The 57,671-nt window shown below is 69.9% G+C and carries 43 protein-coding genes (1 of these 43 running past the window's edge); 16 read left to right on the plus strand and 27 right to left on the minus strand.

What is annotated here, in order from left to right:
* Positions 1–71 precede the first annotated feature (71 nt).
* From OEB96_RS02345 to OEB96_RS02355, 3 genes are all read right to left on the minus strand, one after another.
* The gene (locus tag OEB96_RS02345; protein ID WP_266213764.1) at positions 72–644 is read right to left on the minus strand and encodes an RNA polymerase sigma factor; all 573 of its coding nucleotides are present in this window, start codon (positions 642–644) and stop codon (positions 72–74) included.
* A 157-nt stretch (positions 645–801) separates the two neighbouring features.
* The gene (locus tag OEB96_RS02350; protein ID WP_266213765.1) at positions 802–1,314 is read right to left on the minus strand and encodes a hypothetical protein; all 513 of its coding nucleotides are present in this window, start codon (positions 1,312–1,314) and stop codon (positions 802–804) included.
* Positions 1,315–1,388: 74 nt separating this feature from the next.
* Complete coding sequence (locus OEB96_RS02355) at positions 1,389–2,297, minus strand: hypothetical protein (RefSeq protein WP_266213766.1); 909 nt, start codon at positions 2,295–2,297, stop codon at positions 1,389–1,391.
* A 119-nt stretch (positions 2,298–2,416) separates the two neighbouring features.
* Here OEB96_RS02355 and OEB96_RS02360 point away from each other — a divergent pair, with 119 nt between their 5' ends.
* Positions 2,417–2,554 carry a hypothetical protein gene (locus OEB96_RS02360; RefSeq protein WP_266213767.1) on the plus strand — a complete coding sequence of 46 codons (138 nt, stop codon included), beginning with the start codon at positions 2,417–2,419 and terminating at the stop codon, positions 2,552–2,554.
* A gap of 27 nt (positions 2,555–2,581) precedes the next feature.
* On the opposite strand, the gene OEB96_RS02365 is transcribed toward OEB96_RS02360, so the two are convergent.
* From OEB96_RS02365 to OEB96_RS02380, 4 genes are all read right to left on the minus strand, one after another.
* Positions 2,582–2,980 carry a hypothetical protein gene (locus OEB96_RS02365; RefSeq protein WP_266213768.1) on the minus strand — a complete coding sequence of 133 codons (399 nt, stop codon included), beginning with the start codon at positions 2,978–2,980 and terminating at the stop codon, positions 2,582–2,584.
* A gap of 19 nt (positions 2,981–2,999) precedes the next feature.
* The gene (locus OEB96_RS02370; protein ID WP_266213769.1) at positions 3,000–5,003 is read right to left on the minus strand and encodes a hypothetical protein; all 2,004 of its coding nucleotides are present in this window, start codon (positions 5,001–5,003) and stop codon (positions 3,000–3,002) included.
* 57 nt (positions 5,004–5,060) lie between these two features.
* Positions 5,061–5,789, minus strand: coding sequence for a nitroreductase family protein (locus OEB96_RS02375; protein ID WP_266213770.1), 729 nt, complete (start codon positions 5,787–5,789; stop codon positions 5,061–5,063).
* A gap of 119 nt (positions 5,790–5,908) precedes the next feature.
* The gene (locus OEB96_RS02380) at positions 5,909–6,280 is read right to left on the minus strand and encodes a PilZ domain-containing protein (protein WP_266213771.1); all 372 of its coding nucleotides are present in this window, start codon (positions 6,278–6,280) and stop codon (positions 5,909–5,911) included.
* Between the two features lie 234 nt (positions 6,281–6,514).
* On the opposite strand from OEB96_RS02380, the gene hflX reads away from it, so the two are divergent.
* Positions 6,515–7,981 (plus strand): GTPase HflX, encoded by a 1,467-nt coding sequence (hflX, locus tag OEB96_RS02385; protein WP_266213772.1) that lies wholly within the window; start codon positions 6,515–6,517, stop codon positions 7,979–7,981.
* A 19-nt stretch (positions 7,982–8,000) separates the two neighbouring features.
* Here hflX and OEB96_RS02390 read toward each other — a convergent pair whose 3' ends face one another.
* Positions 8,001–10,973 (minus strand): serine/threonine-protein kinase, encoded by a 2,973-nt coding sequence (locus OEB96_RS02390; RefSeq protein ID WP_266213773.1) that lies wholly within the window; start codon positions 10,971–10,973, stop codon positions 8,001–8,003.
* Positions 10,974–11,018: 45 nt separating this feature from the next.
* Positions 11,019–13,178: a response regulator gene (locus OEB96_RS02395; RefSeq protein ID WP_266213774.1), complete on the minus strand. Its 2,160-nt coding sequence runs from the start codon at positions 13,176–13,178 to the stop codon at positions 11,019–11,021.
* Positions 13,179–13,511: 333 nt separating this feature from the next.
* Here OEB96_RS02395 and OEB96_RS02400 point away from each other — a divergent pair, with 333 nt between their 5' ends.
* Positions 13,512–15,179 carry a GH3 auxin-responsive promoter family protein gene (locus OEB96_RS02400; protein WP_266213775.1) on the plus strand — a complete coding sequence of 556 codons (1,668 nt, stop codon included), beginning with the start codon at positions 13,512–13,514 and terminating at the stop codon, positions 15,177–15,179.
* Between the two features lie 23 nt (positions 15,180–15,202).
* Here the strand turns inward: OEB96_RS02400 and OEB96_RS02405 are convergent, their stop codons facing one another.
* The 4 genes from OEB96_RS02405 to OEB96_RS02420 all read right to left on the minus strand — a co-directional run bounded on the left by OEB96_RS02405 (position 15,203) and on the right by OEB96_RS02420 (position 26,555).
* A complete protein-coding gene (locus tag OEB96_RS02405; protein ID WP_266213776.1) occupies positions 15,203–21,337 on the minus strand; it encodes an Ig-like domain-containing alpha-2-macroglobulin family protein in 6,135 nt (2,044 codons plus the stop codon).
* Positions 21,338–21,412: 75 nt separating this feature from the next.
* Positions 21,413–22,528: a sigma-70 family RNA polymerase sigma factor gene (locus tag OEB96_RS02410; protein WP_266213777.1), complete on the minus strand. Its 1,116-nt coding sequence runs from the start codon at positions 22,526–22,528 to the stop codon at positions 21,413–21,415.
* A gap of 247 nt (positions 22,529–22,775) precedes the next feature.
* Entirely contained in the window at positions 22,776–24,137 is a 1,362-nt protein-coding gene (locus OEB96_RS02415) for a sigma-54-dependent transcriptional regulator (RefSeq protein WP_266213778.1), read from the minus strand.
* Between the two features lie 456 nt (positions 24,138–24,593).
* Positions 24,594–26,555 carry a hypothetical protein gene (locus tag OEB96_RS02420; protein ID WP_266213779.1) on the minus strand — a complete coding sequence of 654 codons (1,962 nt, stop codon included), beginning with the start codon at positions 26,553–26,555 and terminating at the stop codon, positions 24,594–24,596.
* Between the two features lie 68 nt (positions 26,556–26,623).
* Between OEB96_RS02420 and OEB96_RS02425 the strand changes: the two genes are divergently transcribed.
* On the plus strand, positions 26,624–28,120 hold the full coding sequence (locus OEB96_RS02425; protein WP_266213780.1) for a dihydrolipoyl dehydrogenase family protein: 1,497 nt from the start codon (positions 26,624–26,626) through the stop codon (positions 28,118–28,120).
* A gap of 147 nt (positions 28,121–28,267) precedes the next feature.
* Complete coding sequence (locus OEB96_RS02430; protein ID WP_266213781.1) at positions 28,268–28,717, plus strand: OsmC family protein; 450 nt, start codon at positions 28,268–28,270, stop codon at positions 28,715–28,717.
* A 161-nt stretch (positions 28,718–28,878) separates the two neighbouring features.
* Here the strand turns inward: OEB96_RS02430 and OEB96_RS02435 are convergent, their stop codons facing one another.
* Positions 28,879–29,676, minus strand: coding sequence for a glycerophosphodiester phosphodiesterase family protein (locus tag OEB96_RS02435; RefSeq protein WP_266213782.1), 798 nt, complete (start codon positions 29,674–29,676; stop codon positions 28,879–28,881).
* A 147-nt stretch (positions 29,677–29,823) separates the two neighbouring features.
* On the opposite strand from OEB96_RS02435, the gene OEB96_RS02440 reads away from it, so the two are divergent.
* A complete protein-coding gene (locus OEB96_RS02440) occupies positions 29,824–30,726 on the plus strand; it encodes an endonuclease/exonuclease/phosphatase family protein (protein WP_266213783.1) in 903 nt (300 codons plus the stop codon).
* A gap of 69 nt (positions 30,727–30,795) precedes the next feature.
* The gene (locus OEB96_RS02445) at positions 30,796–32,652 is read left to right on the plus strand and encodes a DUF2330 domain-containing protein (RefSeq protein WP_266213784.1); all 1,857 of its coding nucleotides are present in this window, start codon (positions 30,796–30,798) and stop codon (positions 32,650–32,652) included.
* Positions 32,653–32,697: 45 nt separating this feature from the next.
* Here the strand turns inward: OEB96_RS02445 and OEB96_RS02450 are convergent, their stop codons facing one another.
* Genes OEB96_RS02450 through OEB96_RS02460 form a run of 3 tightly spaced genes read right to left on the minus strand, consistent with a single transcriptional unit; the run spans position 32,698 to position 36,162 of the window.
* Positions 32,698–33,393 (minus strand): hypothetical protein, encoded by a 696-nt coding sequence (locus tag OEB96_RS02450; protein WP_266213785.1) that lies wholly within the window; start codon positions 33,391–33,393, stop codon positions 32,698–32,700.
* The gene (locus tag OEB96_RS02455) at positions 33,390–34,643 is read right to left on the minus strand and encodes an AAA family ATPase (RefSeq protein ID WP_266213786.1); all 1,254 of its coding nucleotides are present in this window, start codon (positions 34,641–34,643) and stop codon (positions 33,390–33,392) included. The genes OEB96_RS02450 and OEB96_RS02455 overlap by 4 nt, the downstream gene beginning before the upstream one ends.
* Positions 34,644–34,659: 16 nt before the next feature.
* A complete protein-coding gene (locus OEB96_RS02460; protein WP_266213787.1) occupies positions 34,660–36,162 on the minus strand; it encodes a hypothetical protein in 1,503 nt (500 codons plus the stop codon).
* Positions 36,163–36,282: 120 nt separating this feature from the next.
* Here OEB96_RS02460 and OEB96_RS02465 point away from each other — a divergent pair, with 120 nt between their 5' ends.
* The 7 genes from OEB96_RS02465 (at position 36,283) to OEB96_RS02495 (ending at position 43,456) form a co-directional block, all read left to right on the plus strand.
* Entirely contained in the window at positions 36,283–37,629 is a 1,347-nt protein-coding gene (locus OEB96_RS02465) for a ferritin-like domain-containing protein (RefSeq protein WP_266213788.1), read from the plus strand.
* Between the two features lie 177 nt (positions 37,630–37,806).
* Positions 37,807–38,334, plus strand: coding sequence for a hypothetical protein (locus OEB96_RS02470; RefSeq protein ID WP_266213789.1), 528 nt, complete (start codon positions 37,807–37,809; stop codon positions 38,332–38,334).
* A gap of 23 nt (positions 38,335–38,357) precedes the next feature.
* The gene (locus tag OEB96_RS02475) at positions 38,358–38,828 is read left to right on the plus strand and encodes a hypothetical protein (RefSeq protein ID WP_266213790.1); all 471 of its coding nucleotides are present in this window, start codon (positions 38,358–38,360) and stop codon (positions 38,826–38,828) included.
* A 30-nt stretch (positions 38,829–38,858) separates the two neighbouring features.
* Positions 38,859–39,329: a hypothetical protein gene (locus tag OEB96_RS02480; RefSeq protein ID WP_266213791.1), complete on the plus strand. Its 471-nt coding sequence runs from the start codon at positions 38,859–38,861 to the stop codon at positions 39,327–39,329.
* 4 nt (positions 39,330–39,333) lie between these two features.
* Positions 39,334–40,497, plus strand: a complete 1,164-nt coding sequence (locus tag OEB96_RS02485; protein WP_266213792.1) for a radical SAM/SPASM domain-containing protein — start codon at positions 39,334–39,336, stop codon at positions 40,495–40,497.
* Entirely contained in the window at positions 40,494–42,701 is a 2,208-nt protein-coding gene (locus OEB96_RS02490; protein WP_266213793.1) for a B12-binding domain-containing radical SAM protein, read from the plus strand. Before OEB96_RS02485 ends, OEB96_RS02490 begins: the two co-directional genes overlap by 4 nt.
* Positions 42,698–43,456, plus strand: coding sequence for a hypothetical protein (locus tag OEB96_RS02495; protein WP_266213794.1), 759 nt, complete (start codon positions 42,698–42,700; stop codon positions 43,454–43,456). Before OEB96_RS02490 ends, OEB96_RS02495 begins: the two co-directional genes overlap by 4 nt.
* Before the next feature lie 31 nt (positions 43,457–43,487).
* Here OEB96_RS02495 and OEB96_RS02500 read toward each other — a convergent pair whose 3' ends face one another.
* The 5 genes from OEB96_RS02500 to OEB96_RS02520 all read right to left on the minus strand — a co-directional run bounded on the left by OEB96_RS02500 (position 43,488) and on the right by OEB96_RS02520 (position 51,115).
* Entirely contained in the window at positions 43,488–44,792 is a 1,305-nt protein-coding gene (locus OEB96_RS02500) for a putative metal-binding motif-containing protein (protein ID WP_266213795.1), read from the minus strand.
* A 112-nt stretch (positions 44,793–44,904) separates the two neighbouring features.
* On the minus strand, positions 44,905–47,223 hold the full coding sequence (locus OEB96_RS02505) for a tetratricopeptide repeat protein (protein ID WP_266213796.1): 2,319 nt from the start codon (positions 47,221–47,223) through the stop codon (positions 44,905–44,907).
* A gap of 1 nt (position 47,224) precedes the next feature.
* The gene (locus tag OEB96_RS02510; RefSeq protein WP_266213797.1) at positions 47,225–49,042 is read right to left on the minus strand and encodes an ATP-binding protein; all 1,818 of its coding nucleotides are present in this window, start codon (positions 49,040–49,042) and stop codon (positions 47,225–47,227) included.
* A 23-nt stretch (positions 49,043–49,065) separates the two neighbouring features.
* A complete protein-coding gene (locus OEB96_RS02515) occupies positions 49,066–49,680 on the minus strand; it encodes a Uma2 family endonuclease (RefSeq protein WP_266213798.1) in 615 nt (204 codons plus the stop codon).
* Between the two features lie 112 nt (positions 49,681–49,792).
* Positions 49,793–51,115 carry a hypothetical protein gene (locus OEB96_RS02520; RefSeq protein ID WP_266213799.1) on the minus strand — a complete coding sequence of 441 codons (1,323 nt, stop codon included), beginning with the start codon at positions 51,113–51,115 and terminating at the stop codon, positions 49,793–49,795.
* 184 nt (positions 51,116–51,299) lie between these two features.
* On the opposite strand from OEB96_RS02520, the gene OEB96_RS02525 reads away from it, so the two are divergent.
* Both OEB96_RS02525 and OEB96_RS02530 read left to right on the plus strand, forming a co-directional pair.
* Positions 51,300–54,116, plus strand: a complete 2,817-nt coding sequence (locus OEB96_RS02525) for a serine/threonine-protein kinase (RefSeq protein WP_266213800.1) — start codon at positions 51,300–51,302, stop codon at positions 54,114–54,116.
* Between the two features lie 138 nt (positions 54,117–54,254).
* Positions 54,255–54,902 (plus strand): hypothetical protein, encoded by a 648-nt coding sequence (locus OEB96_RS02530; RefSeq protein ID WP_266213801.1) that lies wholly within the window; start codon positions 54,255–54,257, stop codon positions 54,900–54,902.
* 20 nt (positions 54,903–54,922) lie between these two features.
* Here the strand turns inward: OEB96_RS02530 and OEB96_RS02535 are convergent, their stop codons facing one another.
* The 5 genes from OEB96_RS02535 to OEB96_RS02555 all read right to left on the minus strand — a co-directional run.
* Positions 54,923–55,141: a sigma factor-like helix-turn-helix DNA-binding protein gene (locus tag OEB96_RS02535; RefSeq protein WP_323137325.1), complete on the minus strand. Its 219-nt coding sequence runs from the start codon at positions 55,139–55,141 to the stop codon at positions 54,923–54,925.
* Positions 55,142–55,155: 14 nt separating this feature from the next.
* The gene (locus tag OEB96_RS02540) at positions 55,156–56,250 is read right to left on the minus strand and encodes a tyrosine-type recombinase/integrase (protein ID WP_266213802.1); all 1,095 of its coding nucleotides are present in this window, start codon (positions 56,248–56,250) and stop codon (positions 55,156–55,158) included.
* A 47-nt stretch (positions 56,251–56,297) separates the two neighbouring features.
* A complete protein-coding gene (locus OEB96_RS02545) occupies positions 56,298–56,552 on the minus strand; it encodes a helix-turn-helix transcriptional regulator (RefSeq protein WP_266213803.1) in 255 nt (84 codons plus the stop codon).
* Between the two features lie 226 nt (positions 56,553–56,778).
* Positions 56,779–57,195, minus strand: coding sequence for a hypothetical protein (locus tag OEB96_RS02550; RefSeq protein WP_266213804.1), 417 nt, complete (start codon positions 57,193–57,195; stop codon positions 56,779–56,781).
* A gap of 57 nt (positions 57,196–57,252) precedes the next feature.
* Positions 57,253–57,671, minus strand: partial view of a hypothetical protein gene (locus tag OEB96_RS02555; RefSeq protein ID WP_266213805.1) — the end only. 1,123 nt of this gene lie beyond the right edge of the window; 419 of the gene's 1,542 nt are visible here — the last part of the coding sequence; its start codon lies beyond the right edge, outside the window; it ends in the stop codon at positions 57,253–57,255.

The following is a 57,671-nucleotide window of genomic DNA, read 5'->3' on the forward strand; positions in this document are numbered from 1 at the left end:
CCGGGTAGGGCCGGGGCGGAGCAGCCGGAGAGGATACCCCAGGGGCCCGGCGCCTTGGCGGAGGTAGTCCGTCACGGGCTTACGGGCCTCGGGCACTTCCGCCGCGTGCTCGATCTGCTCGCGCACCAACCTGCGCGCGCGCGATGCAGGCGGCTCTTGACCGTCCCCGGCGGGATCCCGACCATCACCGCGATGTCCTCCACCCGCATCTCTTCCCAATAGTGGAGCTCCACCGCGATCTGCAGGTCCACCGGGATGTGCCGTAGCGCGTGCAGCACCAGCCGCTGCTCGTCCTTCCCGGCCACCACCAGCGACGGCGAGCCCAGCACGTCGGCCACCGAGGTCTCCAGCTCGACCACCGGCTTGTCCTTGCGGGCGTGCTTGCGCAGGTGCATGAGCAGCTGCGTCCGCGCGATGGCCAGGAGGTCGGTCTTGAAGCTGGCCTCCCCGCGAAAGCGGTGCACCCCGTCGGTGCACGCGAGCATCGTCTGCTGCACCAGATCCTCGACTCCGTGGCTGACCTTGCTGCGAAAGAACCGAAACAGCGCGCGAAAGTGCCGGCGGAGCAGCCTCGAGCCGGCCTCGTTGTCTCCCGCCCGCCACGCCTCCAGTAGTCGTAGGTCGGTGTCCACGCGAATCACCACCGCACCAACCGTCGGGGCCCTGTTGTTGGCGAGGCCGCCCCCGTGCTCTCGGCCTTCGCCGGGGGCCGTCGTTGCGCGTGCGAGGGCCCCCGGAGCGGCCGCCGGCCGTCTCCAGTTCGTCTCCAACCGCCCGGCCCACCGGTGTCCAGGGGTCGAACTACTCGCCGCAGTAGTCGACCTGCATGGTGTGCGGCGTCGTGCAGCGGTCGACCCAGCACGACTCGCCGGGGCGCACGACGGAAAACGAAAGGCCTCTCCCATCCGCTTCGAATTCCAGCTCGCGGCATGGCTCGATCAGCTGCACTCGGAGTGTCTCGACGTCGGTCCTGCCGAGAAACCGCAGTGACGTCTCGCCCTGCCCTGGATGCAGGTTCAGCCAACCATCGTCGGAAGGGAGCCACTCATAGGCAATCACGATGGGTAGTTCGAAGTTGCAGTCATCATAGAGCAACGAGGCCCGTGAGTCGGGCAGGATCTCGAAGTTGACCAGCGAGTAATCACCGCCCGGATCGCCGCGCTCACCGAAGGGCAGGAACGTGTTCTCGAAGTGATAGCGGCCGATCCAGCGCGAGGCGTCGAACGGCTCGCCGATACTCTCGTCGCCGGAGCCGGAGGAAACGGCGGTCATGTCCTCCGGAACCCCCGAGGATGTGTCGGAGTCGAGCGCCACGATCTCTCGATTGGAGCAATTGCAGCCGACCGACGAGACCACGGCCAGCGATACGAACAACATGCGAGCGCGCATCATGCACGTCTCCTTCGGCGCCTCACGCCGAGCACGAACAACGGAAAGAGAACGAGCCAGCGGCCCGAAGCCGCGGCTCGACAGTCGCAGGCGCTCGGATCCACCCCCGCGGCTCCGGTGGTCTCGGTCTCGGCAGGGGGTGCCATCGAGATCGCCGAGTCGTCGGGGTCGACGGTGCCTTCGGTAGTGTCCAGGCCGGGCGTCGTGCACTGAGCATAGTCGAGCGCACAAGTGTTCTGATCGCAGGTCAGCGCCCCGCCCGAATACTCCGGGAGGTCGTCGCAGCTCGCGTACAGCCAGTCGGTGCCGTCGCAAGACGTCCGGCGATCGATGATCGCGCCGGTGATGGAGATCGCCCCCTGGGGCCCATGGACCAGCGTCACGATCCCATCCGGCGCCAGCACCGGAATCCCGCGGTAGGTCTGTCCGAAGCGGAAGATCGTCAGCGCCCCCGCCGACGATCGAAAGTCGTTCATCCTGTGCAAGTCGAGGTCATCCGCCGTCAGCCCCGCCTCCAAGCCGAGGTCGGCGGGATGCTCGACGATCCATGCCTCGAGGTTGGCTTGCACGGCTTCATCGGGCTCGTCGGGTGAGGCCGGGTAGAGCACGGCGTTGCGAGCGGCGAGGCCGTATGTGCTGCCATCGGAGTGGCAGTAGCGGTCCACGTCGCACTCGAGCGCCTCGAGATCAGGAGGACCGAGCGAGCACGGCAGATCGCACGCCGCCCCCGTGAATGGCCCGTCGCAGCTTGGAAGCGGCGTTCCGTCACAGCCCTGGCTCGTCTGCTCGGGCCCACGAGCCACCGAGCCAAGCCGCTGGGCCCCTGATCTCATGGGCTCTTCGCCGTGCTCCTGCTCCGGCTCCTCGACCACACAACCGCCGAGTCCGCCGAGGATCCACGCGACCATCGTTGCAGATCGAACACTGCCCACGTGTCTCGGGCTGACACGTCAGCGACCCCTGGCAATATGGACCTGTCGAATTGGATTGCTTTGGGCAACCTATCGATGGCCTCGGTCGGCTGCTCGTGCTCGGTGGATTCTTCGCCGTCACCCACAACCCCTCGCTGTGCATCAGCAGTGTCAACTGCGTCGGCTCGGGCATCGTCCTGCCCCCGACGCCGCCCGAGAGCTGGACCACCGTGGCCAACGACGACGATTGCTAGGGACGGCGCGGGGCTTCCAAGGCCCGATCAGAGCGCCGCAAGCTTCGCGCGCAGCTCTTCGATCGACCCCGAGGTCAGCTCCTTGTTCTCTGCATCCGCGAGCGCCGCGAGGATCAGCTTCTTCTTCTCCTCGCGCTGGGCCGCGAGCACGGCGGCCTCGCGCTCCGTGATCAGCACCTTGATCACATGCTTGACGACCTCGAACGCCACCGCGAGGTTCTCGTTGGGCCCGGTGGTCGGCTCCACGAAGGAGGTCTCGTTGGCGGCCTGGATCTGCTTGTTGAGGCCGCGGGCGATGTCGTCGAGGTTGACCTTGCCCTTGTCGCTGGTCAGCGGCAGGACCCACAGGTCTTCCACGGTCAGCAGGCCCTTGGCGGACTCGAAGCGGATCCGCAGACGCGAGGCTTGTTCGAAGATGTTGGACATATTGGCTCCTCTCTCGATCTCAAAAGACGACCTTGATCGTCCGCGTGAAGCTGCCCTTGACCCGGCAGACGAGGGTGTTCTTCTGGGTCGAAGAGAAGCCGAGCCCGCTGAGCTGGCTGTCGGCCTCGGGGACCTTCATCTTCGACCCGACGACCTCGAACACCTTGCGGTGCGCATCGAGCTCGGACTTGAGGAATTCGTTGAAGAAGCCGCGCGCGCTGCCGTCGTTCTTGCAGCCGTCGAGCATGAAGAAATAGTGGCGATTGCCGACCCCCTGCTCGTCCCAGTGGTTGGGCGACATCATGACCGTCGTGACCCGGTGGAAGCTCTCGGAGGGCAGGCCCCACAGCTCGCGCGAGGCGGAGGACTTGGGCAGGGACTCGCGCAGATGGAAGCCGCTCTCGTGCCGGTAGTCGAGCTTGGCAACCTCGACCGTCTCGCCCTGGCGCATGGGCTTGGCGTAGGCGAAGCAATGCAGCGTGCCGAGGCAGTCGATCTCGACCTCGAAGCCGATGTCGGTGCTCTCGCGCGCGGCGTACTGGTTGACCGAGAGGGTGTAGGTCCCCTCCCGCATCTTGCGACGATCGCCATAGAAGATGTTCTCGACGGGCTCGCGCGTCGTCCCCCTGCCGGCGTTCATGTCCACGTCGAGCCGCCCGTTGGTGGCGTTGGAGTGCTTGCTGCCAAAGTAGATGTGCCCGCCGCCCGGCTCGTGCATGTGCAGGTCGAGGTCGTCGAAATTCGACCACGACAGCCGGCAGCACAGATCGCCCGTGATGTTGCCGCCGGCCTTCTTCACGCGCTCGCGGATCGAGTCGGCGAACTCGCCGGCGTAGGACCAGCTGAAGTTGTTGTCCCACTTGAACAGCCGGCCGGCCGTCGGGTCGATCGGCGCGATCAGGCTGACGAGCTTGGACGCGTGCCGGTTCTCGAGCAGCAGCTCGAGGCTCTGCGCGCGCGGTAGGATGTCGGCGAGGAAGCGCTCGATCGAGACCTCCTCGATCTTGTCGAGGCCCTTGGGCGTGGAGGCCGTGGCTGCGATCAGATCGTCGAAGACGTCGCCGTTGATCACCTGCCGGGCCGCCCGGTCGGCGAACAGGATGTTGTTGATCGTGATGTCCTCGAGGGTCGCGTAGCGCCGCTGCAGGGCCGATCCCAGGCCGAGCTCGGTGAGCTTGGCCTGGGCCTGCTCGATCATCGCCTTGCTGATCAGCGCCGTGGGGCGCTTGTAGTTGGCCGGCGCGACCAGGGCCTCGAAGCGAGCGACGGCGCTGTTGAGATCGCGGCCCTCGGACAGATCGATCAGCAGGGTGCCGATCGCCGAGTTGCGGATCTTGGCGACCGATGCAGGCACGTCGCTGGTCCAGCCGAACAGCTCCTGCTCTCGTGCCGAGAGCCCCGCGAACTGGGCCTTGAGCTTGGCGAAGGCCGTGACGGCGAACTCGTGCTCCTGGCCGCGGTAGAGCGAGTTTTGGGCGATCAGCTCGAGGACCGTCTCGACGGCGTCGTCGGTGAGCTCGCGCAGGCCTCGAACCAACACGTTGCGACGGTCGCGAGGCTCGGCCAGCGCGGCCGGGATCTCCTTCTTGGGCTTGACGTGCTTGCTGTGAATGTTGACGAAGAAATGGTGCCAGGTGTGGACCCGCTCGCTCATTTCCTCGAAGTTCTTTTCCACACCCGCCGTGCGCTCGTCGTGCAGGAAGATGTCGTCGATGGGCGCGGCGCGGACGAAGGCGGCGAGGGCATCGGTGACGGGCTCGTAGCCCGGGGCGGAGACATCCCAGATCGTCTCGAGCTTGCCGTCGATGATCGCGACGACATCACCGACCGCGCGCACGAAGCGACGGCAGCAGCTGCAGTCGTACTCGCGACGCTCGCGGAAGACCTCGTTGGTGCCGGGCGGAAAGGCGTCGAGGTAGGTGGTCCACAGCGCGTCCTTGTCGACGCTGGCGCGCAGCAGCGCGTGCCGCTGCATCCGCTCGAACTGCTTGGCCACGGCGATCTTCAGAGCTTGAAAGTCCATGAGCGTGTCGCTCGCAGGGCGAGGGCATGAAGCGTACCAGAGACGCTCGAGATGGTGTCACGTGTGATCGCCCGTCTCGCTCTCGCCCGTCTCGCTCTCGCCCGCCCGGGGATTCCACAGCATGACCTCGTCGAGCGACTTTCGCTTCAGCTCGGGCACCTCGGCATCCGCCGCCGCGTAGCCCACCGGAAACAGGATGTACGGCCGCTCGTGCTTGGGTCTGCCCAGGATCTCCCGCAAGAACCCCATGGGGCTCGGCGTGTGGGTGAGCGTACAGAGGCCCATCGTGTGCAGGGCGGCCACGAACAGTCCGCACGCCAGGCCCACGCTCTCGCGCACGTAGAAGTTCTTGCGCGGGCGGCCATCGGGGTGGTGGCCGTGGACCTCCTCGAACACCACCACCAGGTAGGGCACCGTCTCGAGGTAGGGCTTGTGCCAGTCGGTGCCCAGGGGCGCGAGCGCCTCCAGCCACTCGTCGGACATGCGGCCTCCCTCGTAGCTCTGGCGTTCCTCCTGCTCGGCCGCCATGCGGATGCGATGCTTGAGCTCGGGGTCGTCCACCACCACGAAGCGCCATGGCTGTCGGTGCGCGCCCGAGGGCGCGGTCGAGGCGGTGCGGATCGCCAGCTCGATCGCCTCGCGCGGCACCGGCTCGTCGCTGAACTGCCGCACGCTGCGGCGCGCGTCCATGTGCTGCAAGAACGCTCGGCCTCGCCCGAGCGCCTCGTCGGGCGCGATGCGAGCGGGACGATATGGCACGAACGGAAAGCGAGAGTCCTTGGCCACCTTCGGTGGGGTACCGCAATCGCAGCGGGCTCGAAAAGCGGGGGCGGTCTCAATTCGAGGCTGGTCGAGCGTCGACGAAAGCCGCATGGACCGTTCGAGGCTGGTTGATGGATCGATCTTCAGCGCGGGTCGAGGCGCGCGCGCACCAGGCCCTTGACGAATTCGGCGTCCTCGGGGGCGATGTCGGTGAACAGCACCCCGATGCCCGGTGGCCCGCCCTCTCCCGGCCGCACGCATCGCACCACCACGCCGCCGATCTCCAGCTGTCGTTCCCCCACCTCGAGCCGCAGGCGAATCGCCGTTCCCTCGTCACGCGGCTGACGCATGCGGATGAACACCCCGCCCTCGCTGATGTCGACCGTGCTGCTCTCGAGCGCCGCCTCGGTCGAGGGAAAGCGCAGCTTCACCGTCAGCGCGAGCCGAATGCGAGGGAAGCGACGACGCTCGTCCACGGCTTCGCCGGGCCCGCGACTCGCATCCGGCGAAGCCACGGCCTTCGATCGATGGTCGGGCTGGTCCTCACCCGAAGACATGGGATTCGTGCAGGAGGTGCAGCTCAGCTCACCATGATTTCGCACCCGGCGCAACGCGTTCGCCACGAAATCAAAGTCCCGTCGTCGGTGCCCGATAGGTCTTGGCATGTCCGGGGCAGGTCCGGGGAGGTCCTGGTCGAAGTCCTGCCGGCGTGCTCGTCCCCTTCCCGCGAGCTACTCTCCCGCGCCCGCATGACCGACCCCGCCCAAGAGCGCCCGCCCGCCGTCCTGGTCGCCGTGCGCCTGCCCGGTGTGACCGAGGAACAGCATGCCGCCGATCTCGCCGAGCTGTCGCGGCTGGTCACCACACTGGGACTTCGGGTGGTGGGCACGGTCGCCCAGACGCGCGAGCGTCTGTCTCCGTCCACCGTGCTGGGCGGGGGCAAGCTGCGCGAGCTGGCGGCGTGGACCGGCGGCGATGGCAACGTGGACGCCGTCATCCCCAGCCGCGAGCGCGCGCTCGAGCGACGCGAGCGCCTGCGAACCCGCGATGGCGACGATCTCGAGCTCGACGACGACGTTCTCGACGACGACGACCAGCCCGTCCTGCCCCTGACGCTCGAGGCCAGCGAGCGGGCGCGGGTGGTCGTGGTCGATCACGAGCTGTCGCCTCGCATGCAACGCAATCTCGAGCGCGCCACCGGGGCCGAGGTGCTCGACCGCACCCACGTGATCGTGGAGATCTTCCACCGCCACGCCCGCAGCCGCGAGGCTCGCCTGCAGGTGGAGATCGCCCGGCTGAGCTACGTGGCCCCGCGGCTGCGCGAGGCCGGCGCGGGCAGGGATCGCCAGCGTGGCGGCGTGGGAGGCAAGGGGGCGGGCGAGTCGGCGCTGGAGCTCGATCGCCGCAAGATCCGCGACCGCATCGCCGAGCTGCGCCGCGAGCTGTCGGCGATCGAGCGCGAGCAGGCCACGCGCCGGGCCGGGCGCAGCGGTCAGCGACGCGTGGCGCTGGTGGGCTACACCAACGCGGGCAAGAGCTCGCTGATGCGGGCGCTCACCGGCAGCGGCGTGTACGTGGCCGACAAGCTGTTCGCCACCCTCGACACCACCGTTCGCGCGCTGCGACCCGAGACCGACCCGCGGATCCTCGTCAGCGACACCGTCGGCTTCATCAAGAAGCTGCCCCACGAGCTGGTGGCCTCGTTCCGCTCCACGCTCGACGAGGCGCTCGAGGCCTCGCTGCTGCTCTACGTGGTCGATGCCTCCGATCCCACCTTTCGCGATCAGCTCGCCGTGACGGGGCAGGTGCTGCAGGAGATCGGCGCCGGGCAGGTGGCCTCGCGCCTGGTGCTCAACAAGCGCGACCGCATCGACGAGGCGCAGCAGCAGGCGCTGGCCGTGGAATTCCCCGATGCGATCCAGATCTCGGCCCACGACCCCGACGACGTGCTGCGCGTTCGCGAGCTGATCGTGTCGTTCTTCGACGGCGAGCTGGAGCTGGCCGAGCTGTTCGTGCCCTACGCCGACCACGGGCTCGTCCGCCACGTGTACGAGGGCACCACCGTGCTCGAAGAGCGCCACACCGAGGAAGGCACGCACCTCCGCGTGCGCGCGCCCAGGGGAATGCTGAGCCGGCTACGGCATCGGCTCGGTGGTCGGTCCGATCGGGACGGCGGTCGAGCGGGCCGTCGAGCCAACCCTCGCGCCGATCGCTGAGCCGATCACGCCAGCGCCCTCACCCCGGCTCGCGCAGCCACCCCGCCACCCGCTCGGGCGGCGCGTAGATCGACCGCTTGTAGCGCTTGCGAGCCTCTCCTCGCAGCGCGGCCGCTCGCTGGGCATCGCCCCCCGTGGCCACCAGCGCTCGCGCCAGCAACAACCGCACCAGCGCCCCGTAGTCCTTCTGCCCCTCGGCGTTGATCTTCATCGCCCGCTCGAGGGTGGTGAGCGCGGCCCACGTCTGCTGTAGCTCGAGCTGCGCCCAGCCCACGCACATCAGCGGCTCGGGGAGGCTCGGCTGATTGGGGCCGCCGGCCTGCTCGAGGATCTCCACCGCCCGCTGGCAGCGATCGTGCCCACGCTGCGCCATGCCCTCGTGAAGGTCGAGCATCCCCAGGTTGTGCGAGATCTGGGCGACGCGCTCGTTGTCGGGGCCGCCGAGCTTCTCCATGATGGACAGCGCCCGCTCGTTGAGACGCCGCGCGCCCCCCAGGTCTCCGGCCGTGGCCACCACCTCGGCCAGGTTGGCCAGCGACAGCGCCACGTCCGGGTGCTCGGGCCCCAGCAGCTTCTCGTTCATCGCCAGCGCCTCTTCCATCAGCGCCCGGCCCTCCTCGATCTTGCCCTGGAGGATCAGCGCACTGCCGAGGTTGCCGATGAACAGCGCGGTCCCGGGGTGATCGCCCTGCACCTTGCGCTGGATCGCCAGCGCCTGCTCGAGCTGCGCCTGCGCGCCCGCCCAGTCCTGACGCCCGAACAGGACCACCGCGTAGTTGTTGTGCAGCACGGTCAGCTGGGGATGCTCGGGCCCCAGCACCCGGCGGTGGATCTCGATGGCCTGCTCGAAGCTCGCCACCGCATCCTCGGACCGGCCCTGCTGCTCGAGCACCACCCCGAGGTAGGTGAGCAGCATGGCCACGCGCTCGTGGTCGTCGCCCAGCGCCGCGCGCTCGATCGCCAGCGCCTTCTCGTAGTGCTTGCGCGCGTCGACCAGCTCGAGGCGCTGCATGGCCAGCCCGCCCAGGGCCGCCTCGAACTGCCCGCGCAGCGGATCGTCGGGCCCCAGGCGGTCGAGTGCGGCCTCGGCATGGCGACCCCACGACAGCCCATCGTCGCCACGCGCGAGGCGGATGCCCTCGGTGCCGATGAGCCCCACCGCCGCCTCGGCCGCCACGCGATCGAGACCATGCTCGTTGGCCACGAAGTAGGCCTTTCGGAGGTGCTCGGCCGCGGCCACGTAGTTGCCCGCGCTGTCCTCGGCCAGGCCCAGCTGCACCAGCGACTCGGCGCGCATCGCCGGCTCGCCCCGCAGCTCGGCCTCGGCCGCGACCTCGCGAGCGAGCGCGGCCGCGTCGTCGTAGCGACCCGCATGGTCGAGCGCCTCGGCGCGCCGCATGCTCGCGCGCAGCTTCTCCTCCTCGGGGCTGCCGTTCCCCTCGGGATCGCGCAGCGACTCGGCCGCGCAGGTCTCGGGCGCTCGCAGCTCGCTGGCCGCCTGGGCCGCCCGCTCGGTCACGCGCTGGTCCGCCTCGCCGAGCACCTGCAAGAGCGCATCGAGCTCGGCCAGGCGCTCGTCGAGGCACGCGATCCTACGGTCGAGCTCCTCGGGGCTCTGACGGCCGTGGACCGCCGTGGCCTCGCAGACCTCGGTGTACACCCCCACCCACGAGCTGGCGTAGTCGTCGAGGCGCTGCCGGGCCCGCGCCAGCGCCTCGTCGGCATAGGTGACTCCGGTGGCCTCGAACGCAGCCGCGATCGCGGCCGCGCGCTCCTCGTTCCACACCGGCCGAAGGTGTTCCTCGCCGCCGCGGCACGGAGCGCTGCGCGGCACGATCGCATACGAGAGCCCGCCGCCCAGCACCACCAGTCCCGCTGCGATCGCCCCGGCACGGCGCAGGCGGGCGCGGCTGGCCCCCCGCACCAGCGCATCGAGCAGCGCCTGCATCGACGGGTAGCGGCGCTCGGGCTGGGTCGACAGCCCACGGCGAACCAGGCGGCCCAGCCACGCCGGTACGCGATGCCCCCGCGGCGGCGGCGTGATGCTGCCCCGGCTGGTGTTGAACGCCAGCGCCGCCATGGTCTCGCCCGCGAACGGACGCACGCCGTGGAGCGCCTCGTAGAGCGCCACGCAGAACGCGAACTGATCGGTGCTCGCGTTGGCCTCGCCGCCCTCGAACAGCTCGGGGGCCATGTAGCTGGGCGTGCCCAGCACGTCGCCCGAGCGCGTGAGCTGGACCCCCGATCGCTCGATGGAGATGAGCCCCGACTCACCCTTCCACCAGTCGCGACCGGGATCCTCGTCGGCATCGCCCACCTCGGTCTCGACCTCGCTCGGCTGCACGCCCTGTCCCGGCAAGCCCGGCACGCTGGGTGCAGCCGCGGTGGGAGCTCGCTCGGCCGGACCGTCGCCCGCGGGCTCGCCCGTGTCGGCCACCCCCGAGGAGCGCTCGTTGCCCGCACGCGGTCGCGCCAGACCGAAGTCCATGACCTTGACCGAGCCATCGTTGCCCACCAGCACGTTCTCGGGCTTGAAGTCGCGGTGGACCACCCCGGCGTCGTGGGCGGCCGCGAGGCCCCGCCCCGCCTCGATCAGGGTGCGCAGCGCCTGCCGCCACGGGCGACGCCTGGCATCGAGCCAGTCCCGCAGGGTCTGCCCCTCCACGTAGTCCATGGCCAGGAACACGCGCCCGTCGGCCACGCCCACGTCGTGCACCGTGATCACGTTGGCGTGATTGAGCTGCGCCATCGCCTGCGCCTCGCGACGCAGTCGCTGCTGGCGCTCGCGCGAGGCTCGGGACGAGCGCGTGCGACGGCGCAGCACCTTGAGCGCCACGCGACGGTCGAGCTGCGGGTCGTAGGCGAGGTAGACCATGCCCATCGCCCCCTCGCCCAGCCGAGAGACGATCACGTAGCGGCCGATCGTGACCCCCGGGCGCTCGCCCGGGTCACGCTTGCCGCTCGCGGACGGCTCCTCTGCGCGCGTGCTCATCGCTGGGAACTGCTAGGGTACCCCACCAAGAGCCCCGAGCCGACCTCACTCCACCGCGGCCATTCGTCCCCGGCCTCGGCCCGTGCGCGAGGGAACGCGCCGAGCCAGCACCTGCTCGAGGGCCAGCAGGTGCACGGGCTTGCCGACGTGATCGTCCATGCCCGCATCGAGGCAGCGCTCGCGATCTCCGGACATCGTGTGCGCGGTCATGGCAACCACGGGCAGGTGCCGGGGACCGCCGCGCTCGCGCTCGCGCAGGGCCCGAGTGGTGGCCAGGCCGTCGAGCACCGGCATCTGCACGTCCATGAGCACCAGGTCGTACGACGACCGCTCGATGCGCTCGAGGGCTTCCTGGCCGTTGGTGGCCAGGTCGACCTCGCAGCCGAGCTTGCGCAGCATCGTCATGGCGACCTTCTGATTGATCACGTTGTCCTCCACCAGCAGGATCCTGGCCGCGAACTGGACCTGGATCGACCCCGATGGGCTCGTGCGCCGGACGACCGGTGCGGCCTCCTCCCTGACCACCAGACGCTTGGCCATGACGGTGGCCAGGAGCTCCACGAGCGCGGACCCATTGATCGGCTTGGTGCAGGCCCCCGCGATGCCGAGCGCTCGCAGCCTGGCATCCCCGACGGGGTCGGTCACCGACGTCGACAGCACGATCGCGGCTCCGGCCAACGAGGGCCGCTCGCCGATCGCCCTGGCCAGCTCGAGCCCGCCCATACCGGGCATCCGATGGTCGAGCACGACGAGATCGAACGGCGAGCCGCGCTCGACGGCGCGCTCCAGGATCGCGAGCGCCTCGTCGCCCGAGCCACACGCCGACGGCCGCATCCCCGCGTGCTCCATCAGCTCGGAGAGGAGCGTCCGGTTGATCGCCAGATCGTCGACGATCAGCACGCGCGTCCCGGCGAGCACGGCCCGGGCGGGCGCTGGCTCCGGGGTGGGATCGACCGGCAGCGTCAGCCCCAGCCAGAACGTGGAGCCGACCCCCACCTCGCTGCGCAGCCCCACCTCGCCGCCCATGAGCCGCGCGAGGCTGCGGGAGATCGCCAGTCCCAGGCCCACGCCGCCATGGATCCGGGTGGACGAAGCATCGACCTGGCGAAACTTCTCGAACACCGCCGAGAGCTGGTCGGCGGGGATGCCGATGCCCGTGTCGGTCACGCCGATGCGCAGCGCGACCTCGCCCGTCGCCCGACGCTCGCCCTCGACCGCCAGCACGATGTGACCGCGCTCGGTGAACTTGACCGCGTTGGACAGGAAGTTGGCCACGATCTGGCGGATGCGGCCGGGGTCACCGATCACTCGGCCGGGAACGGACGGGGGCACGTGGAGCACGAGCTCGAGCGCGTGCCCGCGGGAGCGGGCCTGGGCCGCGGCCTGCTCGGTCACGTCCTGCAGGGTGGAGCGCAGCGCGAACGAGATCGACTCGAGCTCGAGCTGGCCCGCCTCGACCTTGGAGAGATCGAGGATGTCGGTGATGAGCTCCAGCAGGGCCTGGCCCGAGGAGGTGGCGACGCGCACGTAGTCGCTCTGCTCGTCGGAGAGCGGCGTGTGGCCGAGCAGGTTCATCATGCCGATCACCCCGTTCATGGGGGTGCGGATCTCGTGGCTCATGTTGGCGAGGAACTCGCTCTTGGCCCGCGTGGCCGCCTCGGCCTGCAGGCGGGCCTCGTCGAGCAGCCGCGATTGCTCCCGCACCAGGTCGAGCTCGCGCTGGCGCAGCGCGGCCCCGATGAACATGAACCCCGAGATCGAGACCAGCACCAACATCATGATGAACGAGGCCCTCGCCTGGTCGGGGAACGAGATCCGGGTCAGCACGAACACGCCGACGAGCAACCCGCCGCTGAGGAGCACCATCTCGCGTCGCGAGAAGAAGATGCTCGCGAAGCAGATCGGGATCAGCAGCCAGACATTGGCCTGCAGCAGGTTTCCGGTGGGGTTTGGGCCCCCGAGCTCGATGTAGAAGTTCGAGCTCAGCGTCATCGCGCTCGTGGAGAGCACCAGGAGCAGGGCGCCGGCGCGATGGTGGGTCGTGCGGCTGAGCCCATAGCTCATCGCCACCACCACCGTCATCAGCATCAGGCGAGAGCGGAAGATCTCGCTGGCCACGGTCGAGCCCGCGGCACCGATCACCCCCACGAACAACGAGATCGCGGCCAGCAGCGAGGCCCGGCTACGCGCTGCGGACTCGGTCACCGCGGGGGAGGGGCGCGTCAGCCACTGGGTCACTGTCGATGGGGTCCGTCCATTCATCGAACCAGTCCTCGAGCCCCACGACCAAACAGGGGGATCATCCGCGCTCGATGGGGGCGCCGCAAGCTCGAAACGTGATGCGGCACCCGTCCAATTTTGGAACCACTGGCAATTGCCCCTTCGGCCACCGTCGTTGTGGCGGGCCTGGCGACTCCCGTAGAATCCGAGTCGGGGAGTCCCGATTTGTCACGATCGACGTCGCCCTCGAGCACCCGCCGGCCACGCATCCCGATGGTCCAGCGGGCGTTCCATGCGGTCGGCAGGCTCCGGGGCCGCGTGCTGCTCGACCGCTTCGAGGCGAGCGCCAGGCGAGCGCGGTCACTGGATCTACGGACCCTGCAAGAGATCGTCGCCGCCAACCGCGACACCGAGTTCGGCCGGGCCCATGGCTTTGGGAGCCTGGACCTGCGCGAGGACGCCGCCGCCTACCGCCGCGCCGTGCCGCTGCACGCCTACGCCGACCTCGCCCCCTACGTGGAGCGCATGGCCGAAGGAGAGCGAGGAGTGCTGTGCGCCGAGGCGCCGAGCCTGTTTGCGATGTCGTCGGGCACTTCGGGCCAGCCCAAGCTCGTCCCCATCACCCCCCGCCTGCAGGCGCTGCAGGTCCGCTGCTATGGGGGCCTCATTCCCGCCGTGGCCGGCCGGCGGATCCCCGGCGGGGGCGATCCACATCGGGGGATCATGCTGATCTCCGGCGCCGACTCCGGCCTGCGCACCAGGGGTGGGATCCCCATGGGCTCCGCGTCGGCCGGCGGCATCGTCAAGATGCGACGGATCATGCCGCTCTTGTGGACCACGCCATTCGAAGCGCTGGTGGTCGGAGACCGCGGGGCCAACGGGTACCTGCACGCGCTGTTCGGCCTGCGCGAGCTGGAGGCCAAGTTCATCCAAACCGCGTTCTGCCCCACCGTCGTGAGCTGGCTTCGGATGATCGAGGATCGCTTCGAGACCCTCGTGCGAGACATCGAGCACGGCACCCTCGACCCTTCGCTGCGGCTCACCTCCGACGAGCGGGCCCGCATCGAGCCGCGGCTGCGGGCCGACCCCGTGCGGGCCGAGGAGCTGCGCCGGGCGGTCGCCCACGGCTTCTCGGGCTTCGTGCCGCGGGCGTGGCCCCACCTTCGCTACGTGGCCGCCGTCATCACCGGGAGCTTCGGGGCCTACGTGCCCAACCTTCGCCACTACATCGGCGACGCGCTGCCGATCTTCACCATCATCTACATCGCCAGCGAGGGGATCATCGGGCTGAACCTGTGGCCCGACGAGCCCGAGCGCTATGCACTCGCGGCGGGGATGGCGGCGTTCGAGTTCATTCCCGTGGCCCAGGTGGACGACCCCTCGCCGACCACCGTGGGCCTCGACGGCCTGCACCGCGGCGACGAATACGAGGTCGTGCTCACCAATCATGCAGGTCTCTACCGCTATCGGATGACCGACGTGGTGCGGGTCGTCGACTTCGTCGAGGAGCTGCCGGTGATCTCGTTCTGTCACCGGCGGGGCGAGCTCCTCGACCTGGTGGGCGAGCGGCTCACGCCCCGGCACACCAGGGATGCCGTCGAGGGCTTCGTTTGCCGCTTCGGGGGACCGGGCGCGCGGCTCATGGACTACACGACCGCCCGGGACACCGAGTCGACCCCGCCGCGGCACGTGTTCTACGTGGAGATGGTGGGCGCCGAGGGTTCGTCCATCGACCAGGCCAGCGCGCACCTCGACGCCGCGCTCGTCGAGCACTGCCACGCCCACGCGTTCCAGACCAGGAGCGAGCGCCAGATCGGCATGCCCCGGGTGAAGCTGATGCAGCCCGGGGCGTTCGACCGGCTCGCACAGTGGCGGCTGGACCGTAGCCCGGGCGCATCGCAAAACCAGCTCAAGACGCCGCGGGTGGTCGACGACCCCGAGCTGCTCGGGGTGCTCGAGCAGCTCGTGCTGGCCCAGACCGAGTGAGCGAGGGCCAGTGCTCCGAGCCGCTACTCCACCACCACCACGTCCCCGCTCCCGCGCCCGAACGTCTCGGGGTGGTACATCTCCTCGGCCTTGGACGGCGGCACCACGAACCTCCCGGGCGTGGTCGCCCGCGCCACGTAGTCGTAGTCGTACACCCCCGACCACAACAGCGACGTGAACGCCTCGACCCGCTCGTCGCGCATGTTCTGGTGCTCGTACCAGGTGCGGGTCCACCACCAAAACCCTCCGCCCTCGTCCTCGGGATCGGGCGGCAGGGCGCCGGTGGTGGCCAGCGCAGGGTTGAGCACTTCGAGCCCGGCCGGCAGCGGGTCCACCAGCGCCACGTGATAGCGCCGGCCGTCGGCCACCATCGTCACCCGCACCCGCACCCGGGCCCCCGCCTTGATGTGCCAGGTGCCGTCGGCATCGCGCCGCACGTCGTCCTCGTGATCGACCGCCTCGTAGCGGCGCTCCACCACGAACCCGGCGTCGTAGGGCGGCAGCTTCAGATCGCGCGGCGCATAGCGCATGCCCACGCGGTAGTAGAGCCGCCCCGGGCCCTTCTTGTCGATCACCAGGTCTTGCGTGCCCGCGTGATCGGCCAGCCACTGCATGGGCACGTCGACCTCGTGGGTCTCGGTGGTGCGTCCCCGAAACTCGTGCTTGCCCGCGAAGGTCTCGCCCACCCAGGCCCGCGCCACGAAGTCGGGGGTGGCCTTCTCGTACTGGCCGAAGTAGCGATCGAGCGCCACCAGCACGAACGCATTCTCCTGGGTGCTCGACCAGCGCCCGGCCTTGCGGTGGCCCAGCAGCCCCCGCACCAGCTTGGGGATCAGATCGCTGCCGGGCTCGGTGGTCATCAGCGCCTCGAGCACCAGCGCATCGGCCCTGCGATCGGAGTGCAGCAGCAGGTGCGCCCCGTCGTCGTAGGCGGTGGCGAAGTGGGCCATGGCCGCGGTCTCGGTGGCGCGGTTTTGCAGGTGCCGCTCGATCCGATCGGCCAGCGCCCGCGTCTTGCCGTCCTCGTGCAGGGTGGGCAGCACCCACGCCAGCGCCTCGAGCGGGAGCTTCTCCACGCCGACTTCATCGACCAGGATCTGGGCCTTGCGGGCATCGGGCTTGCCCGACAGGCGCTGCACGTAGAGCGCATAGGCCCGGATCACCCGCCGCACGTCCTCGGGCGTGTGGCGGTCGAAGTGCCGCTCGATCTCCGCGAGGTAGGAGAGCGCCTGCGCGCGCATGCCCGAGGGCACCGAGAAGCCCTTCTCGTGCGCCCGCTCGAGCGCATGGGCCACGTGCACCGTGAGGTACGGCCACGACGGCCAGCCGCGGCCCCAGAACGAGAACCCGCCGTCGTCGGTCTGCATGCGCCGCAGCTTGGCGAGGTCGCGATCCACCGCGGCCCGCAGCTCCTTGGGCGGCGGTAGGCCCTCGGCATCGAACGCCTCGAGCACGTCGCGCAGCGCCGCGATCGCCAGCACGCGGCTTGCGAGCTGCTCGCTGCACTCGAACGGATACGACACCAGGTAGAGCACCGCGTCGGTCAACGCCTGCACCGCCGTCGACGAGGTGCTGATCTCCAGCCCGCCGAACTGCGGGAACACGCCCGGCGGAGCCTGCACCGGCTGCACGATCCCTCCCTCGTCGAGCTCACCATAGGTCGCGAACGCCTCGGTGGTGGCCGGCGTCCACACCGGCAGCTCGAACGTGGCCGCATCGGCCCAGGTGCCCGCCGCCGCGCCCACCTGCACGCGCGCGGTCCCGGCGTACTGGGCCCGGCTGGGGAAGCGCACCTCCACCCGATCGTTGGCCGGCACCTTCACCACGCGCCCCTGCCCGCCGGTCAGCTCGAGGTTGTGGGCGCGCATCGCCACCTCCACCTCCATGGGCGCATCGGTCTGGTTCTGCAGCACCACCGGCAGCTCGAGCTCGTCGCCGAAGTTCAGGAAGCGCGGCGGCGAGGGCCTCACCATCAAGGGCAGCCGCGCCGTGATGGTGGACTCGGACAGCCCGAACTGGCGCTCGCCCGCCACCGCCACCGCCATGATGCGATAGCGCGTGAGGTTGTCGGGCAGCTTCAGCGGCACGCTGGCCTTGCCCGAGGCATCGGTGCGCACGCTCGGCGAGAACAGGGCCAGCGCCGAGAAGTCCTTGCGCAGCGCGATCGCAGGCCCGGGCTCGTCCTTGCCGTCCTTGGTCTTCTTGCCCGCGGCCTTGGAGGGCTCGGGCTTGGGCGCCGGCTGACCCGGCGGCGGCGGAGGGGCCTCGCTGCGAGACACCAGCTCGGCCATCGGGGCCTCCTCGTCTGCCATCGGCATCGCGCCTTCGAGCTGCATCATCTTGTCGCCGCCCCCGCCGCCCGGGGCAGCCGAGGCCCCGCTGGCCGCGGTCTCGGCCTGCTCGACCAGATCGCCGGCGCTCGCCAGCAGCACCTGCTGGCGCAGGTAGTGGTCGCGCACCCCGGGATCGCGCCAGCCGTAGAACGTGGCCAGCGGATCGGGCACCGCGTAGCCGGTCAGCGCCAGCACGGCCTCGTCCACCACCCACAGCGCCACCTCGGCGTCCGCCACCGGGCGACCGGCGGCGTCCTTCACCTGCACCGCCACCGTGGTCTCGCCCCCGGGCTCGATCTTCGGCTTGCCCGGCTCCACCGAGAGCGCCAGCGTGCGCTGTCGCGGCGGCACCGAGAGCGCGGCCGTCCCCACCGCATACGCGGGTCGCTTGGGCAGCTTGGGGTCGACCTTGCCGTCCTCGCCGCGCCGCGGGGCCGCCCCCGCCAGATCCACCTGCACCGTGATCGACGGCGTCATCGCCTCCTCGATCGGCACCTCGATCATGGTCGACATGCCATCGAGGCGGATCACCCGGACGTCCACGATCCCCGAGCGGCGGATCGTGACCAGGCCCTGCGCGTCGGCCCACGGGGCCGAGACCGCGATCTTCGCCACCTGCCCCGCCTCGTACTCGCCGCGATCGGGGATCAGCAGCACCTGCTCCTGCGACACGTCGCGCGGGGCCGGCAGCTCGCCGCCCGCCACCCACGTCGTCAGCTCGGTGCGGTTGGGCCGGCCCTTGGCGTCGACCACCTCGGCCACCAGCCGATGACTGCCGCCCCGCCGCGCGGCCAACGAGCAGCGCACCGCCGCCGCCGCGCTGTCCTTGGTGCAGGTCTGGGGATCGAGCTCCTTCTCGACCATCTCGCCGTGCTCCTGCACGTACTCCACCCGCACCGCCTTCACGAGCACCGAGACCCCCGGCACGACCTTGCCGTCGATGTCGGTCACGATCACGTCCACGTCGATGTCCTCGCCGGCCTGCACGAACGCGCGATCGCTGCGCAGCCCCACGTAGAGCGACGACGGGTGCACCACCAGGCTGGTGCTCGAGGTCCACGCTTGCCGGTTGACGTCGGTCACCGTGGCCTGGGCACTCACGCTCATCGCCTGCGGCGGGTCGACCGACACGAAGTCCATGCGCAGGTGGTGCTCGCCCGCGGCATCCGTGAGCGCATCGAACGAGACCACCCGCGGCTCGTCCTCGGGCCGCGACGGGCCCCAGTAGCTCCAGAACATCCACCACGGGATCTGCCGGCCGAACGAGAACCCATCGTGGCCCGGCGGCTGGTAGTGGCCCGGCGACGACGTCACGTCCCAGTGGACCGCGGCGTTGGCCAGTCCCCCGCCCGCGTAGTACGCCGCCTCCACCGTGGCCACCGCGTGGGCGCCCAAGAGGTGCGGGCCCTCGGACACGCGCGCGCTCACCTCGTACTCGGGCCGGCGGAACTCCTCCACCCGCACCATGTGCCAGTGCTCCGCCCCCGAGTCCTTCCAGCCCTTGGCCTCCAGCGTGAGGCTGCCGTAGCCGAGGTTCATGGTGTCGGGCAGCGCGATCGAGGTGTCGAAGGCCCCGAACGCGTTGAGCGCCTGCTTGCCCTTGGCCACCTCGTTGCCCTGCGAATCGTGCAGCTTCCACTCGACCTCGCGCACCTTGCTGCCGCTCGGGCCGCCCAGGCCCCCCACGTCCCCGCCCTTGCCGGGATCGGTGGTGCGCAGCCAGCCCTTGATCTTCACGTCCTCGCCCGGACGGTAGAGGCCCCGGTCGTCGAACACGTACCAGGTGAGCGACGGGGCCTGCTCCATCGTGTGCCACGACCCCTGGGGGTTCCACCACCACAGCGACTCGGGCAGGAACGCCACGTCATCGCCCTTCTTGGCCATGATGATCTGCGCGTTGTCGCGCACGAGCGGCAGCGAGACCAGGCCCTTGGCATCGGTGCGCCCCTTGGCGCCCACGTGCAGCAGCTGCACGTCCACGTCGGCCTTGGGCGAGCCGTCGGCCAGCGAGGTGGCCCACACCAGCATGCGCTCCGCATCGACGTGCGCCTGCAGGCCGAGGTCCGTGACCTGCACCCATGCCACCGCGCGCTGCATCATCCATGGCTCGGGGGGCTCTTCGGTCTGCTCGACCATGAACACGAGGTGCCCCCGCGGCCCCTGGGCCGTCTTGGTCAGCGCCGCCGACAGATCGACCGGCGTCTCCACCACCTCGTCGTTGGCGCGGCGCACCGTGATCACGTCGTCGATCACCTTCCGCCCCGGCATCGACACCTCGCGCGAGTCGCCCGACAGCTTCTCGAGCGCCAGCAGGTACTCGCGCCAGTCCTTGGGCTCCACCGCCCACGCCCGCACCTTCAGCTTGCGGTGGTTGACCGAGAACACCGACATCTTGCCGCCCGCGGCCGGGTCGAGCACGGTCAGGCCGCTGCCCTGGATGAACAGGTTCTCGGGCGCCTCGGTCACCTTGAAATCGAGCGACGGACTCTTGCCCAGGCGCTGGCCGAACTGATCGAGGATCTGGGGCGAGAGCGTGACCTCGTAGCGCGTGCGCCCGCGGGTCGCGCCGTACACGTACAGGTACTCGCCGTAGACCTCGGTGCGCAGGCCCGGCAGCGGAGGCTCTACCTTCACCAGCGAGGCATCGAACTCCGCGGCCTCCACCGGATTGGTGAACACGATCTCGAACGGGGAGCCGGGCGGGCACTGGCCGTCGTAGCCGCAGCGGTGCTCGGACACCTTCATCGGCCCGTAGGTGCGAAACGAGAACGACTGCGTGGTGGTGGTGGTCAGCGGCCCCTCGGCCGACGGCGTGCCCGGACCGATCGACACCTGCACCGGGCTGTCGGACGGCAGCGCCGTCATGGGCACGAACGCCAGCCAGCGCCCGTCCTCGGCCTGGGCGCGCAGCTGCGACACCGTCTCGTCCGCGTCGATCTCCTCCGGCTTGGCCAGCCGCACCTTCACCTCGGTGGCCTTGCGCGCCCCCGCGTGCAGCGTGATGGTGGCTGCCACCTTCGCCGCATCGATGCGCTGGTCGAACGACACGAACATCAGCGGCTGGCGCCGCGCGGGCTGATCGGCGGGATAGGTGATCTGCACCGTGGGCGGCGGCGTGGTGAAGGTCCAGCGCTGATCCCCGTCGAGCGCGTTGCCCACCGCCGACTTGGTCCCCTTGGGCACCGTCACCTCGTAGCGCGTTGCCATTGGAAAGCGCTCGGTCGGCTCGAACAGCAGCGTCTTGGTCCCCACCCAGCGCCACTTGCCCCCGAACGCTCCCTTGGGCGTGGGCTCGAGCCGCACCGGTACCTTGCCCGCCGCCAGGGCATCGAGCGAGGTGACCGCGACCATGGGATCGGAGAACGTCACGCTCAGGTGGGGCGCCAGCGGAACGTCGCCCTCGGGCGCAAAGCGAACCACCGACAGCGGGCCCTTGGGGCGCGGCGTGGCCCCGGGCTTGGCGGGCGCCGGAGGGAACGCGCCCAGCACGGTGGTGCCGGTCTTGGGCGGGGGCAGCGAGCCCTTGCGGACGGCAAAGTCCTTCTGATCCGACGCCTCGGCCTCGAGCTTGGGCAGCCGGGCCAGCACCGCCTTGATCTTGGTCTCGTCGAGCGGCTTGGCCTCGGCCAGCTTCGGCGCAGGCCGGTCGGCCGCCGCCGGGTCGGCGTGACTGAGGCGAATGAGCAATCCCTTCACGTCGGCGGCGACCGCGGGCGGGGCCGTGCCATCGGAATCGATCACCTCGAGCGGCTTGCTCTTGCGGCACGAGAGCACCGCGAGCACCACGAACAACGACAGCGCGAGCTTGGCGAAGGGGCGAGTCATTGGGGCCTCGGCCCCACACGCTATCAGGGTTCCGAGCCTCGTGTAGCGAGGCTCGAACCCGGCCCTCCGACCGGGCTACGAGGCCAGCGCGAGCCCGGACAGCGGGCTGCCCTCCACCTCCTGCCGGATCGCCGCCAGCGCCCGGTTCTGGATCTGCCGAATCCGCTCTCGCGACAGTCGATAGTGCTGCCCCAGCGCCTCCAGGGTCATTCGGGGGACGCCGCCCAGCGCAAAGCGCCGCTCGAGGATCTCCCGCTCCATCTGCCCCAGACCCTCCAGGGCCCGACGAGCCAGCACCTCGCTGCGATGGCAGTCGATGCGCTCGTCGAGCTCGGCCTGCGGCGCCGGAGTGCCCAGGCGGTCGCCCCACGTGGGTTGCTCTTCATCGCCATCGGGTGCGTCGAGAGTGACCGAGCGCAGCGACATCGCCTCGATGGCCACGCGGACCTTGGACACGGGCATCCCCACCGCCTCGGCCAGCTCGGCCACGCGAGCCGGCCGGCCGAGCTGCGCCTCGAGATCCGTTCGAGCCGCGCGAACCTTGGTGAAGATGGCGTGCAGGTGCGCCGGAATTCGCACCGTGCGACCGCGATCGACCAGGGCACGCGTGATCGCGTGGCGGATCCACCACACCGCGTAGGTCGAGAAGCGCGTGCCGTGAGCGGGATCGAAGCGCTCGACCGCCTTGATGAGCCCCAGGTTGCCCTCCTGCACCCGGTCGGCGAGCGGCATCGCGCGGCCCGAGTAGCGCTCGGCCACCATCGCCACCAGCCGGAGGTTGGAGCACACGAAGCGATTGCGGGCGTGGAGGTAGCGCTGGCCGGCGATGCGTACGCGCTCGCGATAGCCTTCGAAGGCGGCCGAACCGAGCTCTCGCTCCGCGCCGGGCAGGACCATCTGCGGCAGCCCCTGGGCCAGCGCAGCGAGGGCCTCCATCACCCGCTCGGCCACGGTGCCGTCCACGTCGGCCCGCTCGAGCCCGATGGCGAAGGCCTCGTCGTCGCCCTCCTCCGCAGGAGGCTCGGCCACGGTCGAGCGCAGGACCTCGAGCACCTGCGAGCGCAGCGTGGGCAGCGACAGCAGGGCCACCCACCGCGCGCGTCGGAGCTCGACGAGCTGGATCAGCGCCGCGCGCTCCTCGGTCGCATCCAGCCGAGGATGACGACGAGCCTGGTCGAAGTACAAGTCCAACGGCTCGCGTGACGCTCGAGGTCGAGGACGACGTGCACGCGAGACGGGCTTGGTGCTCTTGGTTTTGTAGACCGGGGACTCCATCGCTGGGCAGCGTCATCTGCAACCGCGGTGCCAACGCCCGGACGCTCAAAGACCCATTCCTCGCGGCCCCCGAACCGCCTGGGCGTGGCCGCTCTGTGTCAGCACCGCTCACCCGTGCGGCTGTGACCCATGCCCAAACGTTGCGGATGAGACGTTGCCGTGCTCAGGAGAGCCCGTGCTTGTCCAGACGCCGGTAGAGCGTGCGCCGCTCGACCCCGAGGATGCGAGCCGCGTGCGACTTGTTGCCCACGGTGATCTCGAGCACCCGCTTGATGTAGCGGCGCTCGAGCTCGTCGAGGGTCGGCAAGTCTTCTGGATCATTGGTGCTCACCACGACGGCCTTGATCTGATGGTCGCGAACCTTGTCCGGGAGATCGGTGGGGCCGATCTTGTCACCCCGGGTCAGGGCCACCGCGCGCTCCATGCAGTTCTCCAGCTCGCGCACGTTGCCGGGCCAGCCATATCCGAGCAGCAGCTCCGCGGCTGCGGGCTCGAGCCCCCGAATGTCGCGCTGACACTGGGCCGCGTAGCGCTCCACGAACGCCTGGGCCAGCAGCAGCACGTCACGGCCGCGCAGGCGCAGCGGCGGTAGCTCCACCCGGACCACGTCGATGCGATAGAGGAGGTCCTCGCGAAAGTCCCCGGACTCCACGTCGGCGGTGAGGTCACGATTGGTCGCCGTGACCAGGCGAACATCGAACGGACGCTCGTGCGGGCCGCCCACCGGCCGAACGCGACGCTCCTGGAGGGCACGCAGCAGCTTGGCCTGAACCTCGCGCGGGAGATCACCGATCTCGTCGAGGAACAGCGTACCGTTGGTCGCCTTCACGAACAGACCCTCACGTGCCTCGTTGGCCCCGGTGAACGCTCCGCGGGCGTGCCCGAACAGCTCGCTCTCCACCAGCCCCGGAGGCAAGGCCGCGCAGTTCAGTGCTACGAACGGGCCCTGGCTCCTTCGGCCCCGCGCATGGAGCGAACGAGCCACCAGCTCCTTGCCGGTGCCGCTCTCGCCGGTGACCAGGACCGATGCCTCACTATGGGCCACCCGGTCGATCAAGTCGAAGACCTTGAGCATCACCGAGCTGCGGCCGATCATCTCGCCGAAGCGCTGACTCTCCCCGAGGGCCTTGCGCAGTCGCGAGACCTCGCACCCCATGCGGTGATGTCGTACCGCACGGGCCATCACGGGGTTCAGCAGCTGGGTGTCGATGGGCTTGGTGAGGAAGTCGTAGGCTCCGCCCCGCAGGGCCGCCACGGCTGCGTCCACGCTCACCTGGCCGGTCATCACGATCACGGGCAGCTCGGGCCGCAGCGAGGCCACCCGACGGCACAGCTCCACCCCGTCGATGCCGTCCATGAGGAGGTCGGTCAGGATCGCATCGGGCTCGATCTCCTCGAGGCGGGACAGCGCGGCCGCGGCCGACATCTCCACGTGGGTCTTGTAGCCCTCGCGCGAGAGCACCCCCCGCAGCAATTCACAGGAGATCTCCTCGTCGTCGACGATCAAGACCGTTCCACTGGACACTGAGAAGGAGCCTAGCGCACACCAGTCGCGTTGCTCGCCGAGAAATCATCGTTCGTTCGACCATCGACGTTTCGAGTCGGGGCGTGCAGGCTCCGCGCGACCCGGCGGCGCGCCCGTTGCGGTTCCAGCGGGTGTTGCTAACCCGTCGCCATGACGCAGCGAGTCTCCCCCTCCGATGCCGTTGCAGCCAACGACGGCCTCACGGGCAATCCCGCTCGCGAGTACGACCAGCTCGCCGCCGAACGGGCCCATGTCCTTCGTTGCGCCATTCGTACGCTGTTTTGGCAGGCGACGGCCGGCAGCCGATACTTCGGCGAGCTCGGGCGGCCGTGGCGAGCTCAGCGGCTTCGCTGGTCGCCGCTGTGGTGGCGGCTGCTCGAGCTCGCGGGGGCCCATGAGCGCGCGCCCATTCTCGCGTGGAACGACGATCCGCCGGCGCTGCCGGGGAGAGGCGGGCTACGGAAACGCCACGTCGTCGCAGATGGCGTAGCTGAAGTCGAGGTACCAGCCGCGCTCGAAGCCGCAGCAGCTGTCGCCGGTCGCGTAGGTGAAGCGCAGCTGGCCGTTCATCCCGAACCAGGGCGAGGTGTCCAGCACGATCACGTCCCAGTCGTCGATGAGGCGTAGATCGTCGCGGAAGTCGCAGAAGGGCTGGGGATTGAGCCCCGACTCGCAGTCGACGAGGGCGGTCCAGCTCATGCCCCCGTCGACCGAGATGGCGATGCTCTTGGTGTCGAAGAACGAGCCCTCGTCCACGTTCCACGAGCCGAAGATCAGCTCGAACGGCACCGTGCCGATGCTGGTGATCACCTGCGACGACTCGCTCTCCGACCCCGGGTAGGGCGGATTGCGGTTGCCGTCGGTCCCGTAGACGGGCCCGTTGGGAAAGAGCGTGGGGCCGGTTCCATTCTGGTTGAGCGGGGCCTCGGTGTAGAAGCCCCAGTCGGCCGTGCCCACGGTCGCCATGACCGTCCACGGCGGCATCCCGCCCGGATCGCTGAACCCGGTGAAGTCGGTGAAGCTCAGGCAGTCGAGGCACTGCCCCGCGTCGCAGAACGAGCAGATCCCCCCGCCAGGGCAATCGTCGCACGGGGCCAGGCCCGTGGGCTGGACGTTGTCGCGGCAGTAGCCCACCCCGTCGCACCCATCGGCCCCGTTGCACTCGTTGTCGAACGGGTCGCCGCACGGCGAGTCCTCGGGCATCCCCATCAGCCCGCACTCGCCCGACGCCGCGCAGTAGCCGGTGCCGCACGTGGTGCCGTAGGCCGTGCAGTCCTCGTCGACCGCGCACCTGCACTCCGTGGCCACGTTGAGCGAGTCGATGTACCAGCCCTGCTCGAAGTCGCAGCAGCTGTCGCCGGTGTCGTAGCCGAATTCCACGATGCCCAGCTGCCCCTGCAGGGCGGGCGGCACGGGGATCTGGACCAGGTCGAACACGGCGGGATCCTGAGCGGTCGACGGCTGGCACATCGGCCAGCTCGGATCCACCGCGCAGTCCACCAGGGTGTCCCAGGTGGTGCCTCCGTCCACGGACACCCGCACCGTCTTGTTGTCGGAGAGCCCGCCGCCCTCGTCCACGTTCCACGACAGGAAGATGATCATCGCGGGCAGCGGCGTGGGCGGGGTGCGGGCGTAGGAGGTCTCGAGCTCCGCGCCGGGGAACGGCGCGACCCGGTTGCCGTCGCTCCCGAGCAACTGGCCCACGAACTCCACCCCGGCCGCGAGCTCGCTCTGCGGCGCGCTGCGGTGCAGCCCCCAGCTCCCCGTCAGCTCCCAGCCCTCGATCGCGCGGGTGGTGACGAAGTTGTTGGTCGGCGCGAACGCGGCACACTCCACGCAAGCGCCTGCGGCACACGTGCAGGTGTCGCCCCCGCACGTGGTGCAGGCCACGCCCTCGTCGACGTGGTTGGCCTGGCAGGTGCCGCTGTTGTCGCAGGTGTCCGGATCGGTGCACTCGTCGTCGGTGGCGTCGCCGCAGGGGGTGCCGAACGGCGCATCGTCGGGCACGCACACCCCGTCCTCGCCGCAGATCGGCACCTGGCACTCGGTCACGGGCAGCTCGGTGCACTCCTCGTCGCTCGTGCACTGCGGTCCGGTGGTGGTCTCGCCGGTGGTCGTGGTGTCGTTGCTGGTGGTGGCGGTGGCGTCGCCCGAGGTGTCGGGATCGGAGTCGCACTCGCATGCGTCGTAGCCCGAGCCATCGAGACGGCACGGTCGCGTGCTCGGCGAGCCGTCGGGGCACGTGCAATCGATCGACTGCCCGGGCATGCACGTCGCACCGGTGGTGGTGAGCTCGGCGTCGGTCGTCGACGAGTCGCCCTCGATGGGGGTGACGGGCGCATCGGGGCAGCCGGTGAGCAGCGCCGCGACGCCGACGAGCAACAGGGACGATCGAAGAGCAAGGGAAGAGCAAGCCATGATGCTCGGCAGCGTAGCCGAGACCGAGGCGGCCACTCAAGGCGCGTCGATCGTCTACCATCCTGCGCGTGACCGACTTCGACGTTTGTGTGATCGGTGCCGGCCCGGCCGGCTTCGCCGCGGCCATGCGCCTTTGGGACTTCGGACAGAAGGTCTGCCTGGTGGAGCGCGGTCGCGTGGGCGGAACGGGGGTCCACAACGGGGCGCTCTCGTCCAAGACCCTGTGGGAGCTGTCGTGCGACTATCGAAGGGCCCGTCGACGCGATCGCGGCTACGTTGCCACCGATCTCCAGGTCCACTTCGACGCCGTGATGCAGGTGGTCGAGGAGGCCACCGGGGCCAAGGTCGAGCAGATGAAGCGGCAGCTGCGGGAGCTCGCCCCTCGCGAGGACGGACCCCGCAGCGGCGCCTCCGGCTCGATCACCCTGGTGCAGGGCAGCGCGCGGTTCGTGGATCCGCACACGGTGGTGGTGGAAGGCGCGAGCGCGGGCGACAGCCGTCGGATCACGGCGCGGAGCTTCATCGTGGCCACCGGCTCGCGGCCGCGCACGCTGCCCGAGCTCGAGATCGACGGGCGGCACATCATCACCTCCGATCACATCGGGCGGCTGCAGCGATTCCCGCGCAGCCTCGTGGTGCTCGGCGCGGGCGTGGTGGGCTGCGAGTTCGCCACCATCTTCGCCAACTATGGCCAGACCAAGGTGTACCTCATCGACCGCGCGGAGCGGATCCTTCCGTTCGAGGATCCCGACGTGGCGCGGGTGTGCTCGACCAACCTCGAGGCCAAGGGCGTGACCATCCACCACCGCGCCAAGCTGGTCTCGATGCACGTGGTGGGCGAGGAGGTCGAGTACACCATCGAGCACCACACGGGAGGGCGCGAGACGATCCGGGTGGAGAACGCGCTGGTCTCGATCGGTCGCGTACCCAACACGAACGGCCTGGGGCTCGAGGACATCGGCGTGACGCTCGCCAACGGCGGCCACGTGGTGACCACCGACACCCAGACCTCGGTGCCCCACGTCTACGCCGTCGGCGACGTGACCCTCGACGTGGCGCTGGTGAGCGTGGGGGAGATCGAGGGCCGGCACGCGGCCGAGCGGATCGCCGGGCAGGCCAGGGGATCGCTGGCCTACGACAACCTCTCGACGATCATGTTCCTCGACCCCGAGGTGGCGGCGATCGGGCTCAATGAGCTGCAGGCGCAGGAGCGGCGGATTCCCTACCGGGTGGCCGTGTACAACTACTCGCTGGTCAACCGCCCGATCGCGATGCGGGCCACGGATGGCTTCGTCAAGCTCTTGACCACCGACGACGACGAGCTGCGGATCCTGGGCATGCGAGCGCTGGGCGTGCATGCGTCGACGATGCTCGAGGCGATCTCGCTGATGATCCAGCACAGCCGCTCGGCGCGGGACCTGGCCGAGCTCTTGCACCCGCATCCGGCGGTGACCGAGGGCCTGCAGGACTGCGTGCGGATGCTGATGGGCAGCTCGATCTACAAGCCGTGCGTGTTCCAGTCGGAGCTTCGGCTGTCGCGGATCGGGTACGAGGACGCGGAGTAGCTCAGCGATCGATGCCGATTCGATCAAGTGACCGACCGACGACGCAACCCGCTCTACCCGGCCTGTTCCATTGCGGCGGTCTCGACCCATACCCTCAGCTCGCTGCCCACACGAAATCCCGAAGCCCGATGTTATAAGGTCCGCTCCATGAGCCACCACCGAGCTTCTCTTTCCTGGTCGCGCGCGGACGCGGGATTCGGCTACAAGGAATACCCGCGGGACCACCAGTGGACCTTTCCCCGCAGCGGTCAGGCCCTGAAGGCGGCCGCCGCCCCCGAATTCCTGGGAGGGCCGGATTGCGTGGATCCCGAGGAGGCCTTCACCGCAGCGCTCGCGAGTTGCCACCTGCTGACCTTCCTGGCCATTGCCAGCATGAGCGGCTACGTGGTCGATTCCTACGAGGACGAACCGGTGGGCTTCCTGGAGAAGGCGGAGGACGGCAAGCCGTGGCTGGCGAAGGTCGTGATGCGCCCGCGGATCGCCTTTTCGGGGGAGAAACGACCCACGCCGGAGCAGGTGACGCAGCTGCACGAGAAGGCCCACCGGGAATGCTTCCTGGCTCGCTCGGTCAAGACCGAGGTCACCTGGGAAAGCTGAGTCCCGGTTCCGCTTCCGGCTCGAGGTCCGCGCGTACCGGACCCGACCCGAGTGCTGGACCTACAGCCGCGGCACCGTGATCCGCGTAGACCATACAGCATCGCGGACCGTCAGCCGAGACCCCGGTCCTGGGTCCTTGGTGAGCCACGTGGCCCGCGGCCTCATGGCCGCACGTGCTCGAAGATCACATTGTCCGCCAGCCCCCTTGCCCGCGATAGCGCCGCTTCGTCGCGCACGGTCCAGACCAGCAGCGGTCGGCCCAGCCTCCTCCATGCGCTCGGGGCCCAGTGGGGCAGCGCGGCCAGCTCGTAGCCGATGAAGTCGGGCAGCACGGCGGGTGCGAGCAGCAGGTGCTCGATGGCGATCACCTGGTGCGGCGGGAGTCCTTCGTGGCGCATGTTGCCCGAGAGCATCCCGCGTGGCAGGTGCGGCGCGTGACGGTGCATCCACAGCATCGACCACGGGTTGAAGCTCTGCACCGCATGCTCGCCCGGCCAGCGCGCCAGCACCCTGCACACCGCCTGCTCGAGCGGGCCAACCACGCTCGCGCCCGTGCTCTTGAGCTCCACCAGCGCGGGCACGCGTCCGTCGATGCGCTCGAGCACCTGCTCGAGGCTGGGTACGTGCTCGTCGCCGTCGAGCAGGCGCAGCGCGGTCAGCTCGGCGAGCGTGTGCTCGGCCACCCGACCGTGACGACCGGTCATGCGCTCGAGCGTCTCGTCGTGGAACACGACCACCTCGCCGTCGGCCGTGAGGTGCACGTCGAGCTCCACGGGGTGACCGGCCGCCGCGGCTGCCTCGAAGGCGGCCAGCGAATTCTCGGGGCGCTCGCGGGGTTGCTCGGCGCAGTGCAGCCCGCGATGGGCGATGGGCCGCCGCCGCAGCCAGCGCGGGGCATTGGGGCGAATGCGGGGCAAGGAGATCCACGGGCTCATGAGCGCACCGAGTCGACCCGCCATGGTGGCCTTGGGGCTCTAGCACGACCGCGGCTCGAATTGCGACTGGCCCCAGGTGCTCGGTGTAGGATCACCTGCGCTCGAGCGTTGGCCCGGTCATCGATGAGGCGCACCGAAACCCAGGCCCCCTCCCGGCGTTTCCAAGCCCCCATGGTTCTGCCTCGCTGGGCTCGTGCGCTGGTGGCCGTGGCGCTCCTCTGCTCCTGCGGGGGCTGCGGATCGTCGGCCTCCCCCGACGACGCCGACGATCCGGGCTCGTCGGTGCGCCACCACCCCCGCACGAGTACCAGCTCGCTCTCCTTCGATCCCCCGCCCTTGCCCGCCGTGCCCGCGGGCACCCCCCCGCTGCGGGTGCTGACGTTCAACATCAACTTCGGCGTGGGCGAGGACCCGCGCAACGTGGCCGCGGTGGCCGAGGCCGATGCCGACCTCGTGCTCCTGCAGGAGACCACCCTCGCCTCCGAGCAGGCGTTTCGCCAGGTGCTCGCGGACCGCTATCCCCACATGCTGTTTCGCGAGTGCTGCAACGCCGGGGGACTGGGCGTGATGTCCAAGTACCCCATTGCCGAGGAGCAGTACCTCGAGCCCACGGTGGGGTGGTTTCCCGCCTGGCGCGTGGTGATCGATGCCCCGCTGGGCCCGGTGCAGGTGCTCGACGTGCACCTGCGCCCGCCCATGAGCGACGGGGGCAGCTGGGTGGCGGGCTACTTCAGCACCCGCGACGTGCGACGCGACGAGATGGCCGCATTCTGGGTGGCGATGGATCCGTCGATGCCCACCATCGTCGCGGGTGACTTCAACGAGGATGCCGAAGGCAAGGCGATCGCCTACCTCGCCGAGCAGGGGCTGCACAGCGCCTTGCCTCAGGTCGCGCCGAAGGCCAAGACCTGGCGCTGGCCCACGCGCATGGGGGAGCTCCGCATGATGCTCGACCACGTGGTCTACGGGGCGGGCTTGCAGCTCCATGCCGCCGAGGTGATGGATCGCGGCACCTCGGATCACCAGCCCGTCCTCGTGGTCCTGAGCGCGGCAGAACCCGTGGCAGCCCGCTAGAACATCGAATCGCGAGGCGCGATCCCGAGCGACGACGTGGCGCCCGAAGGCCGTGATACCGTCGTCGGCATGACATCGACGATCGAGATGGCTTGGACTTCGCTGGCCGCTGCGGCGGTGACCGCCGTGGTCACTCTGACCCACCCCAACACCGCCGAGGCCTGTGGCGGCACGTTCTGCGACACGGGGCCGGCTTCGATGCCGGTGGACCAGTCGGGCGAGAACATCATCTTCGTGATGCAGGGAGCCACGACCGAGGCCCACATCCAGATCCAGTACGATCCCATGACCACGGCGGAGAAGTTCGCGTGGGTCATTCCGGTGCTTCAGGTGCCGAGCTTCGAGGTGAGCTCGGACGCGCTGTTCACCAACGTGCTCGCCGGCACGGTGCCCTCCTATGGCTTCACCACCACGGTCGAGAGCTGCGGCGGCGCGAGCTCGGGAGATGACGGTGGAGGGACCGGCGCAGGAGGAACGACCGGAGGCGAGGAAACGGGCACCACCGGCGGCGGCCCGCAGGTGGTGTTCGAGGACACGGTGGGCGCGTTCGACATCGTGGTGCTCCAGGGCGGCACGGCCCAGGAGGTGATGGACTGGCTCGCGGCCAACCAGTTCGAGCAGGATCCGGCCTCGCTGCCGATCCTCGACGAGTACCTGAGCGAGGGCTACCTGTTCGCGGCGTTTCGGCTCACCAACGGGGCGGACACCGAGCAGATCCACCCGGTGGCGCTGATCTTCGACAACGACGAGGCCTGCATCCCCATTCGCCTCACCCGCATCGCGGCGGTCGAGGACATGGACATTCGCTCGTTCTTCTTCGCCGATCACCGGGTGGTGCCCCAGAACTACCGCCACGTGCTGGTCAACCCGCTCAAGCTCGACTGGGTGAACTTCGCGGACAACTACAAGGAGGTGATCACGCTCGCGGTCGATGCCGACGAGGCCAATGGGCGCGCGTTCGTGACCGAGTATGCCGGCAGCAGCGCGGTGGTGAGCCAGGACGGGATCTGGAGCGACCAGTGGGACGCGGCGCCGTTCGTGGCGGCCGACCCCACCACGGTCGTCGATCTGCTCGACGCCCAGGGCCTGGCGTCCTGCTTCGACGTGGGTGGGGGCTTCTTCGAGTGCGCCTACGCGCACACGCTGATCCGTGGCCTGCTGCTTCAGTACCTGCCCGTGCCCGCCGGCCTGAACGAGGCCGACTTCTACGGGTGCCTCTCGTGCTATGCGGGCCAGATCGACATGATGGCCTGGGACGGCACCGCGTTCTCCCAGGCGCTCCAGGAGCGCATCATCGATCCGGGGCAGCACGCGGTGACGGTGCTCGACTCGTTCCCCACCCTCACTCGCATGTACACCACGATCTCTCCCGGGGAGATGACCGAGGATCCGTTCTTCTACGAGAACCCCGACCTGCCCGACGTCGACCTCACCAACGAGGTCGCCAACCGGTTCATCCGCTGCAACAACGCCGCGATCTGGACCCTGCCCGACGGGCGCGAGGTGTATGCGCCCAACCCCGCCATGTGGCCGGACATCCCGGGCGAGATGCCCTGGGAGGAAGAGGTGCAGGAGATCGCGGCCGCGGGGGGTCCGGTGAGCCTGGTGGACAACACGGTGCTCATCGACACCCTGCTCGCGGAGTACAACTGCCAGTTCGACTACCCCTCGCCCGAGGCGTGCGGCAACGGGAGCGCCGACACCACGGCCGACGGCACGGACACCAACGGCACCGATACCAACGGCACGGCCACCGGCGTGAGCACCAGCGGCTCGGCCACCGACGGTGAGGGCAGCACCGGCACCGCCGGGCAGGATGGCTCGGGCGGGGACGGCGGCTGCGGCTGCTCGACCCGGCCGCGCGGGAACGCGTGGGGACTCGGGCTGCTCGGCCTGGCGCTGCTGGGCCTGCGACGACGGCGGTGAGCAACCCCGTGGTACCCGACGACGGGGCCGGCCGCTCGGCCCCGATCACTCCGACCGCTGGCGTCCGACCGCCGATCCCGGCGTCCACCACTCGGGAGGCCGACCCAGCTGACGCACGATCTCGGCCGCGAGGAAGGGGCACTTCTCCTCGAGAAAGGAGAAGGTGATCTTCCCCTCGAGGTAGGGCTGATACCAGTTGCCGCGAGCCCTTCGACAGTCGTAGTCATCGAGCGCGAGGTCGTCGATGGTGCCCTGGATGCGCTTGCGGAGCTCTTCGCTGAGCGTTGGATTGGGGAAGATGCGCATGGTGGAGAGATCGAGCTGGAACCATTCCTGCCCCTCCTCGATCTCGAACGGATCGATGATCGTCTTGGTGCCCTTGCGGCTGTTCATCAGCCCGCATGCAAGGCGGTAGTTCGACCACTCGTACGCATCCTCCACCCTCGAGGACACCTTGGTCGCCTTGGCCGAGAAGTGATCCGTCGTCTTGCTCCCCACGACGTGTGGAATGTAGAGGCACGAGTATGCACAGATGCCGCGATACTGCTCATGCAGATCGTCGAGACATCTCGTCCAGTAGTCGGGGAGATCCTTGCTCTCGATGACCTCCTTGACCCCGCGCTTGGGACCCGGTCGGCTCGGAGCAGGCGCCCCTCGGAGCTCGGCGAGCGCTCGCAGCCCGGGCTTGCGCACCTTCTCCTCGAAATTGGGCGGCTCGGGACGAAGCTCGACGCGGATCATGGCTCGAGCCCCATCCGCTCGGCGCGAAACAGCCACCGCGGCCAGAACGGGTCGGTGTCCTCGAGCACGGCTCGAAGCTGGCGATGGACGTCACGCAGCCGCTCGGGCGTAGGCGCGGGCTCCTCCAGCAGCCGGGTGGCGCTCTCGATCGCCTGCTCCGCCTCCACCGAGCGGGCCTCACCGAGATCGAAGATCTCCGAGGTCAGCCACGCCGAAGCATCGCCCCGCGGTCGCCACTCGTACTTCGAACACACGACCTGGTCACCGACGAGGTCGAGCATGAAGACCGCGTCCTGCTCCGGATCGAAGCGCGGCTCGAGCGACGCGAGGACCAGCGGAGAGTGAGTGGTGGCGACGATCTGCACCTCCAGCGCATCGGTGGCCCCGAGCGCCTGCACCACTCCGAGCATGGCCGGCAGGATCGTGCGCTGCCACTTGGGGTGCAGGTGCGCTTCGATCTCGTCGACGAGGAAGATGACCTGCTTGGTGGTCGAGAGCTTGTTCTTGAGCTCCACCGCCCGTTGATGCTCTTGCCACGCCCACGTGAGCAGATAGGCCAGCGCCGCGATGCGCTTGATGCCAGCCGCAGCATGAACGATCGGCACGATGCCATACGGGGTCTCGAACGTGGGGATGTCTCGGGGATCGCCCGTGATTCGCACCGGATCGCCCGGGCGAAGGCGCTCCGCGGGCGATGGTGACAACGCCTCGAGAATGGCGCCGAGCTGGGTGAACGCATGCCCGCCCTTGTCCTGCCACGAGACCCAGTCCCGGACGAGTCCGTTGCAAAAGGGCCCGCTGTCCCAGACGCTCTGGGGGGTCGGGAAGTGGTACGCGGCTGGACGCTCGGGCTCGTCGATCCCCAGCGAAGGTGCATTCTTCCAGTAATTTCGCGCGGGATCCCACACCGAGAAGCTGCCATCGACTCGGGCGTAGAGCACCATGCCCGGGTCGGCAGGACGGGCCTTGGGGGAGGGCCATCCCAGGCGCTCGAAGTCGTAGTTCGCGACGTAGTCCTTCGCTCCGGTCTTGGCATCGAAGCGGTACTCGATGCGAGGCCGGACGTTGGGCCCGCGCCGTGGCATCAGCGGAAGCCCCGCCCACGTACGGGTGAGGGCCCACCACGCCGCCTCGAGCAGGAACGTCTTTCCGAGCCCATTGTCGCCGGTGATCAGGTTGATCCGAGGACCAAGCGAGATGGACAGCTCCGGGGCGGGGCCGACGTCTCGAAACGCGAGATGATGGAGCATGGGCGGCGGCGGGATTCTAGCCCGCCACCCGAGCCCGGTACACCCCGCGCTCGCCGTCGACACCGCCGTCGGTCGCGAACACGAGGTCCCCGTCGAGCGGGTCGCCCTGGTTCAGCCGTGGTGACTGAACGAATCCTCGTGCATCGATCCGAACCCAGCCTCCTCCGCCACCGGCCCCGTCGCGCGGGTCGACGAGGCGTAGCGGTCCGTGCTCGGTGTCGTCCTCGTTCACGATGGTGAGGATGCGACCGTCGCTCAGGCGCCCGCGGCTTGCGTGCACGTGATCGGCCAGCCGTACCAGCGGACCCCCGTCGAACGGCTGGAAGCTCAGGCTGCCCTCGCCCGGCGCGGGAACGTCGTCGTCCTCGAAGATCTCGAGACCATCGGAGCGCCGCGAGACCACACCGCGGTGGCGCACGATGAGCGTGGGCTCGGGCTCGCCGGGGAGCCAGCGCAGCTCCTCGGTCCATCCGTCGACCTTGCGCGCCAGCCATAGCGCATCGCCGTCGAGCACGCCGCGAACGTCGGCTCCCTCGGGCAGCGTGATCAGCTCGGGCTCGGGCTCGGGCTCGTCATTGCCGAGCCGAAACACCATCAGGCCTTCGACGTCGTCGCGCAGCACCAGGTATCCGCCCGCAAAGGGGTTGCCGGTCCACTCGAGGTGGGTGTTCAAGAGGTGGGCATCGGTTCCGCGCGAGCGGTCGCGCAGGAACACGGGACCCACCGGGGTGTCGGGGTCGCCCTCGGCGGGCTCGAGCACCTGCCAGACGACGAAGCGACCGTCGCCCGAGACCCGAAGCTCGCGCACGCCATCGAGCTCGAGCTCACCCTGCCCCGTGACCAGATCGAAGCGCCATGCCGTGCCGTCCTCGGCCAGCGCGACCGCCTCGGTCCCCCTGGCCCACAGCGAGGTGGTGCTGCCCGAGCCGGGGCCAAAGAAGGTGTTGCGCGAGGTCCGAATCCGATCCATGAGCACCTCGGGCTCGGCCTGCGGATCGGAGGGCGTGCGCAGGAGCACCAGCGAGCCGAGGCGCTCGTCCGGATCGCTCTCGACCGCGAGCAGGCCCACGTCGGTGGAGCGCAGCGGGCACCAGGCGTGGAGGATCGGCCGCGGCGGGGAACCGCCCTCGAGGTCGAGCACGTGCGCCCCGTGGCCCTCGGCCCCGCATGCGAGCACCAGCCCGTCGTAGCGGGCCGTCAGCGCGAGGCCGCGCCCGAGCTCCACGGGGGCCTCCCCGCACGGTCCCACCGCGGTGATCGCCAGGTCGAGGGTGGGCGGCAGCGTGGCCAGAGGTCGGGCGGGATCGACGAAGAACGTGCTCATCAGCAGGCGATCGTCCACGCGGTCCACGCCGTGGGCATGCTCGCCCGCGGCCAGGGGCAGCAGTCGATGCGGCCCCTCGTGGCCGCAGACCGGCTCGAACAATGCTCCAGGGGGCATCTGCTCCTCGGACATCGCGAGCGGATCGTTGCTGCACGCGCCCAGCAGCAACCCCAGCGCGGCGCTGCGGCGAACCACCGGGACAGCATAGCAGGGCTCGCCGTCGGCACTAGCCTCTCGCTCGGACGGCGGTCCCTCGCGATCACCCTTGCCTCGTGCGGCTCGACGCTCCCATCGACCCGCGCTAGCTTTGGGCCCATGCTCCTGGGTGTCGATGGGTTGAGGGTTCGGATCGCGGCCGCGCTGGGTTTGGCTCCGCTGCTCGTGGTGGGTTCGACCGCTTGCGTGACGCGGACGATCGAGGACCTCGACGACGCCGGCGAGGGCGGCGAGAGCAGCGGCTCGACCAGCGACGATCCCTCCTCCACCGGAAGCACCACCAACACCAGCGTCGCCAGCTCGGTGGGGACCTCGGTGGGCCCCACCACCGCCACCGTCACCACCGTGACCACGGTGGATCCCGGCGATACCGGGCCGCAGCCCGTGTGCGTGTCGACCGGCGACTACTACGAGTGGGAGATCTGGTGGCCCCCCACTCCCGCGGGCGAGTGCGTGTGCGACGAGGAGTGCCAGTACGTGGCCGTCGACCAGTGGTACGACGCCAACTGCTGCGACAGCTGCTGGTACGTCTTCGGCGACGTGCTCTGCACCGAGCCGCTGGGCGACGCTTGCCGCTTCATCGTGACCATGCGCGAGGATGGCTGCGGCGAGGGACGCCCGCTGCTCATCGACGGGCGCGCCCGTACGGCCGAGCTGCAGGAGCTCGGCGACCATGCTTGGGGATCGGCGCGGGACTGGGCCCGGTTCGAGGCCAGGCCCCGCATCGACGAGCTACGGCCCACGCAGCGGCGCATGCTCGCCGAGCGCTGGGCTCGCTCGGCGCTGGCCGAGCATGCCTCGGTGGCCTCGTTCGCGCGCTTCGTGCTCGACCTGAGCGCCATGGGAGCGCCGCCCGAGCTGTTGTCCGAGGCGGCCGCGGCCATGCAGGACGAGATCCGCCACGCGCAGGTCGCCTTTGCCCTGGCCAGCGCCTACGCCGGACATCCGATGGGTCCGGGCCCGCTGCCCATGCGCGGGCTCTCGGCGGGGGGCGACCCCGAGACGATCGTGCGCATGGCCATCCGCGAGGGCTGCATCGAGGAGACGCTGGCCGCCGCCGAGGCCGAGCTCGCGGCCCATCGTGCCACCGACCCCGCCGTGCGCCAGGCGCTGAGCGCCATCGCCGAGGACGAGGCCCGTCATGCGGTGCTGGCGTGGCGCTTCGTCGACTGGGCGGTGCGCTCCGATCCCTCGCTGGCCTCGGCGGTGCGCGAGGAGATGCTCCGGGCGATGGAGCTCGCCGACGCGGCCGAGTCCGACGACGTCGAGCACGAGCTCGGTGACGGGACGTCTCCCGAGGACGAAGAGCTCGCTTCGGCCCATGGGGTGGTCCCCGAGCGGCTGCGCCGACAGCTGCGGGCGCAGTGCCTGCGCAACACCATCCGCCCGTGCGCCTTCGCGATGCTGCAGGGGCGCCGGGACAACGACTCGGCATGGCCCTCGTGATCCGCCTCGAGCCCCAGTGACGTCCGCACGAGCCCCGGCCGCGCCGGGTGAGCGCCCATCGGCTCGCTGGCGAAATCGCTCGTCGCCGGGCGTTCGCCCCCTCGCGGGGTTTTGCTTTGACCCGCAGCCCCGGGCGCTGCCATGCTGGCGGCTCCTACCTTCGCTTGGCTCGAATCCATGGACCTCAAGAAGCTGCCTCCGTCGATGCTGGCGTTGCTCGGGTTGGGCTGCCCCGGCGTGGGCGCGTGCCTGAGCCCACCGGTCGATTCCGTCGAGGCGAGCAGCAGTGGGGTCTCGACCGGCAGCATCAGCGCCACCTCGAGCCCGCCCCAGGACACCACCGCGGGCCAGGAGAGCGAGGTGGGTCCGTGTCTGGGCCCAGTCGAGGAGACCTTTGGCACGAGCAGCAGCTCGGGTGGCACGACCACGATGATGGGCTCCGAGACGGGCTCGGACTCCGGCTCCGGCTCCGGCTCGAGCTCGGGTTCGGGCTCGAGCTCCGGCTCCGACTCGGAGGGCGAGGGCTCGACCACCTTCGTCCCGTGCCTCGCTCCGCCCGGGATCGCGCCCGACGACCTGCCCGATGACGTCGAGTCTCCCGCCCGTTCCGCTCGCGTGGCTGCCTCGCGTCGCGAGGCGCTCGAGCAGGTGCTCGACGCGCTCCCCGCCGACGTGGCCGCACGCCTCCGCAAGACCATTCCCTGAGCCCGAGCCCGCGAGAATCGACCATGAACCTGCGCAAGCTTCCTCCTTCGATGCTGTTGGCCCTGGGCCTCGCGTGCGGCGACAAGGGCGATGGGGGCGACACCACCACCGTCAACGCCTGCCTGTCGCCACCGGGGCCCGAGACCGCCACCGGACCCTGCCTCGACGTGGAGTCGTGCCTCTCGGAGACGACCGGGTTCTCGACCAACGATGGCACCAGCACCAGCACCGGTGGCAGCGGCAGTGGGAGCGGTGGTGACTCGACCTTTGGTCCCTGCCTGTCACCCGAGCCGCCCACCGACTCGGGCACCGGCAGCGACACCGATGCGGGTACCGACACGGGCACCGGCTCCGGCACTGGTACGAGCGGAATGATGGGCGACGAGCCGCCGACCACCCGCGCCGCTGCGGTGGGTCGCGTGCTCGACCGTGGCGCGTTGCCGGGCGACGTCGCCGCGCGTCTGCAGCGGGTGCTCGACCGCAATCGAGAGTAGCGATCGCCCACCATCGATGGACGCCCTGCCATGAACCTGCGCAAGCTCCCGCCTCCGATGCTGCTCGCCTTGGGCCTGGCCTGCAGTGCAGAAGAGAACGAGACCGAGGGCTCCTCGACCACCGGTCTCGGTCCGATCTCCCAGGGCACCACCGAGATCTCCACGAGCGCGTGCCTCGACGTGGGACCGTGCTTGCGGTTCGACCTCCCGCCGGCCGATTCCACCACCGGCCAGTGTCTCGACACCGGCCCCTGTCTCGAGCCGCCGTGGGAGACCACCGGCAGCGGCTCTGACTCCGGCAGCGGCTCGGGCTCCGGTACCGGCTCGGGCTCCGGTACCGACACCGGCTCGGGCTCCGACACCGGCTCGGATGGCACCGGCATGATGGGCGACGAGCCACCCTCGCGCGCCCATGCGGTCCGACGCGTGCTCGAGCGCGGCGCGCTGCCCCCCGACGTGCTCGAGCGCCTGCGCACCACCGTCCTCGGAACGAAGGACTGAACCCATGTCGGTGCTCGAAGCCAGCGCTTCCCCGGGGGCCGCTCACATTCCCCGCCTCGACTTCGAACTCGCGCCCGGCTGCGACCACCGCTGCGCCCACTGCTACAACGTGTGGACGGCCGAGGACGGCGACCCGCAGGCCGGCTACGACACCGGCGGTCAGCTCTCCACGCCTGCATTCAAGGCCTTGATGACCAAGGCCATGCAGCAGACCGGCGCCAACCACATCACCATCACCGGGGGCGAGCCGCTGCTGCGCAAGGACGCGCTCGAGCTCATCGAGCACGCGGGCGAGCTGGCCTCGTCGGTCACCGTGATCACCAACGGCAGCCACGTGAGCCTCGACGTGGCGCGGCGACTGGCCACCTCGGGCGTCAGCTCGGTGCAGCTCACCCTGCTCGCCGCCAACCGCGAGGACCACGATCGCCTCAAGGGCGCCGAGTGCTTCGACGACACCGTGCGCGCCGCCGTGAACCTGGCCGAGGTCGAGGTGCCCGTGCAGGTGTGCTTCGTGGCCATGCACGAGAACGCCGACGCCTTCGCCGACGTGATGGAGCTGTGCTTCGCGCTCGGCGTGGGCGGCATCTCGTACAACCGCATGTCGCCCACCGGCGGAGCCATCCACCACATCGCCCGGCTCATGCCCACGGTCGAGCAGATCGAGCGCAACCTCGACGTGGCCGAGGCGCTGGGCCGCCGCTGGGGCATCCGGGTGGCCACGGCCATGCCGATCCCGCCGTGTCTCATCCGCCTCGAGCGCTACTCGTGGATCGACTTCGGGTTCTGCAGCACGGGGAGCACGAGCCCCAACATCGTGATCGACGGCACCGGTCGCGTGCGCAGCTGCAACCTGGCCTCGGGCGTGCTGGGGAACCTGCTGCACCAGGACTGGGCCGAGATCTTCGCCAACCCCTACCAGCGCGACTTCAAGCGCAACGTGCCGGCCATGTGCCGCGGCTGCGCCTACGAGCACAGCTGCCAGGGTGGCTGCAAGGAGAGCGGCTTCGCCACCTTTGGCGACCATGCCCATCCCGAGCCGCTGCTGTGGCTGGCCCAAGACCCCCAGGCACGCGAGCTGCTCGCCGCCGAGGTGCCGCAAGCGGTGGTGCCCCTGCGCCGGCTGCTCGGCTCGCGCGGGCGCGCGGCCGACGAGGTGAGGCGCGGATGACCGCCACTGCGCCCGGGGTCCTGTTGATCTCTCCGGGGATCATCAAGTGGACCGACATGGACTTCGGGCTGCCCCATCTGGTGAGCATGGGGGGCTACCTGCGGCGCGAGCTCGGCGTGCGCGTGGAGCTGCTCGACCTGAACTACGAGGGCGGCGACCACCACCACCTGCGAAGGACCATCGAGCAGCTCGGACCCCACCTCGTCATCGGGCTGTCGTGCTACTCGAGCTTCGACTACATGCGGGTGATGGCGCTGGCGCGCTTCATCAAGCGCTGCTTCCCCGACGTCCCGCTGGTGAGCGGGGGCTACCACGCCAGCGCGCTGCCGGACGACGTGGTGTTCGACGGCTCGCCGTTCGACGCGGTGGTGGTGGGCGAGGGCGAGCGGCCCATGCTGGAGGTGGTCCGGACCTTGCTGGGAGGCCAGCCGCTCGACCGCCGGATCTACGGGCCCGATCAGATCGAAGATCTCGACACCCTGCCGCCCTACGCCTGGGATCTCCTCCAGCGCTACTGGCCGCGCGCACGCGACATCGGCCGCAAGTTCCAGATCTACCTCGCGCGCGGCTGCCCCTATCACTGCACGTTCTGCATGGAGCGGGCCAAGAGCGGCTACAAGTGGCGGGCCTACTCGTCCGAGCGCGCCATCGACGAGCTGCGACGGCTCTCGCGGGTCACCGACCTGAGCCACTGGGTGATCAACATCGCCGATCCGCTGTTCGGCTTTCGGCGCCGCTGGCGACGGGAGGTGCTCGCGGGGATCATCGAGCACCGGCTGTTTCCGCGGCAGTACTGGACGCTCACCCGCAGCGACGATCTCGACGAGGAGGACGTGTCGCTGCTGGCTCGGGCGCGCTTCTCCATCGGCATCGGGCTCGAGAGCGGAAGCCCCCAGATGCTCACCTTGATGCAGAAGGGCAACAAGACCGACGCCTATCTCGAGGCGATCGGGCGGCTGGCGCGGCTCAGCCGCGACCACGGGCTGAACTGGGCCACCAACGTGATCGTGGGGCACCCGGGCGAGACCATGGCCTCGATGAAGCAGACCCGGGAGTTCTTGGGGGTGCTGTTCACCTCGGCCAAGGAGACCTGCGGCTGGTTGTCGATCGATCCGTTTCGGCTCTACCCGGGCGCGCAGGTCCACGAGGCCATGGAGACCTACGGCAAGCTCCACGGCACCCGCTTCTACCACCCGCAGTGGTGGAAGAGCTGGTACGACGGCTCGTTCATGGCCGAGCACCTCGACGCCAGCACCGAGGTGACCTTCGAGACCCGCGTGCGCTTCATGTACGAGGCCTACGGCCCGCTGATGCAGGAGATCCAGCGGCGCTTCCGGGGGCAGGGCCGCAGCGTGGATCGGGTGTTCGCGCGCAGCCTCTACGAGCAGGCGCGGATGATGAGCCCCCAGATGCGCGACCTCTTGCTGCAGCGGGCGGCACGGGCCAAGGCGCGGCTGGCCGCACGGGGCAGCGAGCAGGCCGCGCCCGTGCTCGACGTGCCGATCGGGCTGCAGATCAAGGATCCGTGGGTCCGCTCCCGCGAGCAGGCCGTGCGACGGCTGCTGCACGACGGGGTGCTGCGCACGGCCGACCTGATGGAGGCGCTCTTGCAGGTGGCCCCCGAGCGCTTCATGTCCGAGGACGATGCGCGCGCCGTGCTGGGCGAGCGCCGCTTCGACGAGCGGGCCGAGGGCGAGCTCTGGCCCTCGCTCGAGATGCGGGTGATCGCGATCGGGCTCGAGGCGCTCGAGCCCGCGCTGCGCGACCGGGTGGCGGTGCTGGGTGAGCGCTCGGGGTATCTGAGCGCCGTGCTCTCGCAGCTGGTGGGCGAGCGCGGGCACGTGCTGGCGATGCGCTACGAGGTGCAGGGCGAGGGCGCGGGGCTCGAGGGCCTGGGCAACGTGGAGGCGCGGGCGATCGACCCGCGGCGGCCGCTGCTGCTCGAGGGTGCGTTCGATGGGGTGTGGATCGGCGCCGCGATCCCGCGGGTGCCTCGGGGGCTGGTCGAGAACCTGAACGAGGGTGGGGGACGGGCGATCGCGTTCGTGGGTCCGCGGTTTCGGCCGCAGGATCTGGTCTCGCTCACTCGCCACGACGACGAGCTGGTCGAGCGCCGCGTGGCGCGGCTGCGGGTGCCGGTGCTGGTGGGGGCCGGAGGTTGGCTGCGCACGCCACCCGTGGGTCCGGCGCGGGCGGCCGAGTGAGCGCGATCCGCTGGGAGCGCGCGCTGCCGCCGGCGCTGGTGTTTCACGTGCTGGCGCACCTGCCGTTGGGGCGCGATGCAGCGTCGCTGTTCGACGAGACGTTGCCACGGCGCGCATGGGTGAACGAGCTGCTCGAAGCCTACGCGGCGGCGCCCGGTCGCTTGTGGGTGCACGCGCTGGGGCTGCGGCATCGCGAGGGGATGGAAGCGCTGCGCGAGGCACCACCGCCCGGGCTGCGCGACGAGGCCGGCCAGCGGCTGCTGCGGTGCTTGCTCGACGCGATGGCCAGCGAGCGCGAGGGATTGCTGCAAGCGTGGCAGGCGAGCGCCGTCGAGGCGGATGCGCGTCGAGCCGAGGTGATCACGCGGATCGCCGAGCCGCTGACCATGCTGCGACGTGCCCTGTGGGAGCAGCAGGGCGAGCCGCCGCCGCTGCTCGTGCTCGACTGCCCCGCGCTCGGCCTGGCCGGCCGCGGCGCCTCCGATGCGCGCGGCCGCGTGGTCGCGGTGAGCCTCGCCGCCCCCGTCGAGCACCTACTCTGCCAGATCGTGCACGAAGAGATCCACCCGGTCACCGATCCCATCGTTCGCGAGTCATCCCGTATCACCACCCAGGACACGCGTGCGGGCACCCCCGGTCATGCGCTCCACGGCGCGCTGGAGCATGCGGCGATCGAGGTGGGCGAGGCGCTCATCGAGGCTCGAGCGCCGCAGTGGTCCGGCGCCTACGCCCGGTGGCGGGGACGGTTCGGGTGATCCACGCGAGCGCCGCAACCCGCCCCCGCCGTCACGAGCAGCCGCCCGCGTGCGTGCAGGTCAGGCTCACGGTGGAGCCCGGCCACTGTTGCTCGTGATCGAGGGGTGAGTTGAAGTCCCAGGGGTAGTTCACCAGCGGACCGCCGCCGAAGCTCACCGCGCTCATGGTCAGCTGGTGAGGACCGCTGAGGAACACCGCGCCCGACTCGAACGAGTAGCCCCCGCTGATCAAGCTGCCCGGGCCTACGTTGCACACGAAGTCGGAGTCGGACAGCGTCGCGGGTGCGGTGAGCGAGGACAGGCTCACCGCCCCCGCCCGGTTCGACTGGTTGCCGCTGAAGTAGGAGCCATCGATGCTCACCGCGCTGTGGCTGGTGTGGATCGCTCCCGCGTGCGTGCCCCAATTGTCGATGAAGTCGGAGGCCGACACCTCGAGGACCCCGTCCGTCATCACGATGGCCCCGGCGCTCAGCTGCGACGGAGGGAGGCTGCCCAGGTTGGTGAACAGCGACCCCTCGATCAAGACCGTGCCGCCATCCGCGAGGATGCCCCAGGGCGGGCTGCTGCCCGGCAGCCGCCACCCATGGTCACCGTCGAAGATGCTGTCCACCACCTCGAGCTGACGGGCGCCCGTGGCGTCGCGGTAGTCGATGCCTCGCACGTGAGGCTCGAGGCGGACGTCCTCCACCAGGAGCTTCACGACACTGACGATCGCCGTGTTGGAGTTGGCGATGGTGAGCCCCTTGATCGTGTTGGTTCCCCCCAGGTAGTTGTTGGCCGCGAAGCCCCAGCTGTTGCCGCCGCCGTCGAGTACCACCTGATCGCGACCGCCGATGCCCACCACCGACGAACCCGCATAGGCGGAGATGCGGGTGGGCCAGATCCCGGGGCAGATGTTGAGGGTGGCCCCGGTGGGCACCTCGTAGAGCTTGGTGTCGCCGAAGACGCTCGGCAGCAGGTCCTGGGTGACGTTCTGGACCGTGGCCCCGTGGTAGAGGGTGGCGAAGCTCATCTGGTCGACATCACCGTCGCAATCCTGGTCCACCCCGTCGCAGTGCTCCACTGCGCCCGGATGGATGGTGGGATCGGTGTCGTCGCAATCCTCCGCCAGGGGAAAGCCATCCCCATCGGCATCGAGGAGCTCGTCTTCGGAGGGAGTCTCGGCACACTCGGCCGGGCCACAGTCGCCGCCGCTTCCTCCTCGGCCCGAGTCGGGTCCGATGTCGGCGTCGGGGTCGAGCGCATCCTCGGGAGTGGCGGCGTGGGCCGCCGGAAACGAGACGGGAGCGAGGCCGAGCGCCAATACTGCGCTCGCCCGGGCGAGTCGAGACACCATGGAAACCTCCATCGGGGTCGCGGGCCAAGTGCCCGCGTCCACTCGAACCCCAACGTAGCACCCCACCGGCCGCCGACGAGGCGATGTCAGAGATGGGAAAGGGTCCCGCCGCTCACAGCTCGTAGCGCTCGCTGATCTCCTCGACCCACCGCATCGCTCGCTCGCGCTCCTCTCCCGCAGGCAGCTCCAGCACCACCTCGGGCCACACCAGCGGGTGCTCCCAGCCCTCGGTGAGCGCCCGCAGACGTGCATGCAGCTCGGTGGCCGGCAGCTCCTTGGGCAGGCACACGTAGGCGAACACCCCCGGCAGCTCGGTCTCGCCATCGTCGGGATCCACGTGCCGGTAGCGCTCGTCGCTGCGCACGTCGACCACGCCGCCCATCGCCTGCAACGCACCCTCGAGCGAGCTCCAGGCCTGCTCACCGGGATGGGTGCCATCGAGCGACCAGCAGCGAAGGCCACCGGGGCTCACCACGTGCACCACGGGAAACAGCGCGATCCAGTCGTCGCCGTCGTCCTCCTGGTCGTCGCCCTTCTCGTCGCCCTTCTCGTCCAGATTGAGCGGGCCGGCATCGAACACCACCAGGTCGGCGAAGTGCTCGGGCCGCTTGGGGCCGGCCATCTGAATCACCCGAGCGCACACGGGGCTGCGCCGCTGCGCGAAGTAGTCGTTGTGGGTGCCGTCCTCCTCGATGAAGCGCACCCGGCACAGCCCCATGGGGGTGTCGACCGGGCCCTCGGCGTCGAGGCCCTCGAACTCGAGCTCCAGGCGGCGGGCCGAGTCGCGCAGCTGCGCCCATGCCCCCACGATGGTGGCCGCCGTCATGCGATCCCAGTCGTGCTCGCCCGGGGGCAGGCTCTGGGCGAGCACGTCGAGGTGGGCGAGGGCCTCGGCATGGTGACCACGGCGAAGCTCGAGCGAGGCCAGCCGATGTCGCGGCACGCGAGCGTCGGGATCGAGCCGCAGCAGCTCGCTCAGGCACTGCGCGGCACCGTCGAGCTCGTCGAGCCGCATGTGGCTGCTGGCCCGCAGCCAGAGGCCCTGCGCCCGCAGACCCTCGCCCTGCATCGAGGCCTCGACCAGGGCACGCAGCGCATCGTGGCGACCCTGCGCCAGCAGGATGCGACCCAGCTCGGTCAGCGCCAGCTCGGCGTCCGGGTGGTGCTCGACGTGCTCGCGTAGCTGGGCCTCGGCCCGTGCCTCCAGCCCACACGCGGCCAGGCCACGCGCCTGCATCACCACCAGCGGCTCGTCCTCGGGCCAGCGCCGCCGCGCGTGCTCGAGGATCTCGAGCGCGGCCTCGGGCTCGCCCGGCAGCGAGGCCCGCACCTGCTCGGGGTCGTCGGCCAAGAGCGGCACCGCGCGGTCGGCCGTGCGCTCCACCGCGTCGCGCAGGGCGTCCACGCCGATTCGCTCCGGCTTGCGCAGGTGCCCGCACAGGCGCTCGGTGTCCTCGAGCGCGGCGCGGGCCACCGTGAAGGCGCCCCGCGCCACCGCCCACTGGGTCGCGAACGCAGCGAGCCGCGTGGCCAGGAACCACGCCCCGTTGGTCTCGGCGCGCGCCATCATCGTGCGTGCCTGCTTGCCGAGCTCCCAGTCGTTGGGCAGCACACCGCCCTCGAGCAGCGCATCGATGGCCTCGACGTAGTCCTCGTAGTGGCTGGGCGTGGGCTGCACCACCTCGAACGACGGCATCGCCTCCTTGGCCTCGGCGTGGCGGCCCAGCGCAGCGAGCACCCGTGTGCGCAGCAGCTCCACGTCGACCTCGCGGCTCGCGCCTCCCTCGGGCTCGGCCTCGTGATCCTCCATGAGCGCCCACGCTTCCTCCACCCGACCGAGCGCCAGCAGGGCGCCCACCCGTGCGGTCACGAAGCGCGGCACGTCGCTCACCCCCGCCTCCACCGCGCGGTCGATCTGCTCCTGCAAGAATGCCAGCGCCTCCGCATGGAGCTCGTCGTCGCGCAGCGCATCGGCGTGCTCGATGCTGATGCAGCGAAAGCAGGGCCACGAGGGATCGATCCGTCCCAGCGTCTCGGAGGCCACCGCCAGCCGCTCCTTCACGTAGCCCGGGCCGTCGGCGCACGAGTAGCAGGCCGCCAGATCCTGCACCACGCAGATGCTCTGCGGGCACTGGCGGGTCTCCTCGCGATTGGCGAACTCGAGCAGCTCCACCGCGTCGGCCAGGTGCTCGCGCGCCTCGTAGCGATGCAGCACCCGCGATTGCAGGGCCCAGTGCCGAATGAACACCTCCACCCAGGGCTTGCGCGCCGCTCGGGCCAGCGCCAGCGCCTCGGGAACCACCGCCTCCACGCGCCCGTGCTCGTCGTCGCACACGAGCGTGGGCAGCTCGCTCATCAGATCGGCCAGGCGACCATGCCCGCTTTGCCGCAGCTCCCGCTTGGTGGCCGAGACCCAACGCCAGATGTCCATGTCATGCCTCTCCCCGAGCGATCTGGGTGACCGCCCGACAATAGCCCGCCAGCGCCTCGTCGATCGGCATCAGCGGCCGGTCGCCCTCCGGCTCGGACAACAGCCCCAGGAGCGGCCGCAAGAGGGCCAGCGCCGCCTCGGCACGCTCGGGCGTCGCGTCCAGCAGCGCGGGGATCACCTCGCATCCGAGGTTGACGTAGACCCGCAGCAGGGGACGCTCCACCAGGGTGCCCGTGAACTGCCGCGCCAGCCCCAGCACCGCGCTCGCGATGCGCTTGTCGGCCTCGTCGGACTCGATGCGTTGCTTGAGCTCGGCCTCGCGATCGGGCACCACCACCAGCGGCAGGTGCTCGGGGGCGAAGCTCGCGGGCACGACCTCGGCAGAGTCTCCGCCAAACCACGCCTGCAGCCGCTCGGTCTGATCTTGGGGCAGCGTCTGGCGGCGAAACAGCTCGCGGTCGCCCCCTTGCGTGCCCACCATCACCAGCCGGCCGTGCCGTCGCTCGGCGTAGGTGCGGCAGAACGGCAGCGCTCCGTAGCGCACCCCCTGCACCACGGGCACCTTGAGCGCGCGAAACAGCAGCTCCTCGAAGCCCCCGCGATCGGCCTGGCTCACGTGCAGGCGTCCGCCCGAGCGCTGCAGCACGGTGGCCACCGCGAGGTCGCCCTGCGAGGTGGGCACGGTCAGCTCGTCGCACAGCAGGTCGAACAGCCGCGCATCGCACAGCGCCGCGCCCAAGAGCGCCTCGTTGTGTCGCCGCAGCACCGTGCGCCACGCCGCCGGCTGCTCGCTGGCCAGCCCGCGCAGCCCCTCGATCAAGGACTCGCGCACGCACGCCTGGACCGCCTGGTAGGTCGGGTCCTTCTGCAGGCTCTCGCGGCTGGCGGTGGGCTGTAGCGCATCGCTCTCGATCACCGCCCCGCAAAAGCCCGCCCACGCGGGCAGCAGGTCGCGCTCGTCGTCGTTGATGAGCATGCCCCGCACGAACACCGAGACGTTGCGGTTGTCCGAGGTGCCATAGGTGGCGCCGTCCTGGATCCACAACAGGCCCCGCACGTCGACCGCGTCGTCCGGCGTGGAGCGGACCGGCAGGGTGCACAGCGGCTCGAATCCGGGTTCGAACCGGCGCACGACCTCGAGCGCCTCTCGGCGGCGGCGCACCGGGTTGGGCTCGGGCTCGTCGCGGCGCCACGGAGGCGGCGTGGCATTGACGGCCGGGCCCTCGCCGCAGTGGATCGGCACCTGCAAGAGGCCACAGTAGCGCTCGAGCAGCGCCCGCACCGGCCGTGCCCGCGACAGCTCCTCGAAGCGCGAGGCCAGGTGCAGGGTGACTCGCGTGCCCACCGGTCGCGCGGGGGCCGGCTGGATCACATAGCTCTGACCGCTACGCGAGCTGAACGACCACGCGCGCTCCGGGTCCTGGTAGGAGCACGTCCACACCTCGATGCGCTCGCTGATCACGAACGCCGACAGGAACCCCAGGCCAAAGTAGCCGATGAGCCCCTCGTGCCCGCTGTCGCGAAGCGTACGGGTGTAGCCCGAGCCGATCGTGGCCAGGTAGCGCTCGATCTCCTCGTCGGTGAGCCCCGCGCCCGTGTCCTCGAAGCTCAGGGTGTGCGCGTTCGCATCGGTGGAGACCTCGATCCTCGGCTCGAACGGCAGTGACGACTCGACCTCGCGACGCACGCAGGAGTCGTGGGCGTTCTGCACCAGCTCGCGGATCGCCACGTTGGGCGACGAGTAGAGGTGCTCGCCCAACACCTTCATCAAGCCGGCGAGATCGACCTTGGTCTGCTTGAGGGACGGATCCGCGGTCACGGGGGCTCCACCCTAGCAGGGTCTCAGCGTCCCGTCCCGCCCCGCGGATGGCCCGTGGGCGCGTCCTCCTCCACGCCGAACAGCACCCCGACCTGCAGGGGCAGGCCGTCGAACGGCTCGACCACCATCACCTCGTCGGCGCCCGCCACCCGTGCGACCACGTACCCCTCGTTGCCGTGCCGATACACGGTGAGGGTGCGGTGCTCGGGATCGACGATCCACACGTGCTCGACGCCATGGTGATGGTAGGTGCGCAGCTTGGGCCCCAGATCGCGCGCGGCGGTCGAGGGCGAGAGGATCTCACAGACCCAGTCGGGTCGAATGCGAACGGGCCAGCCCGCCGGGCGCTCGGGGGTGCGATCGCGCCGCCAGCCGGCGACGTCGGGGCGATAGAGCTCGTGCGGCTCGAGCTCTACGTCGACCTCGACCGCAATCCACCAGCCCACCGGACCACCACCACCCGGGCCGCCCCCGAAGCGCCGGGCATGGGCGGCCGCCGCCCCCTGGGCCTCGCCGTGCTCGAACGTGGGGCTGGCCTTCTCCACGATCATGCCCGCAACGATCTCGTACGGCCGGCGCTCGTCCTCGACCGGGAGGTCGAGCACCGTCGCCAAGCGCCGCATGGGCTCCACGGACATCGCGAGTCGATCGTAGCCGGCCGCCTCCGCCACGACCACCCTGGGCGTGACCCGACGGCCAGGCCCTCGGGCAAACCCTTGGGAGCAAGGGCGCGCGAGCGCGAGGTCGGCGTCAGGCCCCGCAGAACATCCCGAGCACGGGCGAGGTCCCCGGGTTGCAGTTGCACGGATCGTGGGGACCGAGGATCTGCCCCAGCGTGCACGGCGAGCAGTTGTAGTTGGTCCCGGCCGGGTCGTCGGCGGTGCAGTAGAACCGCCACGGATCCAAGGGGGTGCCGCAGTTGCAGCCCGTGCACTCGGGCGGCCCCCAGCCGACCACGCCGCCGTTCTGGATCACGCAGTTGGGATACTCGGTCATGCACACGGCCATCGCCACCGCCACCGGATCGGGGAAGCAATCGCCCGAGAAGTGACAGGTCATGTCGCAGTGGACGCCGCCCTCGCACTGCTCGCCCGCGCTCGTGTTGAGCAGCCCGTCGCCGCACACGGCGAGCGTGCAGTCGGTGTCGCAGGTCATGGACTCGCCAGCGTCGTCGCACTCCTCACCGGCGGTGACGTTGGTGTAGCCGTCGCCGCACGCTGCCAGCGTACAGTCCGGGTCGCAGAAGCCCGTCTCGCCCGCGCTGTCGCACTCCTCGCCTGCGAGGCCGTTGGGGTAGCCATCGCCGCACTCGGCCGGCGTGCAGTCGATGTCGCAGGTGGCGTTCTGGCCGCCTTCGTCGCAGATCTCGCCCGCGGCCTCGTTGAGCGTGCCATCGCCACACTCCACCAGGGTGCAGTCGGAATCGCAGGTCGCCGTGCCCATGCCCTCGTCGCACTCCTCGCCCGCATTGGGGTTGATGAGGCCATCGCCGCACACGGCGAGCGTGCAGTCGTCGTCGCAGCCGAGCGAGAATCCGCCGTCGTCGCACTCCTCGCCCGCGGCCGCATTGGTCACGCCGTCGCCACACAGCGCGCTGGTGCAGTCGTCGTTGCACAGCTCGCTGCGTCCCAGGTCGTCGCAGGTCTCGCCCGCGGTGGTGTTGACGATGCCGTCGCCGCACGCCGCCATCGTGCAGTCGGCGTTGCACAGGGTCGACTCGCCACCGTCGTCGCAGATCTCGCCCGCCGTCGCGTTGAGCGTGCCGTCGCCGCAAGCCGCGGGCGTGCAATCGGCATTGCACGTGGCCGACTCCCCGCCGTCGTCGCACTCCTCGTCACCACCCACCACGCCGTCTCCACACACCATCGAGTCCGAGTCCTCGGAGGCCACGCCCGACGAGGACTCGGCCGGGGTGAGGCTCGTACCCGTCGAGTCCTCCACGATGCCTCCCGAGGTGGACGCAGCCGACGTCGACCCGACATCGACGACCGGTGGCCCGTCGTCGGGGCACCCCGCCGCGAGCGCGAGGAACGACACCAGGGTCCATCGAGGGAGGCGGCGCGGCGGCAACATGAGGCGCCCAGGATAGACTCTCGTGGTCCCTCCATGCCCCCTATTTCCCGCGCACTGGAAAAGCGCCCCAGGGCGACTTTGCGCGCGTGAAGATGGAGTGGTGATCCGCTGACCGCCCTGGGGGACCTTGGAGAGCGCGGTGGCTTCGAACCACCGCTATCCTTGCGCCGAGGCTCGTCGACTCATGCCCGCCGAAGATGCCAGTGTCGTGGACACGATCGACGATCCTCGTGCTCCAGCCGATCAGGACCTCGAGCGCATCGTGGCGTTCGAGGCCATACGCGCGCAATTGTTCGCAGGTCCGCGCCAGCCGGTCTCGATTGGCCGATTCACCATCACCCAGCGCGTCGGCCAGGGCGGCATGGGCACGGTCTACGCCGCCTTCGACCCCCAGCTCGAGCGGAAGGTCGCCATCAAGGTCGTTCGCGAGCTCGGCGGCGATCAGCAGGAGATCGAGCGTGCCCGCCGGAGCCTGGAGCGCGAGGCCCGTGCCGCCGCCGGCTTGACCCATCCCAACGTGGTCACGGTGTACGAGAGCGGGCGACACGGCGATGGCTTCTACGTCGCCATGGAGTTCGTCGAGGGACGAACCCTACGACAGTGGCTCGAGCTCCGACGCCGGAGCTGGCAAGAGATCGTGACCACGTTCATCGGAGCCGGTCGTGGCTTGCAGGCCGCGCACGCGGCCGGCCTCGTCCATTGTGACTTCAAGCCCGGCAACGTGCTCATCGGCCGCGATGATCGCCCGCAGGTGGCCGACTTCGGCCTGGTCCGGTGGGTCGAGTCGCGCTCGGAGCCATCGATGGAGCTGTCGCCCTCGCATACCATGGAGGGCTCCCCAGGCACGCTCCAGACCTCCATCGCCGGCACTCCCCGCTACATGGCTCCCGAGCAGCGACGTGGGCTCTCCATCAGCCCACGCTGCGATCAATTCAGCTACTGCGTGGCGCTCTACGAGGCACTGCTGGGCGCTCTGCCCTACGAGCGAGACGAGGCCATGGACTTCGAGCAGCCTGGCGCGCTCGGACGAGCCCACGTTGGCGTTCGCCTGCCCAGGAGGCTCGTGCGGGCGCTCCTCGTCGGCTTGGCGCTCGCCCCCGAGCGGCGGCACCCCACCATGAGCGCCCTGGTCGACGAGCTCGAGCGAGCCCTGGCCTCACGTCGGCGGCGCAAGTGGTGGGCCCTGGGAGCCGTGCTCGCCGCGGCGACGGGGGGGCTGGGGTACGCGATGGCCGGTGACCCCATCGACCCGTGCGAGGGCGCGGCCGCCGAGCTCGAGGAGGTCTGGTCGGAGCCCGTGCGCCAGCGAGTACGCGACCAGCTGCGGGCGACCGGGAGCGAAGCGATGGCGGCACGCGTCACGGGCCTCATCGACGAGTACGGCCAGGCATGGGGCGCGATGCGGCGAGCATCGTGCGAGGCGACCCACCATCGGGGCACGCAGTCGATGGATCTGTTCGAGCTGCGCAGCGCCTGCCTCGACCGGCGACGGTACACGCTGGAGAACCTGGTGGGGCGCATGCAGGAGGGCGACGAGGCCCTGCTCGGCCAGGCCACGACGCTGGTCGAGGGGATGACCCCCGTCGAGGAGTGCGAGGCCGACTTCGTGCGGGCCAACGTCATGACCAACGCGGCCGCGAGTCGCAACGACCTCAGCCGAAGCCCGGAGACCGACGCCACCTCTCGAGCTGCCTATCGCACGCTCAGCGATGCGCAGCTTCGCATCGCCGAGGGCCACGCCGACGAAGCCCTCGTCATGCTGCAGGAGGTGGAGACTCGAGCCCAGGAGGCGGGCCTGCGCCAGCTGCAGAGCATTGCGATTCGGCTTCAGGTCGACCAACAGATGCTCGAAGGCGTACCGGAGCGCGCGGTGGAACGCCTGCAATCGGCGCTCGCCCTCGCCATCGAGGCCGGTGATCACGGCGGCGCTGCTCTGACCGTCGCGCGGATCCTCAAGGCTCACCGCGAGGGGGCCACGGATCCCATCGACCCGAGCCTGCTGCTTGCCCTTGGTCGCGCGTGGGCCCGCAAGAGCACCCGCCCGGTCATCCATGGCATCGAGCTCGAGCTCGAGGCGGCATCGATGGCCCTTGCGAGCGGACGGTGGCAAGACGCGCTGGACGTGCTCGAGCGCTGCGCTGCGCGCCTTCGAGCTTCCGACTCGGCCGACCACAGCATCGCCTACCGGGTCCAGATGCTGCGCGGCGACGCGCTGTTGGAGGCCGGGCGGCTCGACGAGGCCGCCGCCGTGCTCACCGACCTCCGCGATCGGCTGCGAGAACGGCTCGAACCTCGTCACGTGATGGTGGCCGACGCCGACGTGACCCTGGGAGCCGTCCGACGGCTGCAGGGCGACCTCGCGGGCGCCAAGGCGCTCTACCTCGATGCACGGGAGATCTACGTCGATCGCCTGAGCCCAGACTCTCCCCGTGCCGCGCTGGTCTCGAGCGAGCTGGCTGGCGTGTACAAGGGGCTGGGCGACTTCGATGCTGCTCGTGAGGCATTCGAGCGCAGCATTGCCACGAGTCGTCGGATCCACGGTCGAGACGACGCCAACCTGGCCATTTCGCTGAACCAGCTGGCCGAGCTCGAGTACGAAATGGAGGCCTTCGACGATGGTCTGGCGCACGCCCGTGCCGCGGTGGAGCTCGCCAACGCGTCGTTCGGCGAGCGCCACGTCTACACGGCGGCCTTCAAGAATACCGTGGGCAAGCTGGAGCTGGCCACGGGCCACGTACGAGATGCAGTGACGACCCTGGGAGATGCACTGGCCACGCTCTCCGGCGATGAGCAGGTCAACCCGGCATGGAGCGGAGAAGTGGCGTTCTTCCTGGCCAAGGCCACGCTGGAGCTCGACTCGACCCGACGGGCCGAAGCCGCAGCGCTCAGCGACCAGGCGCTGGCCGACTTCGGGCGGGCACAAGGGGAGGAGGCGAGGCGATTCGTGGCTCGGATCACCGAGTGGCGAAGCGCGCAGGGGCTCGAAGACGCTCGGCAGTAGGCACACCGCCGTTCACGCACGCAGAGGGGCACCGAACGCCGTTCGGAGGCGTTCCTCTCCCATGGTGATTCCAAGATCATCTTTCGGGTGATCCGCTCGGGTCCCTCGTGGACCGGATTGGATGAGGCAGAACCACCGATGTACACCTTCAGCCGTATCTTCGCTCGCACGCTTGCCATCCTGGTCGTGGCCACCAACGTGGCCGGCTGCGATGAACCGCCCGTCGACGATGGCTTCGACGAGCTCGAATTCCGCGACGGTGAGCTCGGCGAGGCCCCGAGCCCCTCGATCATCGAGATCGTCAAGCGCCCGCCGCTCTATCCCGCGAGCTATTACGACAAGGGGGGGAGCATTCCTTGGGACTCTCCCTGGATCCACTCCGGCTACGATCCGGTCAGCGGCGGGCACACCGACGTGACCGGTCACACGGTCTATGCCTTCGACGACAACGATCTACTTCCGTTCGGCACCAGCGACGTGGCGCTGTCCTTTCCGGCCTGTGATGCATTCTTGCTGGAGCACGATGGGGTTCCCATCGCGCCGAGCGGCAACCTCGGCTACTGCGCGGCCCAAGAACAGGGGTGCTGCGACTTCATCTGCAAGGCGTGGGGGGCAGAGGTCGACCCGCAGAATCGGGTCGACTTCGTCGACCAGGACGTGATGGACATCGAGCCGATCCATCTGACCTACGTGCCCGAGTTCCTCTCGTGGGACAGTGAAGATCCCAACGGGAACGGCGGCCTGGGCCGCGCCAAGGCGTGTTCGTGCAACTGCACGACTTCGTAGTCACCTGCCTCGTTCGAGGCTCAGGCCCCGCCCATCACCCCTCGTAGCTCTCGGACCCAGGTCTCGAAGCCCCCGACGGCCGCCTCGCGCTCGTCGGGGCTGCCGGCGAGCTTCTCGAGCTCGGCCTGCAGCGCCTCGCGCCCGCGTCGCAGGCGGCTCTTGGCCGTGCCCTGGGGGATCTCGAGCACCGCCGCGAGCTCGGCGGTGCTCATGTCTTCCCAGTAGTCGAAGATCAGGATTTAAGTTACCGGAATCATTTGAGTTTTTTGACGGCTCCGGTGCCGTCTCCAATATGTCTCCAGTTTTCCGGGCGGGTCAGCCCGTCGATCGCATCGCGCTCCGCATCGGGAGCGAGGTGCATGTATCGCTCGGTGGTCGTGATGCTCGCGTGACCGGCCATCTTCTGGATCGCCCGGACGGGCTTGCCTGCCATGGCGAGGTGCGAGCAGAACGTGTGCCGAAGGATGTGCGGGCCCTTCGGCTTGAAGCCCGCCGCCTCCTGGGCAGCCACCAAGTAGTCCCGGATCGCGTCGGACTGCGGGGCGGTGCCGATCGCGGAGCGGAGCACGCTCCCGTCACCGATCCCCCGGTACTGTGCGAGCGCCGGTTGCAGACGAGCCGCAAGCGGGATCGTCCGTCGCTTTCGCCCCTTGGTGGGGCCTTCCTGGCCGCGCCACATGGCGCGGGCAACCGTGAGCTTGTTCTGGGTGAAGTCGATGTCCGACCACCGAAGGCCCGACATCTCGCCGCACCGCAGGCCGGCCTCCCCCCCGAGCAGCACCACCAACAAGCTGTTGGGCGTTGGCTGTCGCTCGGCCGCGAGGACGAGCCGATCGAAGTCCTCGAAGTCGTAGAAGTGAGCCTTGGGCTCGGTCTCCTTGAGCTTCTTGATCCGGGTCGGCATGGCCCCGATCACGCCCCACTCGATCGCGACCGCGAGCACAGCCTTGAGGTGCTTGAGGTGGAGGTTCACGGTCGACGGCGCGAGGTGAGCACGTTCTGCCTTGAAGCGCTGGATGTCCTCGGCCGTGATGCGGTCCAGTCGTCGCCGCCCAAGGGCGGGGACGAGGTGATTTTGAAAGGTGCTCGTCTTTTGGTCGATCGTTGCTGGCGACAGGCGATTGGCCTCGCAGTGTCCCGTCATGTAGCGCGGGATGAATGCGGCCAGCGTGGGTACCTCCTTCTTGCTGATGCTGGGGCGTCGGGGGTCGTCGTCGGGCTCGGTGCTCGTGTAGTGGTCGATGAGCTGGCGCTCACGTTCCTCGCCCCACCGCTTCGCGGCCGACTTGGAACCGACGGGCGACTTGCGGCGCTCGCGGATCGCTGGTCTGCCTGGAAACGTGAGCATGATGTCGACTTCCCAGCCGCCTCGTTTGTACTGCCTTACCTTGACGGTCATCGCTGTTCTCCTTGAGCTGGCAGCGACACCGCCCGTCTGTGGTCGAGCCACTGTAGCAGCTTGGCAGCGTCGATGCGAAGGCGACGCGACATGCGGATCACACCCGGGAGCTGGCCGCGGCGGATCTTGGCGTAGACCGCATCGCGAGAGATCCGGAGGAGCTCGGCGACCTCGTCCACGGTCAGCAGGTCGGGAAGCGTGGTGCGCTCGCCGGGCGTGGATCGACGTGGGCTCGGTGGAGGGCTACTCACGCGAGGCGTGCTCGCGGGTGGCGAGTGGTGGGTATGGGTGGTCGGGATCGAGGCCGACGATGCAGCTCGCCGGTTTCGTCGCTTGGCGGGTTTCTTCTTGGCCATGGTCGTCAGCTCCAATGATGTGGGCCGCGTTGAAACGGCCTTGGGGTAGGGGGGATGCCGCGCCCGACTCGACGGGCGCGACGTTCGGGTTTGTTCCTGGGGTGCAGCGTTCGGCGACCTCTCAGCCGTTGCCGCCTCGTCTCACCCATCGGTGGCACGCGTCGGAGCACACCACCGTGCTCCGCTTGGCCCACGGCCCCTGCGTCCACAAGAGCACCCGCCATGGGGGCCGCAGCCGCCCCACGGCCGAGCACGCGAGGCATCGCCATAGCGGTACCCCGTCCTGGTCGTGCCGCGCCCGCTGCTGCGCTGTGGTCGTGGGCATGCAGTCCGTCGGGCTGGGTGCCCGTGCCGTCTTGGCGTCCGCGATCAGCACGTATCCCCGGCTGCCGCCGGCCTCCAGGTGACGCCGTGCCACCGTCGTCCTGTGCGCGGTGCTCCACGCCAGCGTCACGTGATGCGCCTGCAACCGCACCACGGTGCCCACGCGCTCGCCCCGTCGCGGGTCGAGATCCTGGTACTGCTGTCCCAGCTTCACCGGTACGTGCTTCACAGCGCCTCCGCCTGGCTGAATGCCTCGGGTCGAGTGAGTCGCTCATGCTCTCCTCCGACGGTGACGCTTGGTCCCACGCACTGCCCACAGAAGGCCCAGCACGCCGAGCCCCAGCACCAAGCCATCGCCACCGCCACCGCCGGGCGCGAGCTCGGCCACGACGTGGAAGGGCGCGCCGCCCTGAGGCGGAACGGGGGGCTCGGGCTCGGCGTCGGTTTCCCCCAGTGAGGTCGAGTCGGCGGGCGTGCTGGGGCCCGTGGGTGCCTTGAGCTGATCGGCCACCGTCGCATCGAACAGCGCGGTGCGGTACTCGGGATCGATCACGTCGCGCTGGTCGACCTGGTGCCGCGCGGGATGCTCGAGCAGCAGCGCTCGCATCTGGTGGAGCTTGTCCCGTAGCTTGGGGTCGTGGATGAACGCGGCGCTGTTGGGATCGGCGTACGCCACCGCGATCGTCTCGA

Origin of the sequence: Paraliomyxa miuraensis (assembly GCF_026337845.1) — a bacterium.
In the GTDB taxonomy this organism is placed as follows: domain Bacteria; phylum Myxococcota_A; class Polyangia; order Nannocystales; family Nannocystaceae; genus Paraliomyxa; species Paraliomyxa miuraensis.

What these genes read in the sequence shown, in the direction of transcription:
- OEB96_RS02370 (WP_266213769.1), bottom strand. Translation starts at nt 5,003, where the DNA reads ATGGACTTTCAAGCTCTGAAGATCGCCGTGGCCAAGCAGTTCGAGCGG.
- OEB96_RS02475 (WP_266213790.1), top strand. Translation starts at nt 38,358, where the DNA reads ATGAACCTGCGCAAGCTTCCTCCTTCGATGCTGTTGGCCCTGGGCCTC.
- OEB96_RS02450 (WP_266213785.1), bottom strand. Translation starts at nt 33,393, where the DNA reads ATGATCCGCGTCGAGCTTCGTCCCGAGCCGCCCAATTTCGAGGAGAAG.
- OEB96_RS02365 (WP_266213768.1), bottom strand. Translation starts at nt 2,980, where the DNA reads ATGTCCAACATCTTCGAACAAGCCTCGCGTCTGCGGATCCGCTTCGAG.
- OEB96_RS02420 (WP_266213779.1), bottom strand. Translation starts at nt 26,555, where the DNA reads ATGGCTTGCTCTTCCCTTGCTCTTCGATCGTCCCTGTTGCTCGTCGGC.
- OEB96_RS02500 (WP_266213795.1), bottom strand. Translation starts at nt 44,792, where the DNA reads ATGGTGTCTCGACTCGCCCGGGCGAGCGCAGTATTGGCGCTCGGCCTC.
- OEB96_RS02440 (WP_266213783.1), top strand. Translation starts at nt 29,824, where the DNA reads ATGGTTCTGCCTCGCTGGGCTCGTGCGCTGGTGGCCGTGGCGCTCCTC.
- OEB96_RS02390 (WP_266213773.1), bottom strand. Translation starts at nt 10,973, where the DNA reads ATGAGCACGCGCGCAGAGGAGCCGTCCGCGAGCGGCAAGCGTGACCCG.
- OEB96_RS02355 (WP_266213766.1), bottom strand. Translation starts at nt 2,297, where the DNA reads ATGGTCGCGTGGATCCTCGGCGGACTCGGCGGTTGTGTGGTCGAGGAG.
- OEB96_RS02480 (WP_266213791.1), top strand. Translation starts at nt 38,859, where the DNA reads ATGAACCTGCGCAAGCTCCCGCCTCCGATGCTGCTCGCCTTGGGCCTG.
- OEB96_RS02505 (WP_266213796.1), bottom strand. Translation starts at nt 47,223, where the DNA reads ATGGACATCTGGCGTTGGGTCTCGGCCACCAAGCGGGAGCTGCGGCAA.
- OEB96_RS02485 (WP_266213792.1), top strand. Translation starts at nt 39,334, where the DNA reads ATGTCGGTGCTCGAAGCCAGCGCTTCCCCGGGGGCCGCTCACATTCCC.
- OEB96_RS02530 (WP_266213801.1), top strand. Translation starts at nt 54,255, where the DNA reads ATGTACACCTTCAGCCGTATCTTCGCTCGCACGCTTGCCATCCTGGTC.
- hflX (WP_266213772.1), top strand. Translation starts at nt 6,515, where the DNA reads ATGACCGACCCCGCCCAAGAGCGCCCGCCCGCCGTCCTGGTCGCCGTG.
- OEB96_RS02490 (WP_266213793.1), top strand. Translation starts at nt 40,494, where the DNA reads ATGACCGCCACTGCGCCCGGGGTCCTGTTGATCTCTCCGGGGATCATC.
- OEB96_RS02445 (WP_266213784.1), top strand. Translation starts at nt 30,796, where the DNA reads ATGACATCGACGATCGAGATGGCTTGGACTTCGCTGGCCGCTGCGGCG.
- OEB96_RS02435 (WP_266213782.1), bottom strand. Translation starts at nt 29,676, where the DNA reads ATGGCGGGTCGACTCGGTGCGCTCATGAGCCCGTGGATCTCCTTGCCC.
- OEB96_RS02520 (WP_266213799.1), bottom strand. Translation starts at nt 51,115, where the DNA reads ATGTTGCCGCCGCGCCGCCTCCCTCGATGGACCCTGGTGTCGTTCCTC.
- OEB96_RS02470 (WP_266213789.1), top strand. Translation starts at nt 37,807, where the DNA reads ATGGACCTCAAGAAGCTGCCTCCGTCGATGCTGGCGTTGCTCGGGTTG.
- OEB96_RS02465 (WP_266213788.1), top strand. Translation starts at nt 36,283, where the DNA reads ATGCTCCTGGGTGTCGATGGGTTGAGGGTTCGGATCGCGGCCGCGCTG.
- OEB96_RS02455 (WP_266213786.1), bottom strand. Translation starts at nt 34,643, where the DNA reads ATGCTCCATCATCTCGCGTTTCGAGACGTCGGCCCCGCCCCGGAGCTG.
- OEB96_RS02430 (WP_266213781.1), top strand. Translation starts at nt 28,268, where the DNA reads ATGAGCCACCACCGAGCTTCTCTTTCCTGGTCGCGCGCGGACGCGGGA.
- OEB96_RS02405 (WP_266213776.1), bottom strand. Translation starts at nt 21,337, where the DNA reads ATGACTCGCCCCTTCGCCAAGCTCGCGCTGTCGTTGTTCGTGGTGCTC.
- OEB96_RS02525 (WP_266213800.1), top strand. Translation starts at nt 51,300, where the DNA reads ATGCCCGCCGAAGATGCCAGTGTCGTGGACACGATCGACGATCCTCGT.
- OEB96_RS02515 (WP_266213798.1), bottom strand. Translation starts at nt 49,680, where the DNA reads ATGTCCGTGGAGCCCATGCGGCGCTTGGCGACGGTGCTCGACCTCCCG.
- OEB96_RS02540 (WP_266213802.1), bottom strand. Translation starts at nt 56,250, where the DNA reads ATGCTCACGTTTCCAGGCAGACCAGCGATCCGCGAGCGCCGCAAGTCG.